The sequence below is a fragment of the Psychrobacter sp. DD43 genome (assembly GCF_904846555.1).
Taxonomy (GTDB): domain Bacteria; phylum Pseudomonadota; class Gammaproteobacteria; order Pseudomonadales; family Moraxellaceae; genus Psychrobacter; species Psychrobacter cryohalolentis.
This window is the reverse complement of the sequence record NZ_CAJHBE010000002.1, coordinates 173015-230685: the sequence shown is the minus strand read 5'-3', so window position 1 is coordinate 230685 and position 57671 is coordinate 173015. Positions and strand designations below refer to the sequence as shown.

41 protein-coding genes and 2 pseudogenes (2 of these 43 running past the window's edge) are annotated in these 57671 nt (G+C 40.8%); 15 read left to right on the top strand and 28 right to left on the bottom strand.

Features of this window, described 5'->3' with window-relative positions:
- Positions 1–718: part of a hypothetical protein coding region (locus JMX89_RS02075; protein WP_201550713.1), annotated on the bottom strand (this coding region is incomplete at its 3' end). 303 nt of the annotated region lie to the left of the window's left edge; the window shows 718 of its 1021 annotated nt.
- Between the two features lie 102 nt (positions 719–820).
- Here JMX89_RS02075 and JMX89_RS02070 point away from each other — a divergent pair.
- Positions 821–1012, top strand: a complete 192-nt coding sequence (locus JMX89_RS02070) for a helix-turn-helix domain-containing protein (protein ID WP_265088668.1) — start codon at positions 821–823, stop codon at positions 1010–1012.
- A 277-nt stretch (positions 1013–1289) separates the two neighbouring features.
- Here JMX89_RS02070 and JMX89_RS02065 read toward each other — a convergent pair whose 3' ends face one another.
- The 11 genes and pseudogenes from JMX89_RS02065 to JMX89_RS02015 all read right to left on the bottom strand — a co-directional run.
- A complete protein-coding gene (locus JMX89_RS02065; protein ID WP_201550707.1) occupies positions 1290–3131 on the bottom strand; it encodes a phospholipase D-like domain-containing protein in 1842 nt (613 codons plus the stop codon).
- Complete coding sequence (locus JMX89_RS02060; RefSeq protein ID WP_201550704.1) at positions 3131–6724, bottom strand: AAA domain-containing protein; 3594 nt, start codon at positions 6722–6724, stop codon at positions 3131–3133. Before JMX89_RS02060 ends, JMX89_RS02065 begins: the two co-directional genes overlap by 1 nt.
- Positions 6725–6959: 235 nt before the next feature.
- Positions 6960–10142, bottom strand: coding sequence for a type I restriction endonuclease subunit R (locus tag JMX89_RS02055; protein WP_201550701.1), 3183 nt, complete (start codon positions 10140–10142; stop codon positions 6960–6962).
- Between the two features lie 35 nt (positions 10143–10177).
- The gene (locus JMX89_RS02050) at positions 10178–11026 is read right to left on the bottom strand and encodes a hypothetical protein (protein WP_201550698.1); all 849 of its coding nucleotides are present in this window, start codon (positions 11024–11026) and stop codon (positions 10178–10180) included.
- 52 nt (positions 11027–11078) lie between these two features.
- Positions 11079–12491 (bottom strand): restriction endonuclease subunit S, encoded by a 1413-nt coding sequence (locus JMX89_RS02045; RefSeq protein WP_201550696.1) that lies wholly within the window; start codon positions 12489–12491, stop codon positions 11079–11081.
- Positions 12481–14070: a type I restriction-modification system subunit M gene (locus JMX89_RS02040; protein ID WP_201550694.1), complete on the bottom strand. Its 1590-nt coding sequence runs from the start codon at positions 14068–14070 to the stop codon at positions 12481–12483. The genes JMX89_RS02045 and JMX89_RS02040 overlap by 11 nt, the downstream gene beginning before the upstream one ends.
- 164 nt (positions 14071–14234) lie before the next feature.
- Positions 14235–14672 (bottom strand): hypothetical protein, encoded by a 438-nt coding sequence (locus JMX89_RS02035; protein WP_201550692.1) that lies wholly within the window; start codon positions 14670–14672, stop codon positions 14235–14237.
- Positions 14653–16686 carry a hypothetical protein gene (locus JMX89_RS02030; protein WP_201550691.1) on the bottom strand — a complete coding sequence of 678 codons (2034 nt, stop codon included), beginning with the start codon at positions 16684–16686 and terminating at the stop codon, positions 14653–14655. Before JMX89_RS02030 ends, JMX89_RS02035 begins: the two co-directional genes overlap by 20 nt.
- The gene (locus JMX89_RS02025; RefSeq protein WP_201550689.1) at positions 16683–18413 is read right to left on the bottom strand and encodes a hypothetical protein; all 1731 of its coding nucleotides are present in this window, start codon (positions 18411–18413) and stop codon (positions 16683–16685) included. Before JMX89_RS02025 ends, JMX89_RS02030 begins: the two co-directional genes overlap by 4 nt.
- On the bottom strand, positions 18406–19671 hold the full coding sequence (locus tag JMX89_RS02020) for a site-specific integrase (RefSeq protein ID WP_201550687.1): 1266 nt from the start codon (positions 19669–19671) through the stop codon (positions 18406–18408). The genes JMX89_RS02025 and JMX89_RS02020 overlap by 8 nt, the downstream gene beginning before the upstream one ends.
- An 87-nt stretch (positions 19672–19758) precedes the next feature.
- Positions 19759–20442 (bottom strand): annotated as a pseudogene (locus tag JMX89_RS02015) (type I restriction-modification system subunit M N-terminal domain-containing protein); the annotation flags it as partial.
- Between the two features lie 1332 nt (positions 20443–21774).
- On the opposite strand from JMX89_RS02015, the gene JMX89_RS02010 reads away from it, so the two are divergent.
- Positions 21775–22947: a Fic family protein gene (locus tag JMX89_RS02010; protein ID WP_201550683.1), complete on the top strand. Its 1173-nt coding sequence runs from the start codon at positions 21775–21777 to the stop codon at positions 22945–22947.
- Positions 22948–23389: 442 nt separating this feature from the next.
- On the opposite strand, the gene JMX89_RS02005 is transcribed toward JMX89_RS02010, so the two are convergent.
- Positions 23390–23749, bottom strand: a complete 360-nt coding sequence (locus JMX89_RS02005) for a hypothetical protein (RefSeq protein ID WP_149409930.1) — start codon at positions 23747–23749, stop codon at positions 23390–23392.
- Between the two features lie 35 nt (positions 23750–23784).
- Here JMX89_RS02005 and JMX89_RS02000 point away from each other — a divergent pair, with 35 nt between their 5' ends.
- The gene (locus JMX89_RS02000; protein ID WP_227672979.1) at positions 23785–24585 is read left to right on the top strand and encodes an NAD-dependent deacylase; all 801 of its coding nucleotides are present in this window, start codon (positions 23785–23787) and stop codon (positions 24583–24585) included.
- An 11-nt stretch (positions 24586–24596) separates the two neighbouring features.
- On the opposite strand, the gene JMX89_RS01995 is transcribed toward JMX89_RS02000, so the two are convergent.
- The 4 genes from JMX89_RS01995 to JMX89_RS01980 all read right to left on the bottom strand — a co-directional run bounded on the left by JMX89_RS01995 (position 24597) and on the right by JMX89_RS01980 (position 28363).
- Positions 24597–25595 (bottom strand): adenosine deaminase, encoded by a 999-nt coding sequence (locus tag JMX89_RS01995; protein ID WP_181210802.1) that lies wholly within the window; start codon positions 25593–25595, stop codon positions 24597–24599.
- 91 nt (positions 25596–25686) lie between these two features.
- Positions 25687–26211, bottom strand: coding sequence for a TPM domain-containing protein (locus tag JMX89_RS01990; RefSeq protein ID WP_020442785.1), 525 nt, complete (start codon positions 26209–26211; stop codon positions 25687–25689).
- A 91-nt stretch (positions 26212–26302) separates the two neighbouring features.
- The gene (locus JMX89_RS01985) at positions 26303–27466 is read right to left on the bottom strand and encodes a TPM domain-containing protein (protein ID WP_201550680.1); all 1164 of its coding nucleotides are present in this window, start codon (positions 27464–27466) and stop codon (positions 26303–26305) included.
- Positions 27467–27730: 264 nt separating this feature from the next.
- A complete protein-coding gene (locus JMX89_RS01980) occupies positions 27731–28363 on the bottom strand; it encodes a LemA family protein (RefSeq protein ID WP_201550677.1) in 633 nt (210 codons plus the stop codon).
- A 959-nt stretch (positions 28364–29322) separates the two neighbouring features.
- On the opposite strand from JMX89_RS01980, the gene JMX89_RS01975 reads away from it, so the two are divergent.
- Positions 29323–30873: an alanine/glycine:cation symporter family protein gene (locus JMX89_RS01975; protein WP_020442782.1), complete on the top strand. Its 1551-nt coding sequence runs from the start codon at positions 29323–29325 to the stop codon at positions 30871–30873.
- 286 nt (positions 30874–31159) lie between these two features.
- Here the strand turns inward: JMX89_RS01975 and JMX89_RS01970 are convergent, their stop codons facing one another.
- Both JMX89_RS01970 and JMX89_RS01965 read right to left on the bottom strand, forming a co-directional pair.
- A complete protein-coding gene (locus JMX89_RS01970) occupies positions 31160–31762 on the bottom strand; it encodes a fasciclin domain-containing protein (protein ID WP_133105450.1) in 603 nt (200 codons plus the stop codon).
- A gap of 338 nt (positions 31763–32100) precedes the next feature.
- Positions 32101–32655, bottom strand: coding sequence for a fasciclin domain-containing protein (locus tag JMX89_RS01965; RefSeq protein WP_020442781.1), 555 nt, complete (start codon positions 32653–32655; stop codon positions 32101–32103).
- 554 nt (positions 32656–33209) lie between these two features.
- On the opposite strand from JMX89_RS01965, the gene metH reads away from it, so the two are divergent.
- Positions 33210–37025 (top strand): methionine synthase, encoded by a 3816-nt coding sequence (gene metH, locus JMX89_RS01960; RefSeq protein WP_201550674.1) that lies wholly within the window; start codon positions 33210–33212, stop codon positions 37023–37025.
- A 150-nt stretch (positions 37026–37175) separates the two neighbouring features.
- Here the strand turns inward: metH and JMX89_RS12775 are convergent.
- The 7 genes and pseudogenes from JMX89_RS12775 to JMX89_RS01920 form a co-directional block, all read right to left on the bottom strand.
- Positions 37176–38006: pseudogene (locus JMX89_RS12775) on the bottom strand (Abi family protein).
- Positions 38007–38163: 157 nt separating this feature from the next.
- Entirely contained in the window at positions 38164–38310 is a 147-nt protein-coding gene (locus tag JMX89_RS01945; protein WP_201550670.1) for a DUF2256 domain-containing protein, read from the bottom strand.
- Between the two features lie 43 nt (positions 38311–38353).
- On the bottom strand, positions 38354–38524 hold the full coding sequence (locus JMX89_RS01940; RefSeq protein ID WP_010196547.1) for a DUF2256 domain-containing protein: 171 nt from the start codon (positions 38522–38524) through the stop codon (positions 38354–38356).
- 29 nt (positions 38525–38553) lie between these two features.
- Complete coding sequence (locus JMX89_RS01935; RefSeq protein ID WP_201550668.1) at positions 38554–39576, bottom strand: TolB family protein; 1023 nt, start codon at positions 39574–39576, stop codon at positions 38554–38556.
- Positions 39577–39817: 241 nt separating this feature from the next.
- Positions 39818–40306: an META domain-containing protein gene (locus JMX89_RS01930; protein WP_201550666.1), complete on the bottom strand. Its 489-nt coding sequence runs from the start codon at positions 40304–40306 to the stop codon at positions 39818–39820.
- 352 nt (positions 40307–40658) lie between these two features.
- On the bottom strand, positions 40659–41771 hold the full coding sequence (locus JMX89_RS01925; protein ID WP_201550664.1) for a lipase secretion chaperone: 1113 nt from the start codon (positions 41769–41771) through the stop codon (positions 40659–40661).
- A 276-nt stretch (positions 41772–42047) separates the two neighbouring features.
- Positions 42048–43103, bottom strand: a complete 1056-nt coding sequence (locus tag JMX89_RS01920) for an esterase/lipase family protein (protein ID WP_020442775.1) — start codon at positions 43101–43103, stop codon at positions 42048–42050.
- Between the two features lie 310 nt (positions 43104–43413).
- On the opposite strand from JMX89_RS01920, the gene map reads away from it, so the two are divergent.
- Positions 43414–44205 carry a type I methionyl aminopeptidase gene (gene map / locus JMX89_RS01915; RefSeq protein WP_413771532.1) on the top strand — a complete coding sequence of 264 codons (792 nt, stop codon included), beginning with the start codon at positions 43414–43416 and terminating at the stop codon, positions 44203–44205.
- A gap of 169 nt (positions 44206–44374) precedes the next feature.
- Positions 44375–47122 carry a [protein-PII] uridylyltransferase gene (glnD, locus tag JMX89_RS01910; protein WP_201550662.1) on the top strand — a complete coding sequence of 916 codons (2748 nt, stop codon included), beginning with the start codon at positions 44375–44377 and terminating at the stop codon, positions 47120–47122.
- Between the two features lie 9 nt (positions 47123–47131).
- Here the strand turns inward: glnD and JMX89_RS01905 are convergent, their stop codons facing one another.
- Positions 47132–47800, bottom strand: a complete 669-nt coding sequence (locus JMX89_RS01905) for a hypothetical protein (RefSeq protein WP_201530734.1) — start codon at positions 47798–47800, stop codon at positions 47132–47134.
- 294 nt (positions 47801–48094) lie between these two features.
- On the opposite strand from JMX89_RS01905, the gene dapC reads away from it, so the two are divergent.
- The 8 genes from dapC (at position 48095) to JMX89_RS01865 (ending at position 57600) form a co-directional block, all read left to right on the top strand.
- Positions 48095–49327 (top strand): succinyldiaminopimelate transaminase, encoded by a 1233-nt coding sequence (gene dapC / locus JMX89_RS01900; protein WP_201530735.1) that lies wholly within the window; start codon positions 48095–48097, stop codon positions 49325–49327.
- A 324-nt stretch (positions 49328–49651) separates the two neighbouring features.
- Positions 49652–51601 carry a DUF294 nucleotidyltransferase-like domain-containing protein gene (locus tag JMX89_RS01895; RefSeq protein WP_201550660.1) on the top strand — a complete coding sequence of 650 codons (1950 nt, stop codon included), beginning with the start codon at positions 49652–49654 and terminating at the stop codon, positions 51599–51601.
- A 63-nt stretch (positions 51602–51664) separates the two neighbouring features.
- Complete coding sequence (locus JMX89_RS01890; protein ID WP_201550658.1) at positions 51665–52279, top strand: 3'-5' exonuclease; 615 nt, start codon at positions 51665–51667, stop codon at positions 52277–52279.
- Between the two features lie 223 nt (positions 52280–52502).
- Entirely contained in the window at positions 52503–54638 is a 2136-nt protein-coding gene (locus JMX89_RS01885) for a D-alanyl-D-alanine carboxypeptidase (protein ID WP_201550655.1), read from the top strand.
- 39 nt (positions 54639–54677) lie between these two features.
- Complete coding sequence (locus tag JMX89_RS01880; protein ID WP_201550652.1) at positions 54678–55193, top strand: ABZJ_00895 family protein; 516 nt, start codon at positions 54678–54680, stop codon at positions 55191–55193.
- A 122-nt stretch (positions 55194–55315) separates the two neighbouring features.
- Positions 55316–55858, top strand: a complete 543-nt coding sequence (locus JMX89_RS01875; protein ID WP_201530739.1) for a DUF421 domain-containing protein — start codon at positions 55316–55318, stop codon at positions 55856–55858.
- 246 nt (positions 55859–56104) lie between these two features.
- Complete coding sequence (gene rlmH, locus JMX89_RS01870) at positions 56105–56593, top strand: 23S rRNA (pseudouridine(1915)-N(3))-methyltransferase RlmH (protein WP_020442765.1); 489 nt, start codon at positions 56105–56107, stop codon at positions 56591–56593.
- Positions 56594–56685: 92 nt separating this feature from the next.
- Positions 56686–57600, top strand: coding sequence for a DODA-type extradiol aromatic ring-opening family dioxygenase (locus JMX89_RS01865; RefSeq protein ID WP_227672977.1), 915 nt, complete (start codon positions 56686–56688; stop codon positions 57598–57600).
- A gap of 42 nt (positions 57601–57642) precedes the next feature.
- Here the strand turns inward: JMX89_RS01865 and JMX89_RS01860 are convergent, their stop codons facing one another.
- A protein-coding gene (locus JMX89_RS01860) for an amidase (protein ID WP_201550649.1) crosses the window boundary here: on the bottom strand, positions 57643–57671 show its end. It continues 1465 nt past the right edge of the window; 29 of the gene's 1494 nt are visible here — the last part of the coding sequence; its start codon lies beyond the right edge, outside the window; the stop codon is at positions 57643–57645.

The following is a 57671-nucleotide window of genomic DNA, read 5'->3' as shown; positions in this document are numbered from 1 at the left end:
CACTCACCATTATCTCAGTTATGTCGTCAGTGTTATAAGCGAATTCAAAAGTCGCCTGATGATAATCAATTTCTAATTCTTGTTCCTCATTAATATTGATATATTCATAGCTCTCCTCAGGAGCCAATAAAAGTAGGTTTAGCTTGAAAAGATGATTGAGTATTTTCTGGTCTAGTCCAGAGAATGGTGATAAAGGTAATGACAGATTATCACGGAGAGAGATAGTGGTTTTTAAATTTTCTGTACCCAGGCTCTCTATAGTTGCTGCAAACAAAAGCTTATCTACATCATTGAGCGCAGTTATTGACGGGACGCCATTTAGTTGAGTGTTACGGTAGTTATTAATATATTCGAGAGCCGTTTGTCTTTGCTCTTCTTCTAGATGCTGCTCTAGAAGCGCCTTTATCTTGCTTTTCTTAAGTATTTCCCAGCATACATCACATCGCCAACTATCTAAATTTAATTGGATAAGCTGTGTACGAGTATGGCAAGTCTTAGTTGACCCACAACCGATGCACTGGCAATCGAGTACTACAAGCTGAGAATTTTCTTTAGCAATACTTGATATTTCTTTATGTCTAAATCCAAATTCTTGACCTATTTTCTTACAGGTATGAATAAACCCATTTCGTTTATCACTCTCCCGTAGCCAGTATTTCTCACAGATTAACTTATTTATATCTGTAATGTTTGGCTGATACTCTAATTTTGTTTTCATCTCCATCCTTTAATACCGACTATATCCCGTGGATATTATAGCCCACCACTGTGAGTATTGCTATTTTTAGCAGTGGTTAATGAAATGACAACAGATGAGCGTATGATAGCCTTTGGGAAGCGTGTTCGCGAAGCACGAAGAAGCAAAGGAATATCTCAAGAAAGACTGGCAGAGATGGCGGGTATTGATCGAAGCTATATGGGAAACATCGAGCGTGGTGAAAAAAATATTACGTTGAAAAAAGCGTATGAGATATGTGATGCGCTAGAGATTGAGATACAAGATTTAGTCTGAGGTTCTGACTAAATCTTGTGAAATTAGATACTCTCGGAAATAGGTTTTATTGTAGTTTATTAATAGATTAAAACCACAGAATACAGATTCCATTGAGAGGTAATCATCCCAACTATAAGATACTAATCAAATAGAATTAAGCTGCCTGATTTAGTTTCTGTATTGACGTAAAGCCGCCCTTGCTAGAAAGGATTACGAGGATCGCCGTAGCCGTCAGATGCAAGGCATTGCTGCTTAACTTAAATAAACAGACTCCGATATAGTCGGGGCGGTTCACTTACAAATCTTTAAAAATATTAATAAAGTCTTTTGATATATCCCAGCCTTCAATATAAACACCTATTTCATGATAAACCTCTAAAAAGTTGTCTTGGGCACTTGCAGACAGCCAGTTTAGGCTTGTTATCAACAAGTGGTTGTTATCCCATGCTAATACCTTGGCATGACTATTAGAATCATGTGCTCCTAACTGAAATGAGGGGTCTACAGATTTAAGATCTTTATACATTTTTTCAAATTCTACAGCATCGATATTACTCGATTTCTCAGTATAGTAATAATATTTATAGGCATTAGATACTCTTAGTGCATCAAAGATAGGCCTTATAGGTGTGGTGTTTATTAAATCACTTAAAATATAGATCTTATCTCTTGCTTGTTTTGCAAGATCGATATAACTATGATGTTGATTTTTCAAAACAAGTCTTAGCTCTAGTTTCTCACTATTAGGAATAACTAAGTCTTTCGCTACATCAGATATGCTGTTTGAGAAATCTCTAAGCTCTTTACGTACTTTACTATTAAAGCTACTTTTTCCACAACAAATAGTGGCTGCTATATCTAAGAAATTTCTGGAAAATCGGTTGTCATATATGACAATTGAAGCTTCAAACCTATTGAAATTTGAGTAGAAAAAATTACATGAGCTAACCATTACACAAACCCCTCTTTTTTCATGGTTAGTAATAATAAATTTTGCATGAGACTCAGTACGTCTAAATTCGTTATAATTTATGATATTAAATATATCTTCTTTATGACAAATCTCGTTAAATTGTCTAAGAGATTTTTCAACTAATTTATCCTCGCTATCAGACTTTTCGAAGTCTGGATCATTCTCATCGGGGTTAGTCTTTCCCCACAAAATATAGACCTGAACACCTCTCTTAAGAGCTTCCTTAATTTCTAAGAAATATTCAGTATACTGAAATTCCTTTAAAATACACCACATTCCTATAAAAGTAGAATGAATCACTAAGAAATCAGAAGATGACTTAATGAGTTCAATAAACTTTTCTTTAGTATCATTACCACCATATACAAAGTCTACATTGTTTCTACTAGTGGTAACTTTAATTTCATAATTCTTTTTATCTCTAACTATGGAACTATGCTCAATATCCTTAGTCTCTACCAGCTCTTTTGGAAGAGTACTTTTAATTTGTTTAATCAGCTTACTATTTAGCTTTTTAACTTTTTCATCATCTATTATTTGGCCTTCTGTATGCCCTTCTGTATATTGCATATCTAAAAACAAATATTTTAAGCTACTTAAAGTATAGATAACTTGATCATGTACTCTTTCTACTTTCTCATTCTCATTGGCTATAACATTATGCATTTTTTCATAATTAGGATAAATATTATTTTTATCAATAGGCAACGTAATTATAGTATTTTTTTGATTTTCATTTATATATCTTTCATTAGTCAATAAAGGTGAATTAAAATCGTTAATACTATAATAGTTATTGAAAAAGTCTACATACACTTCTCTTCTTATATCATAATTCTTTACATCGTAAGGAAGTTCATGCTCTTTTATGCTCCTAGAGTGTGCTTCTTTTCCAGTTGTCGTTATTCGAAATATAAAATTTTCTTTTGAAGTTACAATATCTATCCAGCCAACATTACACATTGGAAGTAGTATTTGAATGACAATTTGAGGTTCAAGATTAGAAAAATTACTAAGCTCCCTGGCTGTTAGCTCTCTCTCATTTATTTCTTTTAAAAAAATATAATCAATAACTGACCAACCAATTTTTCTAGTAATACTAAATTTGTAATCATTACTAAAAAATGGGACAGCAACAATATACTTTACAGTTTTTTTCTTCATTAGATTTCCAAAAATGATTTTGACTGTACAAAATTTATATTCTTAAATGATTTTTCTTCAATATTTATAGAGTTATTATTCATCAGCTCAAAATCATCTTCAAACATCCCAACAAAATTATCTAGAAAATCTTTATCTACTTCCTTTAAGTAACCTTTACCACTAATTTGTGCATCGGTTTCAATCTTATGCCACTTTTGAAATAAACCAAAACATCCAATAATTATCATTTTATGTTTAGCTCTGCTTAATAGAACATTCATTCTTCGCATATCCGTTAAGAACCCAAGTGCAGTAGTTATAGGTTGATAACTATTATGTCTTACTAAGCTAATAATTATTAAATCCGCTTCATCCCCTTGAAAAGAATCTACTGTTTTCGCTAGTTCTTGATTCTCAAGACTTTCTATAAAGGAATTATTGACTTCTCTCTTCTCAAGTGATTTATTAACCATATTTACTTGGTTTGTATATGGACTCAAAACTCTAATGGAATATTTCTTACCATCCTGCACTTTAACTTTAGAAATTAATTCTCTTATAATGTCTATTTCTTTTAGATTCACACCTTTGTCTTCAAATTTGCCAATGTTAATTGCGCTATTTTTATCAGGCAAGTCGATCCAGATAACTGCATTTTTCTTATTCAAGCCTTGCAGCTTAGACTTTTCAAAATAAAACGGTGATGCAGCTCTGTAGAAAGCAGATTTTTTTGGATCATCATTTAAGTTACCGTCATATACTGTATTCGATATTACGTTAGATATTTCAGGGTGCATTCTATGCTGTATATCAATCATGCTACCAAAGCTCTTTTTACCTCTTTTTTTTCTACTTTCAGCTTTTTTACATAGGCTACGGAACAAGGAGAAGTATTCAGATAAGTTATTCAGATGCTTGGTTTTAGATACATTGTTGATATCCCTAGCATTGAAATCAAGGTCAAAAATAATACCTTTTTTGAACCCTATATTTTTTAATTGTTCAACAATCAAATGCATATCAAAATTGCTCGAATTTTGTATAATTCTTTGAATATCTTGTTCTGAGAAAGCTGGAAGTTGACGGTAGTCTCCAATTAATACCCTTTTGTTAGAAACCATCATTGGAGATATAAGTTCAATTCCTGATGTTTTGCCACACTCTTCCATAATAGAAACATCAAAGTTAATATTGTTTCTTACCAATTTTTCCATCAAACTAGAGTTAGATGTGGTAAACACTAAATTTGCAGCACGTAATACTTGATTGAAAAACTTAAAATCTGACTTACTCAAAAATTTGTTAAGCTTTTTTTTAATAGTAGGCTCTGAATAATACTTTTCGAACATTTGACTTCTTTTAAACTTACTAATGTATGGTGCTGTTGCACTTTGGATAACAGTCATTTTCTCGTTGTCATCAGTGTTATCAGTTCTAAAGTCAGTAATTACTATTAAGTCTTCAAAAAATTCTGTTTTACTTAACTTTTTTAGAACTTCTTCGCAAAGTATGTTAACTGTTGCATGGCTTTGAGCAGACAGAAGAACTTTTGCGCTATTCTCTTCTTGGAAGAGATAGTCGATATAAGTTGTTATAAGATAAGTTTTACCAACACCTGGTGGCCCTTCAATGAAATAATTAGGCTGAGTTTTAAGCAGAGACTCAAAGACTTCTTTTTTTGACTTATCTAATAATTCAACAGCCTTTTCTGTCTCAAAATCTCTAGACGTAACAAAAAACTTACTTGTAGGGTCTGCTAAACTTGAAATTAAGGAACTCTGGTTAAGCAAGAGATAAAATATTCTTGCTCTACGTTCAATTTGAGAACTTGTTCCTTTTAAATCTTCAGGATAGATCCTAACTAGCGTTTCTGAAAGTTTATATATGTGTCTATCTAGTGGTTCTTTCGATGAAAAAATGTGCCCTGTCTTGGTACGCTCTAAATATTGAATCGGTATTTTCTCTTGTCGCTCCAAGTCTTTAACAGGCTTATTAGCAGGTTCAACAATCCAACTCTCTGTAAGTTTAGACGAATCGTTGAAATAGTTTCTAAAACGATCAAAAGGTTGCTTTAAGCCAAATGAAGCTGATAACTTGTTATTAATCTCATTGCTTTCTTTTTTGTACTCTAAACTGTAGTAAAAATGACCATCGTCTACGAACAAGTCCTTATCTTTTTCTAGCTGCTCTTTTTCAATAGGCTTTAGGTTAACTAAGAATTTTTTTGTTTCTGCAAAAGCTACGTCAATAGCGAAAGATAGCAAGAGACCTTGCAAACACTCTAGTTCAGAGTCTGTGTATTTCTGCTCTTTTTTGAACTGTATTAGTTTTACTCTCCAAGAGTTTTCATCTGAAAACTCATTGTTTTGTATAAGCGTAAAGGCATTGGCCACAAATTTTAAATCGCCTTTAATCTGAATAGACTCTTTATAACCTAGCCAATCAGGTACTGTTTCATATACATCAGTTATATACGAAATATACCAGTCTTCAAACTTTCTGTTCTTAAACTCCTTAATCTGGTATAGAAGGTTTTTTCCTTTTAATATATATTCATTTCCATAACCCTCGTTAAAAACACTAAACGGGTTCGTTGCTAAATCTTCTTTTAGGAAATCCACTACATCAGAATTGGTAAGATTCTGTGCATCATACTTTTCGTCTGGATTGTTGCTTAGGTATCCCTTTATTGCACTTCTAATGTTGCTAAAAATATCACTATCAAATTTTCCTGAAGTAATATAGAAAATAGGTGAAAATGAATCACCTATCTCTGACAACTCAATAATAGACTCTTCTATCAAATTCTTTAGTTGAGTTTTATCAACTAACCTCATGTAACCGACAGACTGGCCATCTAGTAATTGCGTTAGTGCTTTTTCTTCTTTAATTAAAAGCTTCCCTTTATATTCATCTTCTTTCATGCACAATAAATCTAGGATTAGAACACCTAAGTCATTCCAGTCTTGTTGTGTTGTACAGATTACTTCCTCATTCTCGTACATAAATATAGGTTTTTTGATTTTATTGAAATCTAATGATTTCTCAAATCCACTTAGAAGAAACTTTTCAGTATCATTACTTTCTTCACAGCCTTTATATACTATGCTCTGAGTGTTGATATTTCTGTGAATAATGTCCTGACTATGTAGTATTTCAATCCCTTCTACAAGCCTTAACACATTCTTCCATAAGAGCATTCTACTAACGGTAGATTGTACCTTCCTTTTGCTTAACCAATGACTTTTGTTTCTAGATAATATATTTGTAGTTACATCTTTTTCATCTATTGATACTAAAAGTTCATGCAAACTCTTAGTTTCTACATCGGTCTGATAGGTCAAACAGTAATTGCCATCATTGTCGATGAAACTATCATGGATAACCTCAAGATATTTCTCTGCATTAGTAACTGATTTTAATTTATTTAACTGACGAGTCTCATTTAGCCAAATTTCTTTTACTAGACTGTTATGGAGCAGTCCTTCTGACATCCAAATTTTTAATTTAAATATTACGTCATTGTCTAAGTATTTCCACACATCTAACAAGCCTTTTTCTGACTCACTATCAACTCTTACCTTACTATCTATTGAATCTATAAACGCCATCTCAACACTCTCCAAACACTAAATTAGTTACATACAATTAAACTTGATTAGCATCTATAAATTAATGAGCGACATCTATCGCCCTAGATATAATTTGGTCGATCTTAGCTGAACCGCCCCGCCTATATCGGAGGGTAATTTACTTAAGTCAAGTAGCCATGCCTGACATGATGAAGTTGTCATAATACTGCTTTGCAAGCTCAAAGAGGTCATACTAAGTTATGTATTAGTATAACTAAACCACCCGATGCTTCTTAAAGTTCTCAGCTTGCTCAAATATCTCTTTATAGACCTCTTTGGAATCAACAGGTGGATATCCCCATTCATCGAGAAGCACCATCAAATCAAATTGTAGCTCCGCTTTGATGTCGTCGCGCTTGTTCCAATCCGTGTATTTGGCTTTCTCATCGATAAGCTTTTTTACTTCTTTGGACAGCTCAATCAGCTTGTCTTCGGGATAGGTAAAATCGTATTTATGTGCCAGTGACAGCAGAATGTCATAAAATGCCTTTTCTTCAAAGTCGATACCCATCTCACCAAACGACGCCATCTCTTCGCGCAGCTCGTGATACAGCTTTATAATCTCATCAGAGAAGTCGCCGATGACTTCTGCACGCAGTAAGTCCTGCTCGTCGCGGTCGTTATACTTCTCAACCAAAGCATTCATCTTCTTGCTGAAATCAACGCCCTTTACCTTATTGGTCTTTTTCAACTCACCAATGGCTTTAGCGAGTAGCTGCTGTAGCAGCTCAAGCTTGGTATTGGGCTGCTTAATCACCTCAAGCTTGGCGAGGTAGTCTTCATCGAAGATGTCAATTTCACCGTCGGTGTCATCACCGAGCTTAAAGATCTCTTCTACGCCATCGCTCAGCAGCGCATTTTTCACTAAATCACGTACCTTTTGGTTCATCTGCTCGACGTCGGGAGCGCCACCAGTAGTGATTTTAAAGATGATGGTACGAATGGCTAGGTAGTAATGAATCTTGTCCTTGTGCGCCTTTGTGAGCTCACTGCTACCGACGCAAATATCATAGGCAGACTTCAAACGCTTGGCCAAATCCATAAAGCGTTTTTCTAGCTTCTTAGATTGCAATGCAAAGTCAGCCGCTGCATTCAAGCAATTAAGTTGCTGCAGTGGTGTGCCATTAAAGTACAAGCTAGAGTCAAACTTATGGTAGACGGTATCAAGTAGGTTTAAATGGTCTTTGACCACCACGACTGACTTTTGGATATCTTCTAGGTTTTGAATCTGACCGCCAGTGTAATGTGAGAGCGCCAAGTTCATCTGCTTTTTGATGCCGATATAATCGACCACTAAGCCGCTCTCTTTACCTTCAAACTTACGGTTGACGCGTGAGATGGTTTGAATCAGGCTATGCTTTTGCAAAGGTTTATCAATGTAGATGGTATCGAGAAAAGGTACGTCAAAGCCTGTGAGCCACATATCGACGACGATGGCGATTTTAAAGTTAGACTTGCCGTTTTTAAACTGGCGGTCGAGCTCTTTGCGATAGTCTTTATTACCCAGATTGTCCCACATACCTTTTTCATCGTCCTTGTTACGAGTCATGATCATCTTGACGCGCTCCATGGGCATGACATTTTTCTTATCACTCTCTGATAAGGTTGAGCCTTCCTCACACGCTCTTACTTCATTCCATTCAGGACGCAGCTCTATAATGTCTTTATATAACTCATAGGCAGCTTCACGGCTGCTACAGACAAACATCGCTTTGCCCTTTTGTGTGGTGCCCTCTTCTACTCGCGCTTCATAATGCTGAACAAAGTCTTCGGCGATGGCGCGGATACGATCAGGATCACCAAGTATGGTGGACATGCTCGCCATGGCTTTTTTGCTTTTCTCTATCTGATATTCATTGGTGCCAGCGTCGGCGCTTTCTTGATAGTATTTTTCGACTTCATCAAGCTGTTTGCTATCGAGTAGCACTTTGGCGGCGCGACCTTCATAGACAATACGCACGGTGATCTCATCAAATACCGACTCAACCATGGTGTAGCTGTCAACGACGGGACCGAAGACATCAAGGGTGGCATCAATCGGCGTGCCTGTGAAGCCAACGTAAGTGGCATTGGGCAGAGAATCATGCAAGTATTTAGCGAAGCCGTAGGTCTTTTTCACCCCATCTTCGGTAACGGTGATTTTTTGCTGAAGGTTGATTTGGCTACGGTGCGCTTCATCTGAGATACAGATAACGTTGGTACGCTCTGTCAGTAAGGCTAAGTCTTCGGTGAACTTATGAATGGTGGTTAGGAACACACCGCCACTCTTACGTCCTTTGAGCTCTTCTCGTAGCTCAGCACGACTCTCGACACTGATGATGTTCTCATCGCCGATATAGGTCTTGGCGTTGGTAAAGGTTTTGGATAACTGATCATCTAAGTCGGTACGGTCAGTGATTAAGATAATGGTTGGACTACCAAGCGCCGCGTCTTTCATTAGCAGACGGGCTAGAAACAGCATGGTAAAGCTTTTACCACAGCCAGTCGCGCCAAAGTACGTACCACCCTTCCCGTCACGTAAGCCATTATCGTCAATTAAGTTGCCATGACTGTCGAGCAACTTCATGTGCTGCTTGATATTGTCGTATAGCTTGGTGGCGGCATAATACTGCGGATAGCGACAAACGATTTTTGCATCAAAGCTTGATTTGTCAGGTACGTAAATAAAATTACGGATAACATCGAGCAAACGCGTTTTATCAAATAAACCGCTCATCATGGTCAATAAGGAATGGATACCGTCTTTCTCTAACTTCTCATCGCCCGTGACTTTACGCCAGGAGTAATAGAATTCATAAGGGGCAAAGAATGAGCCCATTTTTGAGTTGACCCCATCACTGATGACGCATAGGGCATTGTATTTAAACAGCTCTGGGATATCTCGCTTATAACGGGTGGTCAGCTGGGTGTAGGCATCAAACATGGCGGCATCTTCACGGATGCTGCTCTTAAATTCAAACACCACCAGTGGTAAGCCATTGATATAAAGAATGCCATCAGGAATACGCAGCTCAAAGCCTTGTATCTCCATCTGATTGACGATGCGAAAGCGATTGTTATCGAGTGCTTCATAATCAATCAGCTGGATGTATAAGTCTTTTTGGGTATAGTCTTCGCGCTTGAGGGTAAAGCCATCAGCGACAAGCTTCATGATGGCTTTATTGGTATCGTAAAGGTCGGAGGCAGGAAGGTATTCAAGCTTATGAATGATGGACTCAATCTCGTACTCTGTGATCAAGTCAGCTTTATAACGGGTCGCTAGAAACTGTCGAAGATCAGACTTAATCAGCACATCGTCAGGATTGCGGTCGAGTGCTTCACCAATCGTATGTGGATAGCCTTCAGCTGCTAGTAACTCGATAATGGCTTGTTCAAGTCTGTCTTCGGTGAATTTCAATGGGGCATCCTTTTTTAGTTATACAAACTAATTTATTATTTATACTCTTTTTTTACAGGGTCAAACTTCACAATTTTGCTGTAATTGACACTGTTGATACGGTCGTAATCCTCAGTAGGCTTTTCACCTTTGTAAGTCAATTTAATGGGATAGTACGTAGCGTTTTCAGGCAATGCCTTAAAAGTAACGTTATAGTCATAATGTAAAGGCGAGCCTTCTTCATAATGACCACTATTCTCTGCGCCAGCATCACCTAATGTGTATAAATTAATAAAGTCATTTTCAGGCAAATGCAGCACATCCCACCAGCTACTTATCGTGCCAAAAGACATATAGTTATTCAGAAACACACTGCCTATTAGACTTTTACCTAATGGCTGCAGGCCTTCTTGAATACTTTCTTGATTAAGACCCACTCTTCCCCAATTACTAGAGTAATCTACATTCTTTGGTGTTTTACTTATTAATTGAAACTGACCGTTATTTAGCTTCTTAAAGCTATATAAATCAGCTGTAGCGGTACATGCATGACAAGATACAAGCGAACCATCTTTAACCTGAACTTTTTCGATGATAACTAAGTAACGTGGCTCACCCGCTACGTTTTTATAAGGAATGACGGGGCGCATCAAAGCGACCGTTCTCTCTCCATCGCTATCAATACTGTCTAGACCAATATTTGGCATCGACTCAACATACTCATCATTGACAGAAGCATAGCCCATACGACCACTATAAAACTGACGCATAATTTCTTTAAAGCTCAGATCTATAATTTTAATCTGTGCCATTTGACTGGCAGAGAAAGCAGGAGCGGCAGCCATTACAGGAGCCGCAGATAGAGCGCCTAAGCTGAGCGCCAAACTAAGTAAAAGCTTCTTCATACCAGATTCCATTAATTATTATATTGTTCAGATAATCATTTGTTATCAAAAACTATAGGACTTCATCCACAAGGGCTTCAGCGTCTTGAATACGCAATTCGCCTGAGATTAGCTTGGGTAAAAGGGTGTCTCGTAACTTTTCTAAGGTCAAACACTCTTCACGATTCATTAACATTTTATTTAAATTGCTATCAACTGTTTCATTAAATATATTAATTAGTTCATTAGATGGTTTTACTAATTGAGTTGCCATTATCGAATCTGCGCTAATGTTTGGTTGGGCGCTACCTTCAGCGATATTGACAATATAATCAATCGTAGATTTTTGATTCAAAAAACAGTAAATAAACCAAATTTTATCGCTAACTGAACTAATAGGACTGAACTTAGCAACCCGTTGATTTAACAAGTAGGCTTTTTTATTCTCTGCAACTAACAGACCAAACTTGCCAACTGTTGCTCCAGTCATTGCCATCATTAAATCACCAGTTTTCAACCAAAAGCTTTCTGCTTTTTTAGCAATTTCATTGGGTATAAACTGAACATCAGACGTATTAACTGTTCTGTCGCTGTTTATATTTTTGATCTTAATAACAGGAAATCCAGTATCTGTAAAATCTTTACTTTTAAATGCATATCCACCTTTGACGAAAGATATACCTGCGATCGTTCCAGACGCCCACCCCTTCGGAATCCAACCCATCTCTTCCGTAAATTCAAACTCATCAGGGAATAAGCTTTGAATATCTGAATCATCCTTTTTCTCAGTCGCTTGACGCTGCTCGGCACGCTCTAATAACTCGTCAGGAATAGCATTACCAGCTGCGAGGACATTATCAATCACGGGATCAAAGTCCACAAACCAGCTTTTAAACAACGCTTGCGCCATCGCTTCTAGGGTTTCGTTCATTTGGCGGTTAAGCTCGATTTTGTCATCTAAAGAGCCAAGAACATGAGCGATGGCTTTTTGTTCTGAGAGTGGTGGCAAATTAACTTCGATAGATTCAATTTGTTTACCGCTAATGTTAACTTGGTTAGCACTGCCAGTTGCGATTGAAAGTAGTTCAAGCTGTGTCTTATCTTCACTAAATAAGTAATACAGAAATCTTTGATCAAGCTGTTCTTTTTCTTTGATAAGAAAACGTCCAACTCTTTGATTAATTAGAAAAACATCATCTTCTCCGCTATGCCTTGCAACTCTACCTACTATAGATGCAGGTGCATTAGGACCTGATCCTGTCATTGAGATTAATACATCCCAACTTTTTACTAAAAAGCTTGAAGCTTGTTCAGCAACTTCTTGGGAAACCCTAGCTACGTCAGTTAAATCAATATCTCTTTTTCGTACATTCTTAATTTTTATCACGGGAGTTCCAGTATCAGAAAAATCCTTACTCTTAAAAGCATACCCGCCTTGAATTTTTGCAACATCACCTATTTTACAAAACTTCCAATCACTCGCCATAACCTAATACCTCCAAGTTCTGACGAATGGTCGCGTCTAGCTTTTGCGATGCTTGCATTTGTGCGTATAGTGTTTGGCTTAGCTCCAGCATCTTAGTCTCAAACGGGATTCCATCGTCTTCAATCGCCGCCGCCCCAACATAACGCCCTGGAGTTAGTACATAATCATTAGCTTGGATATCATCTAGGCTTGCTGATTTACAATACCCTGCTTCATCGCTATAGGCTTCATAACCGCCCGCTTCTGCCTCACCACGCCATGCATGATACGTTTTGGCAATCGCTTCGATATCATCTTTCGTGAGTTCTTTATTCGTGCGACTAATCATACTACCGATAGCACGCGCATCAATGAATAAAGTCTCACCGCTACGATTACGCAACCCCTTTGCTTTACTATCAGCGGATTTGGCGGCTTTGTCTTTACTGATAAACCATAAGCACACTGGAATCTGCGTGGTATAAAACAGCTGACCTGGTAGCGCAATCATACAATCGACCAAATCGTTTTCGATAATCTGCTGGCGTATCTCACCCTCACCACTGGTAGTGGTAGACATTGAGCCGTTTGCCAGTACGAAACCAGCAGTCCCATGCTCAGAGAGCTTAGATATCATGTGCAATATCCATGCATAGTTGGCATTGCCCGTAGGCGGTGTCGGATAGCCTGCCCAGCGTGGATCATCGACCAGCTCATCAGAGGCGCGCCAATCCTTTTGGTTAAAAGGTGGGTTTGCCATGATGAAGTCAGCTTTTAGGTCTTCGTGCTGATCTTTAAAGAAGGTATCGGCAGCCACATCACCCAAGTTGCTAGAGATACCACGAATGGCAAGGTTCATCTTAGCGAGCTTGTAGGTCGTGCTGGTATACTCTTGCCCATAGATAGACACGTCTTTGGTATTGCCGTGGTGACTCTCAATGAACTTAATCGACTGCACGAACATACCGCCCGAACCGCAGCACGGATCATAGATTTTGCCTTGATACGGCTCAAGCATTTCAGCTATCAGATTGACCACAGACTTGGGCGTATAGAACTCACCACCACCCTTACCTTCAGTCGCGGCAAACTTACCCAAGAAATACTCATACACGCGCCCGACGGTGTCTTCTTCTGGGTTACCGATGGTATCGATGTTATTGACCACATCAATCAAGGCGGCAAGCTTACTAGCCGTTAAGCCAAGACGAGAGAAGTAGTTATCAGGCAATGCGCCCTTCAATGATTGGTTGGTCTTCTCAATGGTGCTAAGCGCCGTATCGATTTTAAGGGCGATGTCTTCTTGCTTGGCATTCTGCTGGATAAAGCGCCAACGACTCTCTTCTGGCAAGTAGAAGACGTTATCCTTGGTATAAGCAGGCACCATGTCGATGTGCTTTTCATAACCCGTATCGATGAGCTTCTGTCTTTGCTGCTCAAAGGTATCACTGATGAATTTTAAGAAAATCAAGCTAAGGACAATGTGCTTATATTCTGATGATTCGACGCTACCTCGTAATTTGTTGGCAGCGTCCCAAAGGGCTTCTTCAAAGCGACCGTCTTTTATATTGTCGTTCTTATTTGCAGGTGTTTTAGCCATGTTTTTTAGTTCTCGATTGGTTTGATTTTTAAATTTAGATGATAAGTAAGCTGTTTGCTCTGTAACAGGTAAGCATTCTGTGTTGTTAATTTTATGCAGACTTATATTGTACCAATTTGATATCGATCTAATGCTTACTTCAAAGCCTCTAGAATACATAATAGCTATTGTAGCCTTGAGGCATTAATTGCAGGAACTCGAGCTTTTAGTTTTTCATTTTCTAATGTCAGTTCAACTATACTGCGCTGTGCATCAATTAGTGTTGATAAGGCATTGTCACGCTGCTCTTTAAGTGCTTTTATCTGTTCGTTCAAATCTCGATTCCGTGATCTTTGAGCTAACACCATTTGCCTAGGTGTTTTTTGTACGAGATCTTCTTTATTTTCCTCAATCCACGCTTGGATCTCTGCCACCAACTCTGGAAAACGAGTACGTCGAAGTGCTGAAGGATCTACCCCTGTTTCTTTTGCAACATTATTTTGGCTGAGCATTGTTCCTTTTGGCAAAATAGTAGGTTTTCCAACTTTTAAGCGTTCAAATGCTTCTCTAAACTTTATCTCAGCTTTACTAAGTTTTCTTGGTTTAACTTCTGTGGATGACATTAATTGCTCGCTCCGCTGATTCTAATTGTGCATGAAGAGATTTATATAGAGGAGACTTTGATTCAACACCTTCAAGCTGAATATATATTATTTCTATAAGCTTTTTTATCATCGGTAGTTTTTTACCATCTATCAAGGCTGAACTGCATGGATTTTCATCACCAAAACCCATACAAGAGCTAATATTACTGATCCCACCCAATGGACAAGGAGGCCCCGAATTTGCACAACCACCAAGAAAAGTCTGACGATAACTTATCCGGCCCGCTTTAGCAGCACTAATTAGCTCACTATGGTCTTTTTCTGATATTTCAGATAGAATTTGTATTTTTCTTTTTTCACTGTGTGGAGAGAGATAATGCTCTGATTGCAAAGACTTAAACTCCCGAACTACTGACTGATACATTTCACGCAGATAAAACCCTCTTGCATCATCATCTAGAGGTGCTTTTAGTCGATAATAGTTTTTCCCATAGTATTGACTCATAGCTCGACTAGCATGCTTTAATTGATATTGAAGTGAAGACTCGCTCACAAGACCACTAGCTAACATATTGACAGCGCCTGTACGGCGAAGTTGATGCCAAGCTAATGGCCATACCTTTCCAATAGAAAATCTTTCAGGATCAAGACTATTGGTTAACCTATGTGCCATTTCTAAATCTAATTCAGTAATCGTCATTTCTTCTTTACTGAATAATTTTGGCCATAGATTCCATATATCTGCATAAGTCCGTATTTTCTTAAAAGAATTCAGAGATTTCTCTAATCGCCTACTAGGCGTCCAAGGCTCATATGGGAAAGATTGTAACACTGGATTACTTAAATCTTCATCAGTTAATTGAAAGCAAGAATTTTTTTGAGCAGATTTTAAACGCAGTGCTGCAACTATTGTCATTGACTCAATAGCAATTTTGACAGTAGGAGAAACTATCCAGCGAGCATCATTATCTTCAATAGTTTTGGTAGTTATGCCTTTCAACATGTGAATATCTTCGCCAGTCGAATCCCTCTCTACTTCATAACATTTTGCACGTAGCCGACTGCCCTCTTCAATACGCATTAGAGAAAAATTAAGCATGTATGCGAGCCCAACTACACTAATTAAACTCATATAGCTTGAAATTGCTCTAATACTATAATTTTCTTCTGCGTTTACCCACTTCCTTAATATGCCATCAATCTCATAGCGTTTTGCTATCTCAACAAAAGGTCCATAAAACACTTTGCCTGAACTATCTTTCCCAATCTTAGGTCTTGAGTGAAACGGTGAATGATTTCCTAATCCAGAGAAATCATTCGAAAAACTACCGCCTGCGTTGACAACATAAGCATCAAGACAGAATTCATAACAAGCCTTTATATTTTCTTTATGAGCAATGAAATCATCTAGACACTCTCTTAATCGAGAAACTTGGTAAGTCCATATTCTTACCGGAATATACGCCGTTTGAATCTTCTCTTCGTTTGGCACAACTTCACTGAGAAGTTTCATCCCATTATCATCAAGTATATTGAACCCAAGTTTATCTGCTGCATAATTTAAATCATAAAGATAACTAACCAAATGACTTTTTCTGGATTTGTAGTAAGTAGATATATCCTTAATTACTTCAGGAAAGCGAGATAAATCTGATGCAACAATATTATGATCTGTACATGCAACAAACAGCGGCTTAAGTGTTTCAAACTTAAAAACCAATGTTTTTGCCCTTGTTACTGCAGAGGGGCCCCATAACCACCAGGCAACTATTTTTCGCAACAAGCATGCGTTTTCCGAACTAACTTTCTTTCCTTGGCCTGGGCCATCACCAAAATACATTGTCAGTGTAAAACCTGACCAATGCGATAAGTCCCACCGAACATCTCCATAATATGAGATTACGTTGCCTTCAGTATCAATGACAACCGGAAAGTCATCTGCAGGAGGCCAAGATTTTGGTTGGAAGTTAGGCATATCTGTTCTTGTTAGAGGCGAATCAACCTGTAATCCCGGCAGATCTGAGAGATTCATACCATGACCTCTAATAACTGTATATAGCCATCCCAGTTAGGATGATAACGCCCTGCACGTACGGAATCATTTGCATCCTTCACCCAAATTGCACGTACTTTACTACTTTCAGAGATCGCATTGAGCTTTTGAAATATTATGTTAATTACACTATAAGCGGGATGTACCTGATATTCCTCAGAGGGCTTATATAGATTTGTTTCAAGCTTTTTAATATAGGCATGTGACGCTAGTTTCCAGCAATAATCAGAAGTCATTACATCTCTATGTTTAGTGCAGAACAAACATCCTTCAGGACTTATACAGTCTGGTTTAGGTGCACTCTTTGGAAACTCGTTCATAGTTTCTGGCTGATGAGATAAATCTACACAAACTCCTGGTCCAGGTGAAGGAAAATTAGTGTCTATAGCATTATGAAATTGAACTATTTCTATACCTGCTATTTGATGCTGTGGCTTCTCATAATTTCGAAGTAAGACCTCTTTTGTATGACCCATAAGATCTGCCGTTAAATCAACGTCACGAGTATGTCTTAAAAGCCAATTAATGCGAGTATTTCTTAATTCTTGTGGGGAGAAAAAGGTTAAATCATTTCTTTTAAATATCTCCTTAGAGTTTATGAACCGCCTTCTAAAATCTTTGCTTGGAATTATACTTCGAGCTAAGTGCGGAAAGAGTCGATTATCAAAACTGCTAAAGCCAATATCATCGAGCCAGACTAAATATCTTTGGAGGTGTTCTCTATATGAATTAAAGCAGCGAAAAATAGCTTCACCTCCACGCCTACCTTTGTATACCCTAAACACCTCAAAGCTATCTCCATCAGACTTCCAACGATAGCTTTCTTTCTCTAAGCCTGTTGCTTGAGTCAAGTTCATCCCTGTTTGAGCTATAAATATAAGCAATTCAGACTCAATCCTAAAATTAATTAGTGGTGAACGTTTATAAGACTCTAAAACATTTTCACTATCTAACAAAGGCCGTCGCGCTTTTTCAAATTTTTTTATATCATTTTTACTTCTTACTTTTGATGAGTCTTTATCGGGTGTACGCAAGCCACAAGCAATGATTAGCGATTTTTTTTCATTAATTTCTATATTGATTGGTAATTTGCCGCGTATAGTTTGCACATCAAGACTATTGCAAACTTTAGTCAGAGTATTACCAAATTCAAAAGTTTCTGCCAATTTTTCTCTAGAGTCTTTCGTACTCAGGACTTTTTTCTTTTTTGGGGGCAGTCTCATACGTGTTGATAGTAAAATATTTTTCCCGGGATGTGGTCCTTGGATATCGAGTGCTTTAGCTATTAGCTTTGCCATTTTAGAAGCTTCCTTATAAGCAGTCCTCGAGCTGATATTCTTTTCATTTTTAACTCTAGCCAATAAGTACTCAGTCCAGTCCTTGAAGGTATCAATAGCTGTTTCAATAGTAATAGGCATTGAGTTATTGTCTATCCATATATAAAACCTCCATAAAACTTCTAAATTATTTATAATTGTATGTACTGAGCTTCCTTTCGCAAAAAACACATTAAACACTTCATGAAGCCTTAGAACAAAAGGCACCCTTTCCTCTATTATATTCCCACACTTACCTTCATTAATAGCTTCCATTACCAAGTTGCGTCTTATTCTAGCAGCTCCTTTAAATAGCAGAACCCTTAAGTCCCACACTGCTTGATGAGTGCCTAAAGGTATCTGTGCAAAAGTAAGATCTAAATCAGGCATTATCGTACCCTTTAATCAATCCCATGAAGGCGTTCGTAAACGCATCTGCTGCCTCATTTATTGTTTCATGAGTCTCTATAAATTTTATATATTTCATCGTTGTGCTTTCATCTTTATGAAGGCAAGAATCTTTAACAAATTGAAGAGCATCGCTAATAGGCATAAAATTAAGGGCTACCTTCATTAATTCAGTAGCGAAAGTTGCACGTGTTCTATGAAAGTGAAAACCTTGCAGAGCTTTGACACTAGATTTTTTACCAACCGCCCTAAGGCGAGACATCTCTACATTAATAGCCCTGCTAGTATCACCATTATAAGTATTACCATATCTAGTTAGGAAAAGAAGATCTTGATGTTCATTAGATGCTAAAGCCTGGCGCTTCAATCTTCTTGTACTCGTAGAATAACCAACTAAAATATCAAGTAACTCTTCAGGTATTGGCACTGAACCTGTAACATTAAGTTTTGTGGCTATAGGTGGTCTAGCACCAGGCCCTACCGATAAGCTTTTTAAGCCCACACCAGGAATATGGGTAGCGTTTATTAACGTTTCTACTTTTAAGTCAGTAATTGATCCTAATCTTAGGCCTGTGAAGAATCCTATGCGTAGCATCAACGAAAGCTCCTCAGATGCCGATTTATCTGCTAGTGAGAGAATATCTTTCATAGCTCCAATAGATACTGGTAGCAGGCCATCCTCTAGCTGAAAAGCTCCGACGACTTTCCTATTTGGTATTGCTAGATCAGTACTCGCTACTCGCATCGTATGCTCAAGACCAAAGGAGTTAGTAATAGTTATTCCTATAAAACGGTCTTTCCACATTGGCTGTTCTGTTGAAATAAGCTGATTTTCTTTTACCCATTTATAAAAACGAATTACTGCTGCCATTCTTTGCGATACAGTACTAGGTGCGAGTTCTCCATCGTTTCTTGCTGCTATTAATGCTCCTCTAAAACGAACCAGACATCGTTCACTCTCCCTCTCTGGAAAATGACGCCATGTCATAAATTCGGATTCCAACCATTTTGCATATGCAAGTAAATGTGACATATTAGAACGAACTGTTTTCAAGTCACGCTTCGATGATACAGCTTGATCCAAAGCCCATAAATTTACTTCTGCCCAGGTAAAGTTATCCTCCCAAATAATCTGAGGTAGCCTTTCAATTTTCTTTCTTTTTAACTTTATCCAACTCAGTTTATTTTCACTAACTTTAGCACTACGCGGTTCATAATTAATGAACTCAAGACTTGCCACTGGATTATCCCTTTAATAACTCAATAGCATTCATTATAGCGAAACATTTCTTGAGTATTAAGAACATTTAAAATGTCACTACATTAGCATGTATGAAGTAGGGTTAGAATTTGGTATGTAACGTTTACCCGCCGTTGGGTCATATATGGTGCGAATAATGCCGTCTTTGGTCAGTGCATCATCATCTTCCATAAACACTAGTGATGTGGTTAGACGCACGATATCGCGCGGGGTAAAATGCTCTCCTGCGGTTTCGTTAGAACTTTCAGCAAAACGGCGGATCAGCTCTTCAAAGACAAAGCCCATTTCATGGTTAGAAATAGTATCGGGACTGAGGTCAGTAGTGGCGAACATTCGCACCACTTTATAAAGCAAGTTAGCATCGGCTAGCTGGCCGACAAACTCTTCAAACTTGAAATGCTCGAATATCTCACGCGCGTCTTTTGAGAAAGATTGAATATAAGTGTTTAAGTTATCCTTGATATCGCTTTGACCCATCTTGCTTAGATCCATGGGCGAGATATTGTAGAAGGGTCGCTTGCTGGCACGAATGATGAACTTCTCTTGCGCTTCCTCAGGCAAACCCATCTCAGCAATACGCTGGCTCTCAGTAACGACGTTTGCCTTAGTATCTTCTAGTACACACTCTAAGCGGCGCAATAGCGTAAATGGCAGAATGATGCGTCCGTATTGTGATTGCTTAAAGTCACCGCGTAATAGATCAGCGACAGACCAGATGAAAGCCGCTGTTTGAGAGAAGTTTTTGGTCATGGAATTGTCTTATTGTTTGTGGAGCAGGGATAAATGCTTGGGATTATAATGCATGTTTGAGCTTTTGATAGCATGTACAGTAATGTAGGGTATCGACTTATGACGGTCTATAAAAATCATTGTATGATAGTAGAGGATATGAACGCTAGTTTGCAAACGCAATTAAGGGTTTTATTAGGTAAAAGTATTCTTATTTAAATAAAAGAATTCTTTTAATATCTGGATAGTGCTTTTGGAAGCAAGAAATCGAGGAAGCAAGAAATCGAGGAAGCAAAAAAGGGTTTTTATACTTTTACTCATTCAGCTTGACTACATGCCAGTAAAGGGTTTAAGCGGAAGCAAAGACTGTTTGAGGAAGCAAAAACTATCTTAGGAAACAGTAATACGCTTAAGAGGCTGGCTTGAGATAAAACCAAGTTTGGGTTTATCTAGTTTTTCGAGTAAGTGCGAATTAGTGCGAGCTGACACTGTGGTTTTTGGTGCGAATAATCGTACTCCAAAATCAGCCACAAACGCGCTATAGGCTGGCAATTACAGTAAGACCCACTAGGCACGATGCAGTGAAACGCATCATAAACGCATGCATAAACTGGCTAGATTTAAGTAATCACAATGCGCGTTATTTGCACGATAAACGCTTAACTTTAAGCGCCATTATCAAACGTGTGCAATCAGTCGCAATTTAACCCCATGCACCTATCAGACAGCCTCTCCCAATGGGGGTTATTGTGGAATATAGGAATAAAAAAAAGGTTTTCTGATATTTTTGATTTTTCACAAACCTATACCAGTAAATGGTTTAAGTGGAAGCAAAGCCTATCTTAGGAAGCAGCAATAGGAATAATTGATAAAAACAGTCAACGCGCATTAATACCACTCTTAAGGTATAAGCATGACGCACCAAGAGCGTTTAGCGAAACAACCCCATGCAAACAAAGTGCCAGTTGATTTTAGTATCAAAAAATCACAGTAATATGCTTAAGAGGCTGGCTTGAGATAAGCCCAAGTTTGAGCTTATCTATTTTTTCGAGTAAGTGCGAGCTAATACGGTGGTGTTTTATGCGAATAATCGCAAAAAGAGCAGCCTCAAACGCGCTATAGGCTGGCAAGCATGATAAGCCCCACTGGGCACAATGCAAAAGAAACGCAGTAAAAAAGCACACTATTTGCGCCTGTTTTGCACCCATTTAAGTGCTTTTCCTCTTGACTGGTCAAAAATCCTGACATTTTCTTTGACATTTTCAATGTATATTTTTCTACAACCCTTATCGTATAATGATTTCGACTGACAATTATCTTGACATTTTCTTTGACAGATTAGGGTTACTTATTATGGCAGAACAGTCTAAAGAGTGGATTGATGATCACACACTTAGAGTCATGACCTATCGGTCTGGGGCATTCACGTTTACGTTGGGCTGCTCACCTAATGAAGCGCTTTTGAACCGTATTGATGATGCCCAATTACGTTTCAATAAAACGCCAACAGTGCCGCAAATTATAGACCAGATTCAAGACAAGGTTTTGGTCAGTAGTGTTTACAGCACCAATACCATTGAAGGTGGGGAGTTCAGCGAAGAAGAAACAGGGCAAATCTTACATACCGCCCCAAAAGATATTCAGAAAACCGCCGAAAAACGGTTGTTTAATCTAAAAGATGCTTTGCTATGGGTAAATAGGCATCGCAATCTGAAATTTGAGCCTACACAAGGCAAACCATTTTTATTAGCAGATATTACGCAACTGCATATTTTGGTGTCGCAAGGTTTAGATGATGGGCATAACCCAGTTGGACAATTTAGAGATAATGAAAAATGGCAAAAGACCTATGTCGGTAATGCAGAGCATGGAGGACGCTATCAGCCACCCAAGTGCCTTAAAGATATTGAGTACCTATTACAGGCATGGATTGAATGGCTAAATAGCCCTGCTATTATTAATCAGCATGTGATTGTCCGAGCTAGTTTGGCTCATTACTATTTTGAGCTTATTCACCCTTTTTGGGACGGCAACGGTAGAACTGGTCGCTTGGTTGAGATGTTAATATATGAGCAATCAGGATATAGACTGTCATCATCGGCTATATGGCATTACTATCAAAAAAATATTCATGAATACTTTGCTTTATTCAACCATTGCCGTAAACAAGCTAAGGATAAAAAAGATGTGCCAAATCAATTATTTATTGATTTTGTGATGGATGGCATGCTGCAAACGATTAATGACTTACATGACCAATGTAATCAACTGATTGGTATTTTACTTTATCAAGGTGGTTTAAATAATGCGAAGTTTAACAAAATAATTTCTGAAAGACAGTTTAATACTATTATGGTCATGATGGGCTTTAGTGATATTTATACCCCTGCTGCATTATTGCGTAATCCGCAAATCAAAGCTTTATATAGTAATCGCACGGAAAGAACCTTTTATCGAGATATAGAGTCCTTAATAAATGCAGGTTTTTTATTTGAACAAGAGGGGAAACTTCTATTAGCCATTTAAGAGAGCTTTTGAATATATAGGTGCTTCTAAGCGCTTAAGCCCAACCATTTGTAAGTTGCATTTCTCTTAGATAGGTTTGCATGATTCAAAGTGAAATCATCAAAGTGCGAGTAGTCACTCAAAAAATAAATTCTGATTATTAGCGATAACGAAATGTTGTTAAATCTGTTGTTAAATTAATTTACAACAACCGCTCAATCACTGATATCAAAGGCTTATAGCTTTATGGTTGACTCCCGCCGAGCGCACCAATCATCGTATTTCGCCATTTCTCAGCACTACCTCAAATCTATAAGACCATTTAAAACAAAACCTTGAAGTTTTTATCATTAATAAGCTCGTCTGTTAATACCTATAAGATGTTGTATATATTGTTGTTAACTCCATTTTATGCTGACTTATGACGGGGTATTACTTCTCCTAGCTAGGTATTCGTACCAATCTACTCTGCCTCTTGCAAATTGGCATCTAGTTGCGCACGGCTAGGTACACGCTGATAATTAATCACTGGTATATCACCCAAACGGCGTTGACTAGCAGCAAGCTTGGGGTCGATCGTAATCATCGCGATTTTTATATTTTGTCGAGTAACGAGCAAATGACTGCCCTTTCGTGTCACTCGATAATCAGGAAAATGCTGCTTAATCATCTCCGCCGTCTTTTGTAAGGCGTCATTGATCGGTTTTTTCTTATCTTTTGACTTTGTGTCATGTAAGTTATTTGGCGCACGTGATTTTGCAAAAAACCATAATCCAACGATAACTGCCGTCAATATGACAAGCCACCAAATTCCGTCTATCATAAGAAAGGATATCCATTATTAGCAAGGGTTAGCTTATGTTAGCAGAATTATCATCAGCGTTAATAGCAGAAGTAGAGCATGCTGCTGAACTATTAGAATCGAAACAGCATATTTGCCTTTTAACTGGCGCAGGGATTTCAGCAGAAAGCGGCATTCCGACTTTTCGTGATAAGCAAACTGGCTTGTGGAAAAATTATCGGGCTGAGGACTTGGCGACACCAGATGCCTTCGCCCGTGACCCAAAGCTGGTTTGGTCATGGTATCAATGGCGCAGACAGCTCGTGGCTAGTAAAAAACCCAATCCTGCCCACACGGCATTAGCGCAATGGCAGGATCACATTCAATCGACTAATCAGCAACTAACCCTCATTACTCAAAATGTTGATGATTTGCATGAGCAAGCAGGTAGCGCTGTTACCCACCTGCATGGCAATCTATGGCGTAACCGATGCAGTCAATGTCAGATACCTTATACAATCCAATTAAAAGGCGCTTATAACAGCGAGAATAGCATCAGCTTTGATGAAGCTCTAATGACTTGCCAGCATTGTGATGGTTATATCAGACCTGATATTGTGTGGTTTGGAGAGTCGTTACCGATGCGGGCATGGCAGACAGCAGAGGAAGCTGCCGCGAATTGTGATGTATTTATTAGTATCGGTACTTCTAGCCTCGTCTATCCCGCTGCTGGATTGGCACAACTGGCAAAACATAACGGTGCCAAAATTATCGAGATAAATCCTTATCCGACACCAAATACGCTAGTCGATATTACTCTGGCAGCAAAAGCTGGTGTCATCCTGCCAGAGTTAGTAAAAAGAATGGGCGTACTATAATAGACAAACCATTAACCTACCGCTTGATCGACTTTGTCCAAATACTGCTGCTTTAGCTCATCACTGATAAATGACGATCTAAAAGAGTTTTTTACCAAGGTGATAATATCATCTTCTGTTAATGGCAAATTCTCACTGATATTAATAAAGTTCTGATTGATATAGCCTTTAAAATAAGCAGGGTCATCTGAGTTGACCGTGATATTTAGACCATAATCTAGCAGCTCTTTGATGTTGTGCTCTTTATAATTGTCAAATACTCTCAACTCGATATTAGAATTCGGGCATACGGTGAGCGGCATCTGCTCATCTTTTAGACGCTGCATCAGCTCAGCGCTTTTGATAGATTGCACGCCATGATCGATTCTACTGATATCCAATAAATCCAACGCTTCATAAATGTAAGAGAAATCCGCTTCTTCGCCAGCATGGGCAACCAACTTAAAGCCTTCCTCTTTTGCCTTTTTAAATACCTCTATAAACTTCGATGGCGGATTGCCTAATTCTGAAGAATCTAAACCGACACCAATAATGTCGTCTTTAAATGGCAATGCTTGCTCTAACGTCTCAAATGCTTCTTCTTGTGATAAATGCCGTAAAAAGCACATGATAATACAAGAGGTAATACCATATTGTGCTTTGGCATCAGCCAGTGCACGTTTGATGCCTGTTATGACTGTCTCAAACGCCACGCCTCTTGCCGTATGCGTCTGCGGATCAAAAAATATCTCTGTATGAATGACATTATCTTCGACACATTTGAGAATATACTCCCATGTCAAATCGTAGAAGTCATCCTGCGTAATCAAGACATTGGCACCGGCATAATAGATGTCTAAAAACGTCTGCAGATTGGTAAAGTTATAAGCATTACGCACATCTTCTATGTCTTTATAAGGAATCTCTATCTGGTTCTTTTTTGCCAATCTAAACATAAGCTCAGGCTCGAGCGAGCCTTCAATATGTAAATGCAGTTCTGCTTTTGGCAGTCTTTTTATTAGATCAATCATAATATTCCAGTATTGGCGTTGTATATCGGTTATTTATTAAATATAGCGATAAGTGTTTAGTGTAATCTTTCATGCTGATGGCCGTCAGGGTTTATTTTAAAAAAACCACCGTATCAGACAGCTCATTACCTGATGGGTTTTGCTCCAGATGATAATACTGGCGAAGTACTTGACCAACCTCATCGAGCAATTCAGTCAAGCTTTCTTCTGTCTTCTGATTGGCAATACCGACTACCGCTTTGTCACACATTGCGCGCCAAACTGTTGGGCTAACATGGGCACTGATACCGCGATCAGCGACGATTTCAAGCTTGTGCTCGCAAACATTGACGTATATCAGCACACCAGTGTTTTCTTCAGTGTCCCACACTCGATACTCACTAAATAAATCAATCGCACGGTCACGGCAGTCGCTATGATAGGCCTCTTGAATAGGCAAATGATTTTCTACGATCAAAAATACCTCGCCGCGGTGACCTTGCTCAGCAAGTGTCACCCGCTCTGTCAACCGAGCTTTTGCCGCGGGCGTCAACCATTTACTATGCAAAACGGGGATAAATAAGACTTGGCGCCACCAGCGGGCAAAGCTGGATTTTGAAGCGTTATTCTCTGCCATGATACTATTTCCTCAAGTACGTCATTACTAATGGTTATTTAGTGTCTTTACTAGGCAGCTATGAAGCCACTGAAAAACAACGGGCTAATGCTTACCAAGAACCGCCAGCGCCGCCACCACCAAAACCGCCACCGCCACCGCCGAAGCCGCCACCACCAAAACCACCGCCGCCGAAGCCACCGCCGCCGCCCATACCCGGCAGGAATATCATACCACCGCCTCTACCTCCTTTACCGCCGCCAGACCCGCCTTTACCGCCGCCGCGTGAAATCAAGAACAGCCATAAAAATATCGCCATAATGATGGTCATAAATAAACCACCGCCCAATGCTAGTGAGCCTGCAACAAAACCACCGGCCGTCAGCACTGAACCGAATACTCGACCAAATATACTGGTAATAAAGCTACCAAATATCATCGCCATGATGAATAGAAAAATAGGAGATGGCAGCTCGTCTGAGCCTTGTTGGGTAGTACGTTCAGCTGCCTGCGCATCGGCACGAGCAAGCACTTCAGGATCAGCAGATAAACGACTTTGTAAGGCCGTGACGCCTGCCAATATCCCTGCGCCATAATTATTTTGCTTAAATAACGGGGTAATATCCTCTCGAATGATGCGATTGACCGCCGCATCTGGCAGTACACCTTCGAGTCCATAACCTGTCAATATATACATATCACGGTCATTGACAGCGACAACCACAAGCAAGCCATCATCGATGTCTTTACTACCCAGCTGCCATTTTTCAGCAACTTGCAAGGCATAATCAAAGATAGGCATGCCATTGGTAGTTGGGACAATCACCACTGCTGCTTGTGCCAAACCTTGCTGATAAATTGTACGTAGCTGTGCTTCTAAGCGCTGCTTCTCTTGTGGGTTTAAGATATTAGCTTGATCAATGACAGGACTGTTCAAAATCAGTTTGTCCGCATCGACACTGTCAGCAGTTGATTTGACAGGGGGACGTTTGGTCGCATTTGCCTCTGCCACGCCCTCATTATTGGACGCATTAGGATTGATAGCTTCATTACCAAGTATGGTTTCGTTAATCGCCTCATTGCCTAAAACAGCATCATTAATAGCTTCATTGGATTCAGCGGCTTTTGCAATAGCCACTAAGTCTTCCACACTGCGATTTTGCGTGGTGCTATCGGCAGCAAGCGTACTGTCATCGGGCGCCGCATACAATGTAGACGCGCTACCAATACTAAGGGCGAATAACAACGCTGCTAGGGGTGCTTTTAAATGAGTCATTAACTGTATACCACCTCAAGTCAGATCTTTACTAAATTAATAAATAGAGCGGCAATCAGTAAGTATTTAATTAATCGGTACTTGATGCTCTACCTGTTTTTAATGGCTTAACGATATAAATAGGCTTTAAGAGACGCTTATATTTAATATTAGACGCAACCTATTCATACCAGTAAGAAACGCTAAGACGGCTACACAATTCTTTCAATAGATGAAGCATACCAGCGTGAAATAAACGCATAATTCATCATTATTGATTTGCTGCTATTGAGCCGTCTTTGACTCGCCACTGTCAAAATCCACGCTTGGTGCAGTAGAAATCTCTTTTTCGTTCGCGACGCTAAAGTTTGGTTTAGCACTCATCCCAAATACTTTTGCCGTAATATTGGTTGGGAATTGACGTACGGTCGTATTGTAGCCCTGTACTTCTTGGATATAGCGGTTACGAGCGACGGCGATACGGTTTTCAGTACCTTCTAATTGCGCTTGCAAATCTTGGAACAGCGCATCAGATTTCAGTTCAGGATAACGCTCAGACACTGCCATCAAACGTGATAGTGCACCCGTCATCTGTTCTTGCGCCGCCGCATAACGCTCCATCGCTTCAGGATCATTGAGTACTTCTGGCGTTACGGTGATACCACCAGCGCGTGAGCGGGCTTCAGCCACTTGCGTAAAGACTTCCTGCTCTTGCTTGGCATACTGCTGTACTACTTTTACCAAGTTTGGCACCAAATCCGAGCGACGTTGATATTGGTTGACCACCTCTGACCACGAAGCCGTCACTTGCTCATCTTGAGCCTGAAGATTATTATAACCACAACCTGTCAAGCCGACAGTAGACGTGGCTAATACAGCTGATAGCAAGATGGATTTTACAATGGATTTACGGGTCATTGTGGATTCTCCTAATAATGATAAATATCAAACAACTGATAACAAGATTTTAAAATAACTTTTGACTGCTTTTTTTGATACTGACTTCAATACTATGACTATATAAGCTTATATTTTGTAGCCTACAATATGTTGTGCTAATAATGGCGCTATAACGCTTTTTTTACAATTCATCGTTACCAAAACACAACCGCAAGCAACGACTTGTAGCATAATCTCTCACTCTGTTTTGACTATGTATCTATATAACCTGACTTATTGAAAAATCATCCAAATTGAGATAAATCGACCTTATGCCATATTCTACGGTACTTCTTGTCATAATAAAGCTTGTCATAACATATATATAGCTGCTGCTAAGAAGAAATTTCTAGTAATTGGGTAAAAAATATGGCAAATTGCAGTTACGTAGCTGTACGGTTTGCATACATTTGGTAGTGGACTTATTTTCTTCATAGTACTAGCGATTCGTTTATTTATCATTTAAAAGGGTTAATAGACAGATAAATCATCGCTTTATGACTCTATTACGCAATTGTACTTAGCCGATACTGCTCATAGTAAGCTGAATACCATCGCGATGATGGGTATTTACAATTATAACCGCCTGTTTTATCCACTGGTTTATTTATAACAGCGTTTATGTTTATGGCAGGATGACGGATTACCAAAGTAAAGAGACAGTAAAAAGATGGCAACCATCGCCAATCAATTGATACTCATATATAAGTGCTATCAAGAGATGAGCAAATACAGCCAAACTTTGATAATAAACCAAGCGGATAAACACAGACAACTACAGTCCATTCTTGGTGACTATGTACATATGAAGCTTAAATCATTGTTTTAAGTACATGCAGATAATTTGAGTGGTTGGCTTTAATAAGGATATTAAACCGTTAACTCACTCTATGCATCCTCATATATAGTCATTTTGAGACAGTTGAAGGAATAGATATATGGAAGGTTTAGTCAATTTAGTAAACGGAATTATTTGGAGCCCTGCATTAATTTACTTATGCTTGGGCGCAGGTCTATTTTATTCCATCATGACGCGCTTTGTACAAGTACGTTTATTCGGTGAAATGATCAAATTGCTATTTACTGGTAAATCTAGTGAACAAGGCATTTCATCGTTTCAGGCACTTGCCGTCTCGCTTGCTGGTCGTGTGGGTATGGGGAACATCGCAGGGGTAGCAGCCGCTATCGGCTTCGGTGGTCCTGGTGCTGTATTTTGGATGTGGGTAGTTGCTTTCCTAGGCGCATCTACTGCTTATGTTGAGTCGACACTGGCTCAGATTTACAAAGAAAAAGATGTAATCACTGGCGAATATCGCGGTGGCCCTGCTTACTATTTTGAGCGCGCACTTGGTCAAAAATGGTACGGCATCCTTTTTGCAATCTCATCTATCCTTGCTTGTGGTATGTTCCTACCAGGCGTACAGGCAAACGGCGTTATCAGTGCTTTCGCGCAGGTAATGGGTGAAGGTTCTATCGTTAATATTGGAGCCTTAGAAGTCGGCTCTATGCGGTTAGTAGCATTGGGTATTATTCTTGTGGTATTAGGTATCATCATCTTCGGTGGTATCAAGCGTATCGCAACGTTTACCGAGTATGCGGTTCCTTTCATGGCAATCGGCTATATTATCCTTGCACTGATCATCATGTTTGCTAACTTTGAGATGATTCCAGAAGTATTTGGCTTAATCGTTGGTGATGCTTTTACTGCTCAAGCAGGTTTTGGTGCAGCGATTGGTTGGGGTGTAAAACGTGGTATTTACTCTAACGAAGCCGGTCAAGGTACAGGTCCTCACGCTGCTGCTGCTGCTGAAGTTGAGCATCCATCACAGCAAGGTTTGGTACAGGCCTTCTCGGTTTACGTTGATACGTTACTGGTTTGTTCTGCTACTGCATTTATGATCTTAACGATGGGTACTTATAACATCCAAGGTACATTACCAGATGGTCAATTCATCGTCCAGAATGTAGCGGCTACGACTGAAATCAACGCTCCAGCATTTACGCAAATGGCAATGGAATCTGTCTATGGTGGTTTTGGTAATACCTTTATCGCTATCGCCGTCTTCTTCTTTGCCTTTACAACCATCTTGGCTTACTACTACATCGCTGAAGTGAACGTTGCTTACTTGACGCGCTTTATCGGTCGCGGTGCCAACAAAACTGGTCTATTTTTAGTTAAAGTCCTAATCATGGTGATGGTTGCCTATGGTGGTCTTAACTCAGCCGGTTATATTTGGGCAATTGGTGATATTGGTGTTGGTCTTATGGCTTGGCTCAATATTGTTGGTATTCTTGTTATCTTCTTTGTGGCACGTCCGACGCTTACCATGCTTAAAGACTATGAAGCACAGCGTAAAGCTGGTGTAACGCGCTATACATTTGATCCTGCAAAATTCGGTATTAAAAACGCGCCTTATTGGGAAGAGCGTCATCTAAAAGAGCAACAAAGAATAGCGGCACAAGATCCTTTAAATAAAGAGCATCGTTAATCCTCTGTAAAGTATTTGCCTACTAGCCAGTTATCAAAAAAGCCCGAGACCATTGTCTTGGGCTTTTTTGTATGTGCGCTCTTGCCTCTTTTCTACTATATTCGGTCCTAAATAAAAGAAATACAAATGTTATAAGGCACTACTGGATTCCTTTTACATTGCATCGACTCAAATTATTAGCAGCAATTAATAGGCAGCAAAAAGCCCAACTCAATGGCTGGGCTTTAGGTATTTTTACATCATTTACTGTTTACAAGAAAGACTTAGTAAGTCTATTAACCAAAACTTATTTAGGCAATAAAACTGTATCAATTACATGCACTACACCATTGGTTGCCATCATATCAGTGGCAACGATGTTGGCGGTATTACCATTTGAATCTGTAATGACATTGGCATCACTAATCGTGATGGTTTGACCATTCGCCGTTTCAATCGCAGTACCGTAAGGAATATCAGCGGCTTTTACAACCATAGGTACGACATGGTATGGAAGCACACTTTTTAGCGTCGCTTGATCAGCAAGTAATTCTTCTTTGGTAATGTTCAACTTAGTCAATAAAGCAGCAAATGCATCATCAGTAGGTGCAAATACTGTGTACTTGTCTTCAGCCATCAGCATCGAATCAAGTCCAGCTGCCTGTAGTGCAGCGGTCAAGATGGTCAAGTCTTTATTGCCAGCTGCCATCTCACCAATAGTTTGCGTAGCTGCTGCTTCAGGGGCAACATCCGCTTCAACCATTGGTTCAGCTGCGACTTCTGGCTCAACGACTACATCAGTGGTTGCTTCTGGCTCAACTGGCTCAGCAACGACTTCTTTATCGTTACAAGCTGCTAATGACATTGCTGCCGCCACAACGGCGATAGATAGTAAGTTCTTTTTTAACATAAGACATTCCTTTGATATTAATAACTATTGAGTGAATAACAATTTGATAAGTACTGATTCGATAAGTAATAATTTTTGCATAAACAGTTTTTTTAAATGCACAATACTGTTTAGAATATGACATTCTTTAAAGGGACGTTATCTGAAATCATCTACAATATTAACTGATTGATTTTTAATTGATATATTCTTAGGTAGTAGCACTGTAGCAATCACGTATATAACACAGGCGTTTCGTTATCTGAATCTATAACGAATTTAAGAGCTGCGTAGAACAGCTCTTAAACGATTGATCTTATACGCATATAATGGCTAGTTTATAAAACCTTGCCAAAAGACTATCTAGGCATTAGAACTCTATCAATCACATGTACCACACCATTACTGGCAGTAATGTCCGTTTTTAAAAGATTTGCTGTACGTCCACTTTCATCCATCAATTTGCCTTGGGCTGTGACCATAAGCGTGTCCATGCTTAGCATTGTTATATTGCCTGGTCTAACATCCTTGGCATAAATAGGTGCTGCAGCGTTAATCACGTGATAGCTTAAGATTTTAGTCAATAGTGGTTTATTGGCAAAGAGCTGTGCTTTGGTCATGTTATTTTCTTGTAACGCTTGCATAAAGGCAGCATTGGTTGGCGCAAGAATCGTATAGTTGGCATTAGGATTAGAGAGCGCGCCCGCTAAATCAGCGGCAACGACAGCTTCTACCAGTACAGAGAAGTCAGGATTGCTTTGGGCAATTTGTACTACATTCATTTTTGCCATGGATTGGCTATGCATGGGCGCTTTCATAGGAGCGCTTTTGGCTGGCATCATATTGTTACAAGCACTTAGACCTGCAATTGAAACAGCTAAAGTACCAATAGCAGCGATTTTGATGATTTTCATAATATTATCCTTAATGAGTAAATATCTATAATCTGTTGGTTTTTATCTGGTAGGTCAGATGAGATTGGCTTTCCTTAGCAGCAACGCTTAACGATCTAATCACTGATTTGATAATGCATGATTAGCCATCAAAAATAATATATAGGCAAACTTGCAAATAAAATCATCAACCCTTACTAATAAGCACCGCTTATGAAACATCAATCCTTCTGAAATTAAATTAACATATCCTTAAGTGGCGTAAACGGCTATTTACGCTACTTTTTGTGGTGTGCATGTAATCTGTATTTGCATTATAAAGTGATACTTTTACGTTTATAATCATAAGTAAAGCTTTCTGTAACCCTAAAGATAAATGATATTCATTTGTGCTCACACGCTTTATGCAATAGACTTTGATAACCTGACATTGGCAATATATTTTCTGCTAAAATCATCTGTATTTATTTACTATTTTTTACTGGCATTGATGGTTTTGACGTCTTCTCTATTAAAAATTATAACGACTTTTTCCTCTTCTTTTTTATAACTTTGACTCTATAAGCAGCGCTCCTATGATTCCAACAGCCCGTTCTCAAACTGATACTTCTTTAACCAATCTAACTGACGCCAGTAACCCAAATGCTAATCCCAATGACTTTATATTGACGCCGCCTGCTGTATTCCCTTATAAGGATCAGCAGCTAACGGCGCGAGCGCGCATTACAGAGCAAATGGCAGCACGGATTTTGATGCTCGATGGCGCCATGGGCACGCATATTCAGAACTATAAATTAGAGGAAGCGGACTATCGCGGTGAGCGCTTTGCTGATATCAAGCAAGATGTCCGCGGCAATAATGATTTATTGGTGCTGACGCAGCCACATATGATTAAAGAGATTCATTTGGCGCATTTGGAATCCGGCGCTGATATTATCGAGACCAATAGCTTTAATGGTACGCGGCTGTCGATGGCAGACTACGATATGCAGTATCTCGTACCTGAGCTAAATAAAACGGCTGCTAAAATCGCACGTGAAGCCGCTGACGAATACACTGCGAAGAATCCAGAAAAACCACGCTTTGTCGCTGGGGTTATTGGTCCGACATCGCGTACTTGCTCGCTATCACCTGACGTCAATGACCCCGCCTTTCGTAATATTACCTTTGATGAACTGGTGCTGAACTATCGCGAAGCAACCTTGGCGCTAATGGAAGGTGGCGTTGATATCATTTTGATTGAGACTATTTTTGATACGCTCAATGCCAAAGCAGCAATCTTTGCCGTCACAGGCGTGTTTGATGATATCGGATTTGAATTGCCAATTATGATTTCAGGGACGATTACAGATGCGTCAGGTCGTACGCTATCTGGGCAAACGGCGGAAGCGTTTTATAACTCGATTCGCCATGCCAAACCGCTATCGGTTGGCTTTAACTGTGCGCTCGGTGCGGACGCCCTACGTCCGCATATCCAAACGCTATCGAATATTGCCAATACTTATGTCTCTGCGCATCCAAATGCCGGTCTGCCCAATGAGTTTGGCGAATATGATGAAACTGCCGATGAAACTGCTGCACTGCTTGAAGGCTTTGCCAAAGCAGGTATCTTAAATATTGTCGGTGGCTGTTGTGGTACAACACCTGAGCATATCCGTCAAATCGCTAATATGGTAGCAAAGTACCCACCGCGCATCATTCCTGAGATTCCGCCTGCCTGCCGCTTATCTGGTCTTGAGCCATTTACCATCAATAAAGACAGTCTATTCGTCAACGTTGGTGAGCGTACCAATGTCACGGGTTCGAAGAAATTCTTACGTTTGATTAAAACCGAAGCTTATCTTGAGGCGCTTGACGTTGCCCGTGACCAAGTCGAAGGCGGCGCGCAAATCGTCGATATCAACATGGATGAGGGGATGCTTGACTCCAAGCAAGCGATGATTCACTTCGTCAACTTGGTGTCAGGCGAGCCAGACATCAGCCGTGTACCGTTGATGCTGGACTCATCGAAATGGGACATTATCGAAGAAGGTCTTAAGCGCACTCAAGGTAAATGTGTCGTCAACTCTATCTCATTAAAAGAAGGTCACGCTGAGTTCGTTGAACGTGCTAAGCTCTGTATGCGCTACGGTGCAGCCATCATCGTCATGGCATTTGATGAAGATGGTCAGGCGGATACCTTTGAGCGTAAAACTCAAATCTGTAAACGCAGCTATGATGTGTTGGTCGATGAAGTGGGCTTCCCTTCTGAAGATATTATCTTTGATCCGAATATTTTTGCGGTTGCTACCGGTATCACTGAGCACAATAACTACGGTGCCGACTTTATTAACGCCACCAAATGGATTACGGAAAACCTGCCCAATGCGATGGTTTCAGGCGGTGTCTCTAACGTGTCGTTTAGTTTCCGTGGCAACCCAATTCGTGAAGCCATAAATTCTGTATTCCTTTATCATGCGATTCAAAACGGCTTAACGATGGGTATCGTCAACCCTGCCATGCTTGAGCTATATGATGACATTCCTGTCGAGGCACGCGATGCCATCGAAGATGTGATGCTTAATCGCAATCAAGGTGAAACTGGGCAAGATGCCACCGAACGCCTGATGACCATCGCTGAAAACTATCAAGACGGTGGTAAGAAAAAGGACAGCACCGTTGATATGACATGGCGTGAAGGCACCGTTGAAGAACGTATTGCCCATGCTTTAGTTAAAGGTATCACCACCTTTATCGAGGCCGATACTAAAGAGGCGTGGGAGAAATATCCGCGTCCGCTAGAAGTTATCGAAGGACCACTGATGGACGGTATGAATATCGTCGGTGATTTATTTGGTGCTGGTAAAATGTTCTTACCACAGGTCGTGAAATCTGCCCGCGTCATGAAGCAGTCGGTCGCGTGGCTAAATCCGTATATCGAAGCTGAAAAAGTCGAGGGTGAAAAGAAAGGTAAAATCCTCATGGCAACGGTTAAAGGCGACGTCCATGATATCGGTAAAAATATCGTCGGCGTGGTACTCGGCTGTAATGGCTATGATATTGTCGATTTGGGCGTCATGGTACCTTGTGAAAAAATCCTTGATACCGCGATAGCTGAGAAAGTCGATATTATTGGCTTATCAGGTCTGATTACCCCAAGCCTTGATGAGATGGTCTATGTCGCCAAGCAAATGCAAGAGCGCGGCATGACTTTGCCATTGATGATCGGTGGTGCAACGACCTCAAAAGCGCATACGGCGGTCAAAGTCGAACCACAATACCAAAACAATGGTGTCATCTATGTGGCGGATGCCTCACGCTCTGTCGGCGTAGTGACCAAGCTACTGTCAAAAGAGAATTGCCAAGGTCTCATTGATGAAACCCGCGAAGAATATATCAAGGTGCGTGAGCGTCTGGCTAAGCGCCAACCAAAGGCGGCGAAGGTCACATATGCCGAATCGGTCAAGATTGGCTTTCAGTATGATTGGGATAACTATGTGCCACCGACGCCTAATAAATTAGGGCAAGTGATCTTTGACAACTATCCTATCACTAACCTGCTGCCTTATATCGATTGGACACCGTTCTTTATCTCTTGGGGACTGGCAGGTAAATATCCGAAAATATTGCAAGATGATGTGGTTGGCGAAGCGGCGCGTGATTTGTTTGATAATGCCAATGAGCTGATGCAAAAGATGATTGATGAGAAATTAATCGTCGCTAAAGGGGTGTTTAAACTCATGCCTGCGCGCCGTACTGGTGCGGATACTGTCACCGTTTATGATAAAGCACCGACTAAGGGTGGCATAGCAGAATATCAATTTGAGCATTTGCGCCAACAAAGTGACAAAGCCAGTGGTAAGCCAAACTTTAGCTTGGCAGATTTTATCTCACCATCGGATATGTCCACGGATTATCTTGGCGGCTTTACCGTTTCGATCGTTGGAACAGAAGCGCTGGCTGAGAAGTATAAAGCGGCTGGTGACGACTATAATGCCATTATGGTACAAGCCTTGTCCGACCGCTTAGCCGAAGCCTTTGCCGAACATCTGCATGAGCTGATTCGTAAAGAATACTGGGGCTATCAGGCTGATGAGAGCTTAACCAATGATGAGATGATTAAAGAAAAATACGTCGGTATCCGCCCAGCACCTGGTTATCCTGCTTGCCCTGAACATACGGAAAAAGGCAAACTGTTTGAATGGCTTGGTACGGGCGATGCCATCGGTACGACCTTGACTGAAAGCTATGCGATGTGGCCTGCGTCATCAGTCAGCGGCTTTTATTACTCACATCCTGATAGTGAGTACTTTAACGTCGGTAAGATCAGTCGTGATCAGTTAGAGAGTTATGCTGAGCGTAAAGGTTGGGATATGAAGACTGCTGAGAAGTGGTTGAATCCGAATTTGTAATAGATCGATAAACATATCTATTTTAAAGTAATACTTGTATTCAATTATAGGTTCTCCTATAATTGTAAGTAACAGCACCGCCACCTCTATCTATCTCCTCTGGTCACATTGGGTTAGAAAACGTGGCGGTTTTCTATTATCCAAATTTTATTATTTAATAACTCCTAAACCCGTTAGGGCAATCGCTTTATTTTTTGGTACAGGAAACTGTGATAAGAGTTTATTAAGCTCTGTTTCCCAATTAGAATTTGGACTAATTACCGTCATTAGATGTTGTATCATTTTTAAATAAAAATATATGCGTTTGTTATCTAGCTGATGGAGAACAGGTACACTTCTATCGATCTGAGCAATAATATCAATATTGACGTTCCATAGCCGTCCATGATGAGCACATATGTTTCTAATATAGTTTAACGACTTTAACCAACTTGCAAAAACTTTAGCATTATTAATACCATATAATTTTGCGATTTGCTACTGTTGCTTACCTCTTAAACCTGTGTATAGTGTGGTTATAGAACCAAAGTCTAATACCTCAATTCCGACCCAAATTGGTAAATACTGGTAATGGTTAAGATGATGCTCAATAAATGGAGACTTTTTTGCTTTTTTAATTTGCTCTTGATATCTATTTAGCCATGTATCATAGCTCCAGTATCTATTTTCGGATTTTATAAATCGCTGATCAAAATTATCAGTGTTCAGATGAGCATTTGGACTAATACGTCCTAACGTATGAGCGATATTAGTTCTTACTGACATTTCAATATTTTCTAGTGCTCGTAGGCATAGCAAACGTAGTTGTTTATCGAATAGATAAATATTAAGCACATCATCAAAAGTAGTACCTGTTATAAAGTTATCGCTACGTGAGTTATTTGACAACATTATGCGAAAAGAATACCAGTACCCGCTTAGTCGATAATAATTAACTTGCGACAAAACATACTCTGCGTTAGCTTTATCTTCAAAGATCATTCCTCTACTTTCAAGTGTAGCAACTTGCTCTTTAAAAGATTGCCATTTTTTAGGTGACCGTTTTTTGTTTGTACCGGTAGTCATATTTTTTAGCACTATTATTTATGTTAAACATTATAAGGAAAACTATCATTCATTTGAAAATAGTACGGTAAATTTATTCATCCCTATACTTCCCCCGCCGACACTTCTCCGAACAATAAATCACCTGCTCCCAATCCTTTTCCCATTTCTTGCGCCAGGCAAAAGGACGCTGGCAAACGGGGCAGATTTTTTGCGGTAGGTTTGCTTTTTTATGTGCCATTGTCTGCTCCCATTTCCCTATATCTTTACTTCATCATTAATGCCTATTTATCTTCTTTTTGATGATCCAACCCTTCATACTTCTTCACGCGACGGCATTGGTCGGAGCAATAGACCATGCTCTCCCAGTTTTTATCCAACTTTTTAGTCCAACTAAATTCGCGCTCGCAGACAGGGCAGAGTTTTTTACGGACGTTCTTCTTTTTATGCGCCATGATATTTACCTTTAAATTAAAAAAATCGCTTAACGACCCCAAATTGGTGAGCGCACTACTCCGCCCGTTTTACTGCTAATTGCATAACTGGTATTCCCTTCTAGAGAATGGATAACCAAGCTGCCGCCACTTTGACTGCTTTGACCGCCTACTTGTCCACCCAAATTTGACTGACGCGTCGGATAGATGGCGTATTGCCCAGAAGGCGACAGTCGCGCTGGCTCATCGAGTCCCGTTTCTGCCAGATTGATGACTTGTCTGGTGGTAAGCATCATTACTGACGCCTTACGACCATTAAGATATGCCAAACGTTGACTATCTAAGCTAAGCTGAGGACTAGCAGCATAGGCTCCCGTCGATATCAGCGCGGCGTTGCCCGTGGCAAAGCTATAACGATAAATGCTTGGGCGACCAGCGCGGACTTTATCACTGGTATAGACAAAGCTCTGCCCATCGCTGGCATAGCTTGGCTGCACTTCAGTACTCGGTAAAGTGGTAAGCTGTTTGGTACTGCCATCACTGAGCTGCATTTCATAAATATTGGCATTGCCGCCAACGGTTGAGCTATAAAGCAGCTTTTTACCATCGGGTGAGAATGACGGTGATAAATTGCTACCTTCTACATTGACGACCAAATTATGACTACCACTTTTGACATCGTAAATATAAATCTTTGGATGCTGACGCGCGGCTTGTTTGCTATAAGCGAGCATTTGACCATCCACTGACCACGTAGGCGCGTAGATATAGCCATTTAGCTGATCAATCAATTGACGCCCGCTACCATCAGGGCGGATACGATATAGCGTCGAGACCTTGGCAGCACCCACGCCTTGCTCCTCTACATAAGCAATATAACCTTGTCGATCTATTGCTGGCATGCCAATAGTGAGCGGATTATTAATAGCCATCGCGCTAGGCGCTTTGGACAAAGCAGTTGGCATGGTCTGGCAGCCTGTTAATACTGCCAGCATTGAAAGCATGATAATAGGAACAGTACTGTTTAGACTACGAATATTAACAGTCGGTTTTAAGACAGTGGTTTTTAACATAAGATAAAGTCCTATAGATCCATTCGATATGAGCTATTTAAAACGTGCAACTTACTATTAATAATATCAAGTAGAAGAGTGCTAAATGAAATATAAGTCATCAGGAACAGTGATGTCGCTAGTGTAACGCAGATTGGTCTCTTCTTTTAAACAAAAATTTTAGACGAAAAAATGCCCCACTGCTAAGTGAGGCATTTTTTATATACGGTTATAGTATAACGATAGTAACTGACTGTCTCTATTATTTAGCAACCGCTTTAAAATGAGCGACTTGACTGTTATTTTTGATGGTCAAGATAGGCGTGTTGTTTGCATTGGTGCTGATGCTATATTTACCTTGTACCGTAGCAAGCGTCGCTGTATCAAAGCTGGCTTGTGGCTCAGGGCATGCCATCATAGTAGATAGAACATTGCCTAATACAACATTGCCATTTACAACATTATAGTTAGAACCCATGTTATTACAAGTATTGACAAACGCAACACGGTCATTGCCGTTGTCTTTGAAGAATTTTAGGGTAAGTGGTTTGGCTGGATCAAAGAATAGCTGAGTGACTTTATCGCCATTTGCGCGCTTTGCATCAACAAGCTGCCAATCATATGCTTGTAGTGCATTAGCAGTAATTGGTTGAGTCACAGGTGCCGTTACGATAGGAGCAGTCTGGCAACCAGCAGCCAATGTACCTACAGCAAGGGTCGCAGCCATCATCATTTTAGTCATGTTTTTCATATAAACTCCTATAAGTTTCAAATATTAATATACATAATAAGATATTCATTGTTTATTATTTTAATCAGTAGCGTTTGCTCTGATCAATTTGTTGTTTTCTTTAGTTTAAACAATGGGACTATTATGCCTATTTCTCATAAGCCTATCATGATAGATTGAGTACCAATTAACGCTATCTTTGTACCATTTTACGGTATTTTTGCTAACATGCCTTGCTAAGCCAGTTATTAACTGCTAACACACTATCTTTTGTCTTATTCTTAAGAATTTCTTTACTGCCTAAAAGCTTATCAAGCTATATTTACGGTTTTTTACTTACCTTTGAATTCATATCTATAGCCTGTCTTTTTGGTTAATTTGTATCGGCAGCTTTCTGCTGCTGTAGGGCGGCATAACCTGTTAAACGCTTGCGTTCAGAGTCGTTGAACAGTTGCCTTTCAATCTGATTGATTTGAGCTTGTGATTGCGTTTGTGATTGACTGGTACTTTGTTTTAGAAGCTGCTGTTTTTGTGCTTGGTACTGCTTGAAACGCTTATCAAAGCTAGCGTCTGCTTGATCTACTTGCGCTAAGCGTGCTGCCGCTGGTGCACCGACCAGCTCACGACGCATATTATACAGCGCTTCAGGTGTGGCACCTTTTGCTTGCATTTGCTCTGTACGTGTCATCAGCTCATTTAGATTGGCTTGCTGGGCGATATTGGTTTTGGTTGCATTGTCTGGCATACGACTGATGTAATCTTGTTTTGCGGCATCTTTTTGCGCTTCAGACAGCTGGGCATTCTGACTGATTCTGACCATCTCCATACTATAGTCGTCATACTCATCTTCTGTCCCAAAGAAAGCAATAATGGTTTCTTTATCAAAATGCTGTTGGCGCAATCTAGCGACATCTTGTTTCTGCTGAGCGACAACACTTAAGTCCAGCTCGCCACTTTGGGTCGCTTGCAATTGCAGCGTACCGTATTTTTTCTCAATCTCAGGTATGGCTTTGAGATAAGCCACATATTGATCAAATATAGCCACCGCTTGACTGGCGGCTGGCTCTGGCGTATGACTGCGAATATAACTCTCTACGCGAGCGTAAATAGCTGACTCCTCTTCTTCACCCAGCGCTGATAAAAAATAATCAAACAAACGCCTTAAGCCTTCTGTGATGACCAGTTGCTTGTTTTCATCAATAATAATCTCACCATCGACATCTGTCCCTTGTAAGGAACGCGGTAGACTCTCAAGCCCTGTGGTAAATTTAATTATGTTTTGATTCGATTTTTGGCTCATATTGCTATCAGAGCTCGCTTGATCTACGGTATTAGCGTTAGCTTGATTGTCTAGCGTTATAGCATCCGCTTGAGAAAAAGCGTTGCTATTGTTAACAGGCTTGAACCACCAAATAATCGCTACTATTAGAACGACTATCACAGCGATGATGACTGGCAAAAAGGGTGAACGGCGATTATTTGACATAACGAGAATATCTTATTTGATCAATGGGTTTATGTATGGATTTACGATATAGTCAAAATACTCTAAAAACGCGATGGTACTGCGGGTACAAATTTTTTGCAGCCTCTGTCTGCATGGGCACAGCAAGCAAGAAAAATTGATACCAGCAGTACATAATGTGTCGATATTACTTTTCACTGACTATAGATAAAAACGAATAAAGAAAAAGGGTCATTTCAGTATTGACCCTTTCTCTTCTCTCTAAAAGCTATAAATCTGCTAACTCATATATGAACGTTATAAATTGGCTTTTTTCAGACGATTGACGTGATCACGATACAAAGTTTCTGGATCAGGCTGTCCCCACGCTGTTAAGGCAAGAATTTGATTGGCTGAATCTAAGTGGTTCATACTATAGTCGTCTCGAATCACATAACCCAGTCGGCTTGAGCAGGCAGATACCAAGCCATCGTTGGGATCATTGTCAAAGGTTGTCCCTGTGAGTGCGAGCAAATAATCACTAGGATCAATACCATTGGTTATTTGCCCAACGCCACTAAATGAGTAATACTTGATACCATTAACTTCAGTATTTGTAGGTTGACCACAATAGCTGGTCGGCATCGCCGCAGGAAATTTAGCATTAAACTTGGCAGCACCATCAGTTGATAACGCGACAGCTGTATTCCAAGCTTCTTGTTTATTAAGTTCTGTTGGGCTCGTACCTGAGCCAATATCCGTAACGCCACCGAATAGCTGTAAGAAAACAGATACCGCTTGTGTCACCAAACTATCCTCAGAAAGCGTTTGCATCACTGCATCTGCCGTTTTTGAGCCTTGTTCTGGACTGGAAATAGCAGTGACAGAAGCGACATACTTTGGTGCCACGCCAGCGACATAACGAACATCAATACCGCCTTGACTGTGACCCAATAAATTCACTTTTGGGCTGCCTGAAATGGCACTGATGGTTTTTACTTTCTGTAAAAGCTGCTCGCCGCGAATTTCGCTATTATTAAAAGAAGAGCTTTTTGTGGTGTACACTTGACTGCCACCGCTCATGAGTGTTTCAGGAATACCATAAAAATAATCGACCAAGCCGAACATCTTAGTAAAGCCTCCCATACCATGGGCTAGTACTATTGGATATTTGGTTTTGGTATAATCTGAGGTGAAGTACTGACTACTCACGAGCTGGCAGCCGTCAGCATTTGCACAGTTGTAATATTGACCAGATGCTTGAGCAGAGGTGGTTTGCATAGTCATCAAAAGCATACCGGTGGCAATGGCACCTAATGACGGTAGAGCTACACTTGGTGTTAGCACAGCGCGGAGAGAGGGTTTTATAAACATAACAACATCCTTGTTATCGTAAACGTGATTCTATCTTTATATGCCTTGTTTGTTGCATCCTGCACAAAGCGGTATAGAGGGCTACTAAATCATTTAGCAAACAAAATTACAATACTTATATATTCTGTAACATTCAACTGGTTTTTGACATTCACACGCCTATTATGATGACTCTATAGTCATTTTTATGTATATAAAGTCAGTCAATATCGATATGATTGAAATATTCAATAACTTGCATTCAAGCAGCAACTTGTGCGTTTATGCTATAATTGATGACCTAAATTCTATAACTATAAGTACGACGATGATGACTAAAAAATCTCTTATCCAATCTCCTGAAGCCATAGAAAAAATGCGCGTGGCTGGTAAACTTGCCAGCGATGTCCTTGTGTTGCTTGATGAGCATGTCAGAGTGGGCATCAGTACTGAAGCACTGAACCAAATTGCCCATGATTATATCGTTAATGTGCAACAAGCTATTCCTGCACCGCTTAACTACAATGGTTTTCCAAAATCTATCTGCACCTCGATTAACCACGTGGTTTGTCATGGTATTCCATCCGAAAATAAATTGCTAAAAGACGGTGATATCATCAATATCGATGTGACCGTGATTAAAGATGGCTATTATGGTGATACCTCAAAAATGTGGATCGTCGGCAATGGCTCTATTATGGCGCAGCGTATCTGTAAAGTGGCACAAGACGCGCTATATGCTGGTATGAGCGTGGTCAAGAATGGTGCACGTTTGGGCGACGTCGGTGCGGCAATCCAAGCAGTGGTTGAACCTGAGCGTTTTAGTATCGTGCGTGAATTCTGTGGTCACGGTATCAGTAATGAGTTCCACCATGAGCCGCAAGTCATGCACTATGGTCAGAAAGGTACGGGCTTTGAGCTAAAAACTGGCATGACCTTTACCATCGAACCAATGATTAACGAAGGCAAATGGCAGACTAAGATTTTACCGGATGAATGGACTGCTATCACTAAAGATCGCAAGCTATCCGCCCAGTGGGAGCATACCATGGTCGTAACGGATAATGGCTGCGAAGTATTCACCACGCGCCCCGAAGAAGATTTGAGTTTTTTGACTCAGTAATACAATAAAAGATCGCTTAGGCGGTCTTTTTTTCGCCTATGATTAATGGTTGTCCCCCACTATTCTTGATGGTCTTTTATCTTTATAATTTCTGTATATTATCGATCGCTTTTTTTTAGCGATCCATATCTACTGAACCGGATTTCAAACTTTTAACTGGATAAATCTCATGTTTAATTGTGATGTCACCGCTATTGATTTAACACCGATGCCTTTGTTATCAGCAGACGATATGACAACTGCCTCTCTATCTCCGTCAACAGACATAAGCGTGATAGAAAAACCGCTATTTGGTATTCCTGAATGGTTGCTTCAAATCAATGACGATATCAGCCGTGCACTCGAACGCGGCGTCAATATTCGGCAATTGGTTAACGCTCGTGCTTGCGTCATTGATGATTTATTGATTGAGTTATTTAAATACTTTGAGCTTAATAAAACGGATTTGGCACTGTTTGCAACCGGTGGCTATGGTCGTGGTGAGTTGTCACTCTACTCAGATATCGATATTTTACTGCTCATGCCTCATGATATTGACGCCGATACCAATAAAAAAATCGATAATTTGGTGGCGATCTTATGGGACATTGGACTTGAGCCAGCGTTATCAGTGCGCAGTGTCAGTGACTGCTTGGAGGCGGCGCTTGATCACACGATTGCCAGTGCGTTATTAGAGGCTCGTCTATTAATAGGCAACGACGCCTTGCAAGATGTCCCGCATCAAATAGTGAACAATCAATGGTCACCGCGCGCGTTTTTTGACGTAAAAATCAATGAAGCAAAAGCGCGATATCTACAGCACAATGCCACAGAATATAATCTTGAGCCCAATATTAAAACTGCTCCCGGTGGTCTGCGTGACATTCATATCATCGGTTGGGTGACCAAACGTTATTTTCGGGTTAGTAAGCTCTATGATCTGGTGCAGCAGGACTTTTTAACTGAAAAAGAATTCGATGAATTAAGTTTTGCAGAAGGCTATCTATGGCAAATACGGCACTATCTGCATGAGTTAACAGGTCGCAATGAAAACAAACTGTTGTTCGATTATCAGCGCGAGATTGCCCAACTGATGGGCTATGAGCCCCAACCAGATGATCAACCAAATGACTCGGTAGAGCGCTTTATGCGCGATTACTATCGCTGTGCCATGCAAATATCGACATTGTCTGAAATGCTGACCAATCACTATTATGAAACCATCATCGAGCCGCAACTGCCTGATGAGGAACGCCCAAAAAAACAGCCTATTAATGCCCGCTTCAATCAAGTCGGCGAGCAAATTGCAATGGCGCATCACCGAGTATTTGCTCAGCATCCTGAATCGATTTTAGAGATGTTTTTACTCATGGGTCAGTATGGCATCAAAAATGTCCGTACCCATACCTTGCGCGCCCTTAAGATTGCAGCACGCGGTATTGATCAGGCTTATCGAGACAACCCTGCGCACCAAGCATTATTTTTAGCCAACTTAAAAGAGCAAAATTATCTCTTTCACCGCCTGCGTACCATGAATCGCTACGGTGTTTTGGGCAACTATATCCCAGCTTTTGCGCAAGTTACTGGGCTTATGCAGTATGACTTGTTCCATCGTTATACCGTTGATGCCCATACCTTGTTTTTGATTCGTATTTTGCACCGTTTTACGGATCCGCATTTTTATGAAGATTTCCCGCTCGTGAGCTCCATCTTTCAGCGTATTGAGCGTAAAGAGATTTTGGTCTTGGCGGCGATGTTTCATGACATTGCCAAAGGTCGTGGCGGCAACCATAGTCAACTTGGCGAAATCGAGTCGATTGAGTTTTGTCTGGCTCATGGTATGAGTACTGCAGACGCCAATCTGGTTGGCTGGTTGACCCGTTATCATCTGCTAATGTCGATGACGGCGCAGAAAAAGGACATCTCAGACCCAGAGGTTGTGACGCTATTTGCAGATTTGGTGGGTAACGTCACCCATCTAAATCATCTGTATGTGTTAACTGTCGCTGATATGAACGCCACCAATCCACAGCTTTGGAACAGCTGGCGTGCGACCCTTATGAAACAGCTATATTCGCAAACGCGCCGTATTTTGCGGGCAGATATTGATGCCCCAACCAATCGTCAGGATATGATTAGTGCCACGCGCAAGCAAGCACTGATAATGCTAGATAACGTCGACAATCAGCATATGAATCGTGATGAGGTGTTGAGATTGTGGGATGATTTGGGCGATGAGTATTTTTTGCGTGAAATTGCAGAAGATATCTTATGGCATACTGAGGCGATTTTGAATCATCCGCCCATTGGGCGTGCGTCAAATGCTGACAGTCCGCCACTAGTCGTCTTACGTGAGCATCGGGAACTGGCGCTGGATGCGGTGCAAGTTTTTGTTTATACCCAAGATCAGGTCAATTTGTTTGCCGTGACTATGGCTGTATTTGATCAGATGAATCTCGATGTATTGGATGCCCGTATTATCACAGCGACCCGTGATTTTGCACTCGATTCTTACGTACTACTCGATCGTAGCGGTACTTTACTGGTCGATAGCGACAGTCAGCAAGAGCTTAAGCAACGACTGATTGATGCCTTTAAAAACCCTACCTCGCCCAAACTGACCAACAAACGGATTCCACGCCAGCTTAAGCATTTTAATGTGGCAACGACGATTAACTTTGAGTTTAATGAGGCCTCAAGTCAGCATATTATGAGCTTAGAGACCCTTGATCAGCCAGGTTTGCTTGCGCGTGTTGGACAAGTATTTTTGCAGCAGCAGATTGAAGTACATGCCGCACGTATTACTACGCTTGGCGAGCGTGCAGAAGATATGTTTTATATCAGCGATCAAAACGATCAAGCACTGAGCGCTGATAAACTTAAGATGTTAAAAACGGCACTGATAGACAGTCTTAGTCTCCGTAATGACGCTATTTAACTTGCCTTTTTATATCAAGCTTTTATAGATGATGTCACGAGCATATTCCTTCAGGGCATCATCGGCAAGCTCTAGAGGCAGTATATCTGCTTCTACCTTTTGCTCGCCATACATCAAGCGTCCCGCATCGACCTCCTTTTGTAGGAGGCGGTGCAAGCTTGCCAAATGAAATTCTGCATTATAATATCGGTAGATTTGCTTCAAAGTAATAGGTGCTTTGGCATGAACATCGCGATACAAGCTATCGGAAGCCAAGATAGTCATCTCATTAAGCGTCTCTTCACGCGACAAATCGGCTTGATTAATCTTATATTGCAACTGCCTAGCAAATCTGTCTTTAAAACTCAGCATCACAATAAAAATTAAGGTTTGTATGACAAATAAAGCGATGTATTGCCACAGAGGTAACGATATATCTAGCAACTTACTAAGCAGCATGAGCACCATGGCAACGACTATATAGCTGACCAATTGCCACAGCAGCCACATCATAAAACTGTGATCGCCAAACCAAAACATTTGACGTTCTCGTAATAGTGTCAACTGCTGGCGTGATTTCCACCAAGTCTGTTCACGCTGCTTTAACTGCTTATAAACGTCAAGACTTTCATGAGTATCAAAGTATTTTTCATTGATATCCTTAGCATCGAGACTGTCCGTTTTCAATATACTAGACATATCAAATTATTCCTAAAATATGCTGTCAGAAAAACCAACATTTATCTTTACTTAATGATACATACATCATGTCGCTTTTATAATAACGCGTTACGATATGGCCACATGATTACCTATTTTTACAGTTATATCGTTAAAATAGTGGTGATTCAATGTGCTCTATTAAAGTCATTACAAAGCGCTAGAGGTAAATATAATAAGAAAAAGACAAAAAATAAGAGAAGTGCTACACTGCTTAAATGTAATTTTTCTTTATAACTTTATTATTAACTGTCTATTATAGTTAGCCTACCTATGAATCACAACTTGACGACCCTACACCCTTATCCATTCGCTAAGATGGCAACTTTGCTGGCTGGAAGCGTTCCAGCCCACGGCTATGATGAAATCAAGCTGGGTATTGGTGAGCCAAAACATGCGCCACCAGCATTTGTTTTGGACGTACTACGCGAAAACTTGGACAAAATAAGCCATTATCCGACCACAAATGGGCTGTTTGAGCTGCGTCAAACCATTGCTCATTGGCTTGAGAAGCGCTTTTTCTTAAATCACCTCAACCCTAATACGCAAGTATTGCCAGTAATGGGCACACGTGAGGCAATATTTAGTATCGTGCAGGCAGTGATTAATCACGAGACAGAGAGTGTTAGTCAGACGGCAACGCTCAACCAATCGCCTACGCCTATAGTAGTTATGCCCAATCCCTTTTATCAGATATATGAAGGGGCGGCGATATTAGCGCAAGCAACGCCTTATTTTATCCCTTGCACCTCAGACAATAGCTTTAAGGGTGATTTTCGTAGTGTGCCAAAAGACGTCTGGACGCGTACACAGCTCTTATTTGTCTGTAGCCCAAACAACCCAACCGGTTCAGTGATGACGATGGATGACTGGGAGCAAGTGTTGCGCCTATCAGACCAATATGGCTTTATCATTGCCAGCGACGAGTGTTATAGCGAGCTGTATTTTGATAAAGCGCCAATAGGCTTGCTGCAAGCCTGCGCGGCTCTTGGTCGACACGATTTCAAAAATTGTCTGGTGTTTCACTCTTTATCGAAGCGCTCAAACCTACCCGGTTTGCGCTCAGGCTTTGTGGCAGGCGATGCCGCTATCTTGCAGGCTTATTTACAATACCGCACCTATCAAGGTTGCGCGATGCCGATACCTCATCAGCTGGCGTCTATCGCCGCTTGGGAAGATGAGAAGCATGTGGCGCACAATCGAGCGCTGTATCAAGAAAAGTTTGCACTCTGGATGTCGGAGCTTGGAGAATTACTGGAGTTACGTATGCCTGAGGCAGGATTTTACTTTTGGATAAAAGCGCCTGAGCAATTCGGTGGTAATGATGAGCGTTTTGTCAAAGCACTCTATGAGGATGCCAATATTCACGCGCTTGCCGGACGTTACCTATCACGCGAGGTCAATGGTGAAAATCCGGGGCAAGGCTATGTGCGTATTGCTTTGGTGGCAAGCGTCGAAGAAAGTCGCGAGGCAATCAAGCGGATTCGTCAATTACTCGGTGCTTAAAATCCCTATTTAAAACGCATTAAGCTTAACAAACCGCCAATAACCACAATAATATTATGGTTATTGGCGGTTTTCTGTTAAAGAATGCTATAGTAAGTCTTATAGCCGAATCATACAGCACCGCCATTTGATGATATATAGTCAAAATATCTCAAAAACGCTACAGTGCTGCTGATATAAATTTTTTGCCGCCTCTGTCTGCGCAGGCACAGCAAGCAAGAAAAATGAATATCAGCAGTACTTGATGTATCGATATTACTTTTCCCTGACTGTATTTATCATACTTACATCCCTCTTATTGCTTATGCCATCAAGGATGATGCCATGCCCCATCTTGATTTTACCCAACCACCATTTGATGTATTAAGTGCCGCTGAACGCCAAAGTATCAAAAAAAATACCCAAGTGCGTTATCTTGCCAAAGATGAGATGTTACCAGCGGATGATTTGCAGTACTTCTATGTGGTGCTTAAAGGTCATGTCGAGCAGCTGTTAGATGGTGATTTTGTCGCCTCTTATTTGGGCAACAACCATACTACCCATCTTAATAGTAATGATTGGTTTGATAGCAGACGCTCACCAGAGTCGCTCATAGAAGATGGGCTGCAAGAAGATAAAAACATTGATTCGCAGCCGGCTGCTTATCAGTTTCGCGCGATCGAAGATACTTTATTGCTGCAAGTAAATGGGGTAACCATTGATAAAATCGGTGCCCAAAACCATTTCGTACGCCAGTTATTATCAGAAAATCTACCCGAGCGTCTAAAAGCCTTACAGCTGCGGCGTAGTGGACAGCATTTAGATGCAGCAAGCTCTGACTCTGACGACCCTCAAGAAGTACAGCAAATCATGCTACAACCAGTGATTGATATCACTTTATTGCCAGTCCATATCGTTGATGCTGACAACAGCCTATACCAAGCAGCTCGTATCATGACTGAGGCTGGGCTGAAACATGTTTTGGTACGCCCAACCGATCATTGGCAAGATGCCAACCCCTCTGATCGCACCTTAGGTATCCTCACCGATAATGATATCTGCCGCGCTGTCAGTGATCAACAAAATCCTGCTATAACGCCTTGTCAAAATTACGCAAGTTTTAACCTGCGTACCATTGATGCGGACGATGAAATTGGTGACGCATTATTGACCATGACCCGCTATCGCATTCATAGGCTACCGGTGATAGATACGCACGGCAAAGTCATCGGCGTGCTTGGGCAAAGCGATATGCTTGCTCACATTGGTCATCACTCGCAGCTGATTAGTATTGAAATCGAACAAGCCACAGATTTGCCAAGTTTGGCGACTGCCGTTGAGCTCATCGGACGCTATATTCGCGCGCAACATCAAAACGGTATCAAGATGGGCAACGTCAGCCGCATGGTACAGACTCTCAACGCACAAGTATTTACCAAGCTTTGGCAACTTATCGTTCCTGATGACGTCATGGAAAATACTTGTGTTATCGTCATGGGTTCCGAGGGTCGCGGCGAGCAAATCATGCGTACCGACCAAGACAATGCGCTCATCATTCGTGATGGTTATGAGCATCCTGAGCTGGCAAAATTTGCCGATACCTTTAATCAGCACTTAGCAGATCTTGGTTATCCGCTGTGTGACGGCAATATCATGATGAACAATCCCTTGTGGCGGCAACCATTAAAAGCGTTTAAAGCGCAGATTGGTACATGGTTTAAAAATACCGAGCCGATGCACAGTATTTATTTATCCGCCATATTCGATGGTGAATATGTTTGCGGTGATGAATCGCTACTGATTCAGGTTCGTGAACATCTAAAGACGGCCCACCGTCAGTCAGACTTGATGTTCGTGCGGCAGTTTGCACTAGCAGCGCTGCAGTTTGGCGATATGAATCGATGGTGGCAAAAGCTAGTACCGTTATTGGGTGGTAAACCAAGCGCTTATACTATTGACCTCAAAAAATCGGGTATCTTTCCGCTGGTACATGGCATCCGCACCTTGGCGTTAGAACATGATATCTTCAGCGACCCTAGCAGCAAAGGTCGCCTCAAAGCTTTGGTACAGATTCATGCCTTAACCCAAGAGCGGGCGGATACCTTGCTTGAAGCCCTAGAATTCTTTATGGCACAGCGCCTATCAGTCGCGCTATCGACAGACAATAAGTATGCAAAAGAAGTCAATCCAACGACGTTATCTGCCCTTGAACGTGATTTACTAAAAGAGTGCTTAGCGGTGGTAAAAAGCTTTAAAGCACAGTTAAGCCGCCATTATCAGCTTGAGATTGGTTAGCATCATTATCTGGCTATGTGATTGTTAAATATTAAAATAGGACAGCTATGGAGATAAACGCGTATGAGTTGGCTAAAAAATCTGTCTGTTTCTTGGCAAAAAAACCAGTTACAACGCCCTGAGCTCGCATCAATGTTTACGACGTCCGCCTCTGAACAGTGGGTCGCGATTGACTGCGAGATGACGGGACTCAATCCAAAAAAACATCACCTGCTGTCAGTAGCTGCTATTCATATAAATGGTAATAAGATTGATACCGGAAATGGGCTGCATTTGCTTTGCAAGCCGCCTGTCATGCCTGAGCGCGATACCATTGTGATTCATGGACTGCGCACCGCCGATGTTGAGCATTCGATGAGTTATGATGAGATGCTCTCGTTACTACTACCCTTTATTTGCAATCGACCGTTAGTCGGGTTTTGCCCGCAGATAGATGTTGGGTTTTTAAATCCTTTGGTCAAACGCTATATGGGTACTCATCTGCCCAATGAGATTATCGATATCCGCCACCTTTATAGCCGGCGTATGATGGGTCGCAGCCAAGGGCTCCCGAGTCAAGCGCAGCATTTGAATAGTATCTTGGCGCATTATAATATTCCTGAGCTTGGCACCCACGATGCTTATAATGACGCCATCATGACAGCGATGGCATTTTTGCATATGCGTCAAAACTTATAATCAAAATGTAATATCCAAGCATTTTGGATAATATGTTTTGATAAGGTGTTTGGATAAACCATTAAGATAAAACCAGGTTTGCCACTATAGTCAAAATATCCTAAAAACGCTACGGTACTGCGGGTATAAATTTTTTGTAGCCTCTGTCGGCTAGCTACAGCAAGCAAGAAAAATTAATACCCGCAGTACGTAATGTATCGATATTGGTTTTCACTGACTACACATGCTACGGCTACGCCAAAACAGCAACTCATGTTACCATAGCCTGTTTTTGCCACCTGATGATAGGCTGCTCATGCGCTCCTTAGTAAAATCTATTCTGCTTAAAACGCATAACCCTTCTATACGGACTACTTCCCCTCTGACAGCCGGCAGCCAATATCTGCATAAGCCGAAAAATGTCGGTCAACGCTTATCTTTATTTGCATTCGTTATTGCTCCTATTTTAGCGCCATTACAGGCACAAGCTGCCTTACCACAAGAGATTGAGACCGCATTAGCGCGAGCCCATTTAAGCACAGCAGATATCAGTATTGTCATTACGCCAGTGGGTGACAAAAACGCCAGTCGCTTGCCCTCTGCTATTCAGGTTATCGACAGTAAAAAGGCGGTTAATCAATTGCAGCCTGCAAGCTCGGACGAAATAAATACCGATGCTAATAACAGCAAGCAAAAGCTGGCGAATAACACTGTTCCTAAATCGCAGGCAATTCACCACAGCCCATTGCTAACCATCGAAAAGCAGACCATCAGACAGCACGAAAGGCAAATACATGCTTATACTGATGATCCTTACACTTATCAAAGCTTAGAGAGTATTCCGCCATTACTGCCCGATGACGCTTCAACGTCTGTTAAGCATCTTACTAGTAGTGGCATCAATAATGATGCTGATAAAAACAATAACGACAGTAGCAATAAAAATCAGAAGGCTAAAACCAACCCATCGATAAAAATCTCATTTTCACCGTTACTCAGTCATCAGCCTGATATCGCGCGCACGCCTGCCAGCACGATGAAACTCGTCCCTAGCTTTATTGCCTTAGATACCTTGGGTGCTGACTTTGTCTGGCATACGCGCGTTTATCATACTGGTATTGTCATTGGTGATACATTGCTTGGCGACTTGGTGATTCAAGGCAGTGGCGACCCAAAAATGACCCATGAGCGCTTACAGCAATTGCTCTATAAAGTGAAAACAGCAGGTATCCGTCATATCGATGGCGATATCATTGTAGATAGCGCCATTTTTAACCACGTCACTAAAGATCCTGCGGCATTTGATAACGCGCCTTTACGTCCTTATAACGCCAGCCCTGATGGTTTTTTGGTAAATTTCAGTACGATTGCTATCCAAAGCTATCCATTAGATAATGTACAAGCACAGCTGACCTATACGCCGCAGCTGGCAGATTATAAGTTGCCAAGCACGATAAATATACGCTCATCTGCCTGTGGTCAAGCCCGTTATAGCTTATCGCCGCAGTGGCAAGCAACTCAGCTAACCTTTGACACTTCTTTACCCGATAACTGCGGCGACCATGCTTTTTATGTCGCTTATCCTGATGCCAAAGATTTTGCCGCTCGCGTAATCAAAGCCAAATGGCAGGCACTAGATAACACGCTAACGGGCAACGTTATCGCTCAAGAAACGCCGTATAATAATACAAACCCCACATCAGCGCGCGGTTTGGCAGCGCTACCAATGTCACCGTTGCCGATTGTCAGCTATCCTTCTTTAAACTTAACGCAGCAAATTTATGATATCAATCATTTCTCTAATAATGTAATGACTGAACAAGTGGCGCTATCAATAGGCGCTTATCATAAACCTAGTGATAAAACCGTTAATCCAACCATTAATAAAACGATCGATAAAGCCATCAATACTCAGCGTAGCTTATATCAATTTGATAAGCCTACGACAACGAGCTACCCTGCTGCCTTACAAACCATCAACGAATGGTGGCAAACGCATCTAAGCACGCCGCCGCCACATCTGACCAATGGCTCTGGGCTTTGCCGCGACTGCACCATCAGCGCTGCTAATTTAAGTGAGCTGTTGATCTATGCCTATAGTCACCCAAGCTTTGACGCTTATGTAAACTCGTTAGGAATCGCTGGCGTCAGTGGTACTATCTCTGCGCATAGCGAGCGTTTGCCAGAATCAAACGCCATTGGTCGAGCTTGGATAAAAACGGGTACATTAAATAATGTGACTTCGATGGCAGGCTATGTCAAAGGACTCTCCGGACAAGATTATGTGGTAGTGGGACTCATCAATAATGAGCAAGCGCTAAATGCTTATACGGCAAGACCGGTACTGGACGCCATGCTAGATTGGACAGCGCAGCATTGATTTTTTACGCCCGATTATTTACTTTATAAAGGACATTTTATGTCACGTAAGCCCGCATCACTTAGCAAATCTATCGCCCCATCAGGACCTAAAGGATTGCCTTTAAATACAACTGCCACTCAACCAAAACTGATGTTTTATGTTGGGTTTTTTGCCGTTGGCTATATGCTTGCCAGCGCTGTATTTATGATGATTCAAACCAAGCTTGCTCTCAATGCGCAATTGGTCACTGTGCTGTCTATTGTCTTGGGCGCTTATATTGCCGTACATAAGTTTATCAAGCACCAACAGCGTGCACTAGATAGAGACGAGATCAACCGCTTAATGTTTGGCGGCGTGATCGTGGTTTGGCTACTCACTATGGTTTACTTTTTGGGGATATGGGTATTTCTATTCGATTCCATCAGCCGTGAAGTGCTGCTTGAGATGAGCATGCAGCAGCCTTTACCGCTAATTTCTGCATTGATCATGATATTGGTGCTGAGTTTGGTGAGTGCACGTATCAGCATTTGGGCAATTAACCGCCTGCTTGATCCCAATCGCAAGGGCGCTTAATTGCTTACTTCCAGCAATTGAACGTTATAAACAAGCAACTACAAAGTTTTTGCCCTATTCATCTCTAAATTCCGTTACGCTGTATTTACGCTGATGAACTTTGATGAATAGGAGATAAGACCATGGAAATGTTTTTTTTTGACAATGTTGATAAGCTTGGACGTATTATTCTGACCACGGTCGTGGTCTACGTTTTGATTGTTACGTTTACTAAAATTTCAGGCAAACGCTCAACCTCTCAGCTAAATAATTTTGACTGGATTGTCACAGTGATGATTGGGTCATTAAGTGCCAGTACGATTTTACTCAAAGATATTCCGATTATCGAAGGTATGGCGGCTATTCTTTCACTGTATTTATTACAATTTTTGGTCACCAAATACGCCTCTGTTTCGCCGCAATTTAGCAGCTTTATTTTATCTGAGCCGCGTATTGTCTTTTACCAAGGACAGTTTTTGCCAGATGCCATGCGTGATGAGCGTTTGACCCGCCAAGAAATTGAGTGTGCCATGCGCTCTGAGGGTATTCATAATTTTGATGAGGTTGAAGCCGTTGTTTTTGAGTCGGATGCCAAACTGACTATTATTCCAAAGCCCAGTCCTTCTTATAGCAATAACCAAGAAGGAGATGATACGGTATCAGAGACGATTGCTCCGCTTATGTAATACAGTTGATAAAATTTTTACTAAAAACTTGGTTAGCTCTAAAAAGGATAGAGCAGCATGACTCTTCTCTTTGTCTTACTCTATCCTTTTTAGGCGGCTGTTGGACTATTAGTAAGTAAGTGGGCTTTGAAAGCATTAAAATCATAGAGAATAATTATTTATCAAACGTGTCTTGAGCAAAGAATCTAGTATTTAACAGGTTTTCTTATTACATTTATTTAACCACTTCTTAAAATGGCAGCTGTTATGAAAGTAAGAATTTTGACCGTAGGTAATAAAATGCCCAAGTGGGTACAAACTGGTTTTGATGAGTATCATAAGCGTATTCAGCCTATGCTCACTACCGAAGTCGTTGAAATTGCGGCGGCAAAACGTGCTAAGAATCCATCAGATGCCAATTTAGCTCAATATCGTGAGCAAGAAGGTCAGGCGATCTTAGCCGCTCATGCTACAGCAGGACGTGAGCAATTGTGGGTACTTGATGTCAAGGGTAAGATGCTTTCGACCGAAAATTTGGCAGATAAATTGTCTGATGGTATGCAGCAAGGCGATGATATTGCCTTGGTCATCGGTGGTGCCGATGGTGTGTCACCAGAGGTATTGGCAAAAGCAGATGTGAAATGGTCGTTATCGGCGCTTACGCTACCGCATCCTTTAGTGCGCGTTGTCCTCATGGAGCAGCTATATCGCGCGATGAGTATCAATCATAACCACCCTTATCACCGTGGTAATTAAAGTAGCAATAGAAAACTATCCCGTAGGAAAACATCATCAATCACAGTGACACAACAGATTGAAAAATGGACGCACGCCCTAATAAATGCCACATGAGATATCCTAAACCTGCAACACCCAATGCCCAAAGTATCAATCCGCAACGCAATGATAATCGCGACGATTTGCATAGCCCACTAATATCGACGCCAATTACGGCGGCGGCGGCTTGGACAGATACGCCTATCATATCGAGCGCGGCAAAGCGCCCTAAGTTACCAGCGCTGTTTATATCGCATGGTGCACCGACGCTGGCTATCGAGCAATCTGCTACGACGAGCGCGCTAGCTCGTATAGGACAAAACTTACCCAAACCTCGTGCCATAGTCATTATGTCCGCGCATTGGCAGTCAGCGAAACTTGAGATCAGCAGCAATCCTGAGCCAAAAACGTGGCATGATTTTTCAGGTTTTACTCCAGAGCTATATGAGCTGCAATATCCTGCTACTGGTCATCCAGCACTTGCTGAGACCTTGGCGCAGCAACTGAGTGCCCGTGGTATTGTTTGTAGGGTCAATCCCTTACGTGTCAGTGACCATGGGGTATGGGCGCCACTTTTACACCTGTATCCACAGGCTGATATTCCTATCGTACAAGTATCCTTGCCACAGTATTATGACAGTATCGCTTGCTATCAATTGGGCGCGCAACTGGCACGGCTGCGTGATGAGCAAATTCTGATTATTGGTTCAGGGAATATCACCCACAATTTGCAAGCGCTACGCTGGCAAGCAGACAGTATTGATCAAACCGCAAAAGATTTTAAAGTTTGGCTGCTACAACAGCTCAAAACCGACATCCCAAGCGCCTTAGACTGGCAGCAATATCCTGACTATAAAGATATCCACCCAAGTGATGAGCATTTACTGCCGCTATTTTTTGCTTTAGGTGCCGGTCAACGTGTCTCAGTCGTGCATCAAAGTATGGCGCATCATAGCTTAGGCATGGATATCTATCGCTTTGATTAAAGGCTCTCAATCAAGGCGATAGATATATGCAGGTATACCACACTACTTTTCAAAAGCAAGTTTAGTAAATA

Excerpts from the sequence above, each read along its gene's own strand:
- JMX89_RS02070 (WP_265088668.1), top strand. The coding sequence starts at position 821 with ATGATAGCCTTTGGGAAGCGTGTTCGCGAAGCACGAAGAAGCAAAGGA.
- JMX89_RS02065 (WP_201550707.1), bottom strand. The coding sequence starts at position 3,131 with ATGAAGAAAAAAACTGTAAAGTATATTGTTGCTGTCCCATTTTTTAGT.
- JMX89_RS02060 (WP_201550704.1), bottom strand. The coding sequence starts at position 6,724 with ATGGCGTTTATAGATTCAATAGATAGTAAGGTAAGAGTTGATAGTGAG.
- JMX89_RS02050 (WP_201550698.1), bottom strand. The coding sequence starts at position 11,026 with ATGAAGAAGCTTTTACTTAGTTTGGCGCTCAGCTTAGGCGCTCTATCT.
- JMX89_RS02045 (WP_201550696.1), bottom strand. The coding sequence starts at position 12,491 with ATGGCGAGTGATTGGAAGTTTTGTAAAATAGGTGATGTTGCAAAAATT.
- JMX89_RS02040 (WP_201550694.1), bottom strand. The coding sequence starts at position 14,070 with ATGGCTAAAACACCTGCAAATAAGAACGACAATATAAAAGACGGTCGC.
- JMX89_RS02035 (WP_201550692.1), bottom strand. The coding sequence starts at position 14,672 with ATGTCATCCACAGAAGTTAAACCAAGAAAACTTAGTAAAGCTGAGATA.
- JMX89_RS02030 (WP_201550691.1), bottom strand. The coding sequence starts at position 16,686 with ATGAATCTCTCAGATCTGCCGGGATTACAGGTTGATTCGCCTCTAACA.
- JMX89_RS02025 (WP_201550689.1), bottom strand. The coding sequence starts at position 18,413 with ATGCCTGATTTAGATCTTACTTTTGCACAGATACCTTTAGGCACTCAT.
- JMX89_RS02010 (WP_201550683.1), top strand. The coding sequence starts at position 21,775 with ATGGCAGAACAGTCTAAAGAGTGGATTGATGATCACACACTTAGAGTC.
- JMX89_RS02005 (WP_149409930.1), bottom strand. The coding sequence starts at position 23,749 with ATGATAGACGGAATTTGGTGGCTTGTCATATTGACGGCAGTTATCGTT.
- JMX89_RS02000 (WP_227672979.1), top strand. The coding sequence starts at position 23,785 with ATGTTAGCAGAATTATCATCAGCGTTAATAGCAGAAGTAGAGCATGCT.
- JMX89_RS01995 (WP_181210802.1), bottom strand. The coding sequence starts at position 25,595 with ATGATTGATCTAATAAAAAGACTGCCAAAAGCAGAACTGCATTTACAT.
- JMX89_RS01990 (WP_020442785.1), bottom strand. The coding sequence starts at position 26,211 with ATGGCAGAGAATAACGCTTCAAAATCCAGCTTTGCCCGCTGGTGGCGC.
- JMX89_RS01985 (WP_201550680.1), bottom strand. The coding sequence starts at position 27,466 with ATGACTCATTTAAAAGCACCCCTAGCAGCGTTGTTATTCGCCCTTAGT.
- JMX89_RS01980 (WP_201550677.1), bottom strand. The coding sequence starts at position 28,363 with ATGACCCGTAAATCCATTGTAAAATCCATCTTGCTATCAGCTGTATTA.
- JMX89_RS01975 (WP_020442782.1), top strand. The coding sequence starts at position 29,323 with ATGGAAGGTTTAGTCAATTTAGTAAACGGAATTATTTGGAGCCCTGCA.
- JMX89_RS01970 (WP_133105450.1), bottom strand. The coding sequence starts at position 31,762 with ATGTTAAAAAAGAACTTACTATCTATCGCCGTTGTGGCGGCAGCAATG.
- JMX89_RS01965 (WP_020442781.1), bottom strand. The coding sequence starts at position 32,655 with ATGAAAATCATCAAAATCGCTGCTATTGGTACTTTAGCTGTTTCAATT.
- metH (WP_201550674.1), top strand. The coding sequence starts at position 33,210 with ATGATTCCAACAGCCCGTTCTCAAACTGATACTTCTTTAACCAATCTA.
- JMX89_RS01945 (WP_201550670.1), bottom strand. The coding sequence starts at position 38,310 with ATGGCACATAAAAAAGCAAACCTACCGCAAAAAATCTGCCCCGTTTGC.
- JMX89_RS01940 (WP_010196547.1), bottom strand. The coding sequence starts at position 38,524 with ATGGCGCATAAAAAGAAGAACGTCCGTAAAAAACTCTGCCCTGTCTGC.
- JMX89_RS01935 (WP_201550668.1), bottom strand. The coding sequence starts at position 39,576 with ATGTTAAAAACCACTGTCTTAAAACCGACTGTTAATATTCGTAGTCTA.
- JMX89_RS01930 (WP_201550666.1), bottom strand. The coding sequence starts at position 40,306 with ATGAAAAACATGACTAAAATGATGATGGCTGCGACCCTTGCTGTAGGT.
- JMX89_RS01925 (WP_201550664.1), bottom strand. The coding sequence starts at position 41,771 with ATGTCAAATAATCGCCGTTCACCCTTTTTGCCAGTCATCATCGCTGTG.
- JMX89_RS01920 (WP_020442775.1), bottom strand. The coding sequence starts at position 43,103 with ATGTTTATAAAACCCTCTCTCCGCGCTGTGCTAACACCAAGTGTAGCT.
- map (WP_413771532.1), top strand. The coding sequence starts at position 43,414 with ATGACTAAAAAATCTCTTATCCAATCTCCTGAAGCCATAGAAAAAATG.
- glnD (WP_201550662.1), top strand. The coding sequence starts at position 44,375 with ATGTTTAATTGTGATGTCACCGCTATTGATTTAACACCGATGCCTTTG.
- JMX89_RS01905 (WP_201530734.1), bottom strand. The coding sequence starts at position 47,800 with ATGTCTAGTATATTGAAAACGGACAGTCTCGATGCTAAGGATATCAAT.
- dapC (WP_201530735.1), top strand. The coding sequence starts at position 48,095 with ATGAATCACAACTTGACGACCCTACACCCTTATCCATTCGCTAAGATG.
- JMX89_RS01895 (WP_201550660.1), top strand. The coding sequence starts at position 49,652 with ATGCCCCATCTTGATTTTACCCAACCACCATTTGATGTATTAAGTGCC.
- JMX89_RS01890 (WP_201550658.1), top strand. The coding sequence starts at position 51,665 with ATGAGTTGGCTAAAAAATCTGTCTGTTTCTTGGCAAAAAAACCAGTTA.
- JMX89_RS01885 (WP_201550655.1), top strand. The coding sequence starts at position 52,503 with ATGCTACGGCTACGCCAAAACAGCAACTCATGTTACCATAGCCTGTTT.
- JMX89_RS01880 (WP_201550652.1), top strand. The coding sequence starts at position 54,678 with ATGTCACGTAAGCCCGCATCACTTAGCAAATCTATCGCCCCATCAGGA.
- JMX89_RS01875 (WP_201530739.1), top strand. The coding sequence starts at position 55,316 with ATGGAAATGTTTTTTTTTGACAATGTTGATAAGCTTGGACGTATTATT.
- rlmH (WP_020442765.1), top strand. The coding sequence starts at position 56,105 with ATGAAAGTAAGAATTTTGACCGTAGGTAATAAAATGCCCAAGTGGGTA.
- JMX89_RS01865 (WP_227672977.1), top strand. The coding sequence starts at position 56,686 with ATGAGATATCCTAAACCTGCAACACCCAATGCCCAAAGTATCAATCCG.